Origin of the sequence: Streptomyces jumonjinensis, from assembly GCF_009600885.1 — a bacterium.
Classification (GTDB): Bacteria; Actinomycetota; Actinomycetes; order Streptomycetales; family Streptomycetaceae; genus Streptomyces; species Streptomyces jumonjinensis.
The window spans coordinates 69,770-123,234 of sequence record NZ_VCLA01000181.1; the positions used below are offsets into that span (position 1 = coordinate 69,770).

At 69.7% G+C, this 53,465-nt stretch carries 44 protein-coding genes, 4 tRNA genes and 1 pseudogene; 16 read left to right on the forward strand and 33 right to left on the reverse strand.

Annotated elements, in window-relative coordinates:
- A pseudogene (locus FF041_RS39455) lies at window positions 1-307 on the forward strand (hypothetical protein); the annotation flags it as partial.
- A 173-nt stretch (window positions 308-480) separates the two neighbouring features.
- Here the strand turns inward: FF041_RS39455 and FF041_RS28605 are convergent.
- Complete coding sequence (locus tag FF041_RS28605) at window positions 481-1,476, reverse strand: GlxA family transcriptional regulator (RefSeq protein ID WP_153525491.1); 996 nt, start codon at window positions 1,474-1,476, stop codon at window positions 481-483.
- Window positions 1,477-1,612: 136 nt separating this feature from the next.
- Between FF041_RS28605 and FF041_RS28610 the strand changes: the two genes are divergently transcribed.
- Window positions 1,613-3,010 carry an erythromycin esterase family protein gene (locus FF041_RS28610; protein WP_153525492.1) on the forward strand — a complete coding sequence of 466 codons (1,398 nt, stop codon included), beginning with the start codon at window positions 1,613-1,615 and terminating at the stop codon, window positions 3,008-3,010.
- A gap of 125 nt (window positions 3,011-3,135) precedes the next feature.
- On the opposite strand, the gene tuf is transcribed toward FF041_RS28610, so the two are convergent.
- The 4 genes from tuf to rpsL all read right to left on the reverse strand — a co-directional run bounded on the left by tuf (window position 3,136) and on the right by rpsL (window position 7,502).
- Window positions 3,136-4,329: an elongation factor Tu gene (gene tuf, locus FF041_RS28615; protein ID WP_323372348.1), complete on the reverse strand. Its 1,194-nt coding sequence runs from the start codon at window positions 4,327-4,329 to the stop codon at window positions 3,136-3,138.
- A gap of 163 nt (window positions 4,330-4,492) precedes the next feature.
- Window positions 4,493-6,619 carry an elongation factor G gene (fusA, locus tag FF041_RS28620; protein WP_153486775.1) on the reverse strand — a complete coding sequence of 709 codons (2,127 nt, stop codon included), beginning with the start codon at window positions 6,617-6,619 and terminating at the stop codon, window positions 4,493-4,495.
- A 38-nt stretch (window positions 6,620-6,657) separates the two neighbouring features.
- Complete coding sequence (gene rpsG, locus FF041_RS28625; RefSeq protein WP_153486777.1) at window positions 6,658-7,128, reverse strand: 30S ribosomal protein S7; 471 nt, start codon at window positions 7,126-7,128, stop codon at window positions 6,658-6,660.
- 2 nt (window positions 7,129-7,130) lie between these two features.
- Window positions 7,131-7,502 carry a 30S ribosomal protein S12 gene (gene rpsL / locus FF041_RS28630; protein ID WP_003948652.1) on the reverse strand — a complete coding sequence of 124 codons (372 nt, stop codon included), beginning with the start codon at window positions 7,500-7,502 and terminating at the stop codon, window positions 7,131-7,133.
- Window positions 7,503-8,024: 522 nt separating this feature from the next.
- Between rpsL and FF041_RS28635 the strand changes: the two genes are divergently transcribed.
- From FF041_RS28635 to FF041_RS28660, 6 genes are all read left to right on the forward strand, one after another.
- Entirely contained in the window at window positions 8,025-8,732 is a 708-nt protein-coding gene (locus FF041_RS28635) for a Crp/Fnr family transcriptional regulator (RefSeq protein WP_153525493.1), read from the forward strand.
- Between the two features lie 584 nt (window positions 8,733-9,316).
- Window positions 9,317-10,189 (forward strand): hypothetical protein, encoded by an 873-nt coding sequence (locus FF041_RS28640; RefSeq protein WP_153525494.1) that lies wholly within the window; start codon window positions 9,317-9,319, stop codon window positions 10,187-10,189.
- Window positions 10,186-12,441, forward strand: a complete 2,256-nt coding sequence (locus FF041_RS28645; RefSeq protein WP_323392983.1) for a hypothetical protein — start codon at window positions 10,186-10,188, stop codon at window positions 12,439-12,441. Before FF041_RS28640 ends, FF041_RS28645 begins: the two co-directional genes overlap by 4 nt.
- Window positions 12,442-12,498: 57 nt before the next feature.
- Window positions 12,499-14,088, forward strand: coding sequence for a hypothetical protein (locus FF041_RS28650; protein WP_153525495.1), 1,590 nt, complete (start codon window positions 12,499-12,501; stop codon window positions 14,086-14,088).
- On the forward strand, window positions 14,085-14,627 hold the full coding sequence (locus FF041_RS28655) for a Pycsar system effector family protein (protein ID WP_153486781.1): 543 nt from the start codon (window positions 14,085-14,087) through the stop codon (window positions 14,625-14,627). The genes FF041_RS28650 and FF041_RS28655 overlap by 4 nt, the downstream gene beginning before the upstream one ends.
- 28 nt (window positions 14,628-14,655) lie before the next feature.
- Entirely contained in the window at window positions 14,656-16,050 is a 1,395-nt protein-coding gene (locus FF041_RS28660; RefSeq protein ID WP_153525496.1) for a M48 family metalloprotease, read from the forward strand.
- 497 nt (window positions 16,051-16,547) lie between these two features.
- Here FF041_RS28660 and FF041_RS28665 read toward each other — a convergent pair whose 3' ends face one another.
- The 10 genes from FF041_RS28665 to FF041_RS28710 form a co-directional block, all read right to left on the reverse strand.
- Window positions 16,548-20,456 carry a DNA-directed RNA polymerase subunit beta' gene (locus FF041_RS28665; RefSeq protein WP_323392985.1) on the reverse strand — a complete coding sequence of 1,303 codons (3,909 nt, stop codon included), beginning with the start codon at window positions 20,454-20,456 and terminating at the stop codon, window positions 16,548-16,550.
- A 104-nt stretch (window positions 20,457-20,560) separates the two neighbouring features.
- The gene (rpoB, locus tag FF041_RS28670) at window positions 20,561-24,043 is read right to left on the reverse strand and encodes a DNA-directed RNA polymerase subunit beta (RefSeq protein ID WP_153486786.1); all 3,483 of its coding nucleotides are present in this window, start codon (window positions 24,041-24,043) and stop codon (window positions 20,561-20,563) included.
- A 599-nt stretch (window positions 24,044-24,642) separates the two neighbouring features.
- The gene (gene rplL / locus FF041_RS28675) at window positions 24,643-25,026 is read right to left on the reverse strand and encodes a 50S ribosomal protein L7/L12 (protein ID WP_153486787.1); all 384 of its coding nucleotides are present in this window, start codon (window positions 25,024-25,026) and stop codon (window positions 24,643-24,645) included.
- Between the two features lie 110 nt (window positions 25,027-25,136).
- Window positions 25,137-25,667, reverse strand: a complete 531-nt coding sequence (gene rplJ / locus FF041_RS28680; protein ID WP_153486789.1) for a 50S ribosomal protein L10 — start codon at window positions 25,665-25,667, stop codon at window positions 25,137-25,139.
- A 409-nt stretch (window positions 25,668-26,076) separates the two neighbouring features.
- Window positions 26,077-26,973, reverse strand: a complete 897-nt coding sequence (locus FF041_RS28685; protein ID WP_153525497.1) for a hypothetical protein — start codon at window positions 26,971-26,973, stop codon at window positions 26,077-26,079.
- A gap of 172 nt (window positions 26,974-27,145) precedes the next feature.
- Window positions 27,146-27,868 carry a 50S ribosomal protein L1 gene (rplA, locus tag FF041_RS28690; RefSeq protein WP_323372351.1) on the reverse strand — a complete coding sequence of 241 codons (723 nt, stop codon included), beginning with the start codon at window positions 27,866-27,868 and terminating at the stop codon, window positions 27,146-27,148.
- Between the two features lie 81 nt (window positions 27,869-27,949).
- Window positions 27,950-28,384, reverse strand: a complete 435-nt coding sequence (gene rplK / locus FF041_RS28695; RefSeq protein WP_153486791.1) for a 50S ribosomal protein L11 — start codon at window positions 28,382-28,384, stop codon at window positions 27,950-27,952.
- A gap of 184 nt (window positions 28,385-28,568) precedes the next feature.
- Window positions 28,569-29,477: a transcription termination/antitermination protein NusG gene (gene nusG, locus FF041_RS28700; RefSeq protein ID WP_323392988.1), complete on the reverse strand. Its 909-nt coding sequence runs from the start codon at window positions 29,475-29,477 to the stop codon at window positions 28,569-28,571.
- A 90-nt stretch (window positions 29,478-29,567) separates the two neighbouring features.
- On the reverse strand, window positions 29,568-29,849 hold the full coding sequence (gene secE, locus FF041_RS28705; RefSeq protein WP_323372353.1) for a preprotein translocase subunit SecE: 282 nt from the start codon (window positions 29,847-29,849) through the stop codon (window positions 29,568-29,570).
- A 108-nt stretch (window positions 29,850-29,957) separates the two neighbouring features.
- Window positions 29,958-30,030, reverse strand: a tRNA-Trp gene (locus FF041_RS28710).
- 305 nt (window positions 30,031-30,335) lie between these two features.
- On the opposite strand from FF041_RS28710, the gene FF041_RS28715 reads away from it, so the two are divergent.
- Window positions 30,336-31,562 (forward strand): pyridoxal phosphate-dependent aminotransferase, encoded by a 1,227-nt coding sequence (locus tag FF041_RS28715; protein ID WP_194292202.1) that lies wholly within the window; start codon window positions 30,336-30,338, stop codon window positions 31,560-31,562.
- 133 nt (window positions 31,563-31,695) lie between these two features.
- On the forward strand, window positions 31,696-32,730 hold the full coding sequence (locus FF041_RS28720) for an adenosine deaminase (RefSeq protein WP_153525499.1): 1,035 nt from the start codon (window positions 31,696-31,698) through the stop codon (window positions 32,728-32,730).
- A 562-nt stretch (window positions 32,731-33,292) separates the two neighbouring features.
- Here the strand turns inward: FF041_RS28720 and FF041_RS28725 are convergent.
- The 8 genes from FF041_RS28725 to FF041_RS28760 all read right to left on the reverse strand — a co-directional run bounded on the left by FF041_RS28725 (window position 33,293) and on the right by FF041_RS28760 (window position 38,281).
- Window positions 33,293-34,348 (reverse strand): UDP-N-acetylmuramate dehydrogenase, encoded by a 1,056-nt coding sequence (locus tag FF041_RS28725; protein WP_323392990.1) that lies wholly within the window; start codon window positions 34,346-34,348, stop codon window positions 33,293-33,295.
- Between the two features lie 74 nt (window positions 34,349-34,422).
- On the reverse strand, window positions 34,423-35,865 hold the full coding sequence (locus tag FF041_RS28730) for a DHA2 family efflux MFS transporter permease subunit (RefSeq protein ID WP_153525501.1): 1,443 nt from the start codon (window positions 35,863-35,865) through the stop codon (window positions 34,423-34,425).
- A gap of 214 nt (window positions 35,866-36,079) precedes the next feature.
- Window positions 36,080-36,673 carry a TetR/AcrR family transcriptional regulator gene (locus FF041_RS28735; protein WP_153525502.1) on the reverse strand — a complete coding sequence of 198 codons (594 nt, stop codon included), beginning with the start codon at window positions 36,671-36,673 and terminating at the stop codon, window positions 36,080-36,082.
- Between the two features lie 142 nt (window positions 36,674-36,815).
- On the reverse strand, window positions 36,816-37,244 hold the full coding sequence (locus tag FF041_RS28740; protein WP_153525503.1) for a MaoC family dehydratase: 429 nt from the start codon (window positions 37,242-37,244) through the stop codon (window positions 36,816-36,818).
- Complete coding sequence (locus tag FF041_RS28745; protein ID WP_153525504.1) at window positions 37,244-37,696, reverse strand: MaoC family dehydratase N-terminal domain-containing protein; 453 nt, start codon at window positions 37,694-37,696, stop codon at window positions 37,244-37,246. Before FF041_RS28745 ends, FF041_RS28740 begins: the two co-directional genes overlap by 1 nt.
- Window positions 37,697-37,832: 136 nt before the next feature.
- Window positions 37,833-37,997, reverse strand: coding sequence for a 50S ribosomal protein L33 (rpmG, locus tag FF041_RS28750; RefSeq protein WP_006347275.1), 165 nt, complete (start codon window positions 37,995-37,997; stop codon window positions 37,833-37,835).
- A gap of 92 nt (window positions 37,998-38,089) precedes the next feature.
- A tRNA-Met gene (locus FF041_RS28755) sits at window positions 38,090-38,162 on the reverse strand.
- 46 nt (window positions 38,163-38,208) lie between these two features.
- Window positions 38,209-38,281: transfer RNA gene (locus FF041_RS28760), tRNA-Thr, on the reverse strand.
- Between the two features lie 394 nt (window positions 38,282-38,675).
- On the opposite strand from FF041_RS28760, the gene FF041_RS28765 reads away from it, so the two are divergent.
- The 3 genes from FF041_RS28765 (at window position 38,676) to FF041_RS28775 (ending at window position 41,292) form a co-directional block, all read left to right on the forward strand.
- Window positions 38,676-39,896, forward strand: a complete 1,221-nt coding sequence (locus FF041_RS28765) for an amidohydrolase family protein (RefSeq protein ID WP_153525505.1) — start codon at window positions 38,676-38,678, stop codon at window positions 39,894-39,896.
- 121 nt (window positions 39,897-40,017) lie between these two features.
- Window positions 40,018-40,674, forward strand: a complete 657-nt coding sequence (locus FF041_RS28770; protein ID WP_153485606.1) for an NAD(P)H-binding protein — start codon at window positions 40,018-40,020, stop codon at window positions 40,672-40,674.
- Between the two features lie 63 nt (window positions 40,675-40,737).
- Complete coding sequence (locus tag FF041_RS28775) at window positions 40,738-41,292, forward strand: GyrI-like domain-containing protein (RefSeq protein WP_153525506.1); 555 nt, start codon at window positions 40,738-40,740, stop codon at window positions 41,290-41,292.
- Window positions 41,293-41,447: 155 nt separating this feature from the next.
- Here FF041_RS28775 and FF041_RS28780 read toward each other — a convergent pair.
- Window positions 41,448-41,529: transfer RNA gene (locus FF041_RS28780), tRNA-Tyr, on the reverse strand.
- Window positions 41,530-41,725: 196 nt separating this feature from the next.
- Here FF041_RS28780 and FF041_RS28785 point away from each other — a divergent pair.
- The 3 genes from FF041_RS28785 to FF041_RS28795 all read left to right on the forward strand — a co-directional run bounded on the left by FF041_RS28785 (window position 41,726) and on the right by FF041_RS28795 (window position 43,914).
- Window positions 41,726-42,214, forward strand: coding sequence for a YajQ family cyclic di-GMP-binding protein (locus FF041_RS28785; RefSeq protein WP_153525507.1), 489 nt, complete (start codon window positions 41,726-41,728; stop codon window positions 42,212-42,214).
- A 390-nt stretch (window positions 42,215-42,604) separates the two neighbouring features.
- Window positions 42,605-43,135 (forward strand): methylated-DNA--[protein]-cysteine S-methyltransferase, encoded by a 531-nt coding sequence (locus FF041_RS28790; protein ID WP_153525508.1) that lies wholly within the window; start codon window positions 42,605-42,607, stop codon window positions 43,133-43,135.
- Window positions 43,132-43,914 carry an alpha-ketoglutarate-dependent dioxygenase AlkB family protein gene (locus tag FF041_RS28795; protein WP_153525509.1) on the forward strand — a complete coding sequence of 261 codons (783 nt, stop codon included), beginning with the start codon at window positions 43,132-43,134 and terminating at the stop codon, window positions 43,912-43,914. The genes FF041_RS28790 and FF041_RS28795 overlap by 4 nt, the downstream gene beginning before the upstream one ends.
- Before the next feature lie 206 nt (window positions 43,915-44,120).
- Here FF041_RS28795 and FF041_RS28800 read toward each other — a convergent pair whose 3' ends face one another.
- The 9 genes from FF041_RS28800 to FF041_RS28840 form a co-directional block, all read right to left on the reverse strand.
- Window positions 44,121-44,513: a YccF domain-containing protein gene (locus tag FF041_RS28800; RefSeq protein WP_153525510.1), complete on the reverse strand. Its 393-nt coding sequence runs from the start codon at window positions 44,511-44,513 to the stop codon at window positions 44,121-44,123.
- Entirely contained in the window at window positions 44,510-45,370 is an 861-nt protein-coding gene (gene htpX, locus FF041_RS28805; protein WP_323392993.1) for a zinc metalloprotease HtpX, read from the reverse strand. The genes FF041_RS28800 and htpX overlap by 4 nt, the downstream gene beginning before the upstream one ends.
- A gap of 145 nt (window positions 45,371-45,515) precedes the next feature.
- Window positions 45,516-47,150, reverse strand: a complete 1,635-nt coding sequence (locus tag FF041_RS28810; protein WP_153525525.1) for an NADH-quinone oxidoreductase subunit N — start codon at window positions 47,148-47,150, stop codon at window positions 45,516-45,518.
- Between the two features lie 29 nt (window positions 47,151-47,179).
- On the reverse strand, window positions 47,180-48,772 hold the full coding sequence (locus FF041_RS28815) for a complex I subunit 4 family protein (RefSeq protein ID WP_323392995.1): 1,593 nt from the start codon (window positions 48,770-48,772) through the stop codon (window positions 47,180-47,182).
- 3 nt (window positions 48,773-48,775) lie between these two features.
- Window positions 48,776-50,785 (reverse strand): NADH-quinone oxidoreductase subunit 5 family protein, encoded by a 2,010-nt coding sequence (locus FF041_RS28820; RefSeq protein WP_323392997.1) that lies wholly within the window; start codon window positions 50,783-50,785, stop codon window positions 48,776-48,778.
- Window positions 50,782-51,162, reverse strand: coding sequence for an NADH-quinone oxidoreductase subunit NuoK (gene nuoK, locus FF041_RS28825; RefSeq protein WP_153485596.1), 381 nt, complete (start codon window positions 51,160-51,162; stop codon window positions 50,782-50,784). The genes FF041_RS28820 and nuoK overlap by 4 nt, the downstream gene beginning before the upstream one ends.
- Entirely contained in the window at window positions 51,162-51,731 is a 570-nt protein-coding gene (locus FF041_RS28830; protein WP_153485594.1) for an NADH-quinone oxidoreductase subunit J family protein, read from the reverse strand. The genes nuoK and FF041_RS28830 overlap by 1 nt, the downstream gene beginning before the upstream one ends.
- Entirely contained in the window at window positions 51,728-52,372 is a 645-nt protein-coding gene (locus FF041_RS28835) for a NuoI/complex I 23 kDa subunit family protein (RefSeq protein ID WP_153525511.1), read from the reverse strand. Before FF041_RS28835 ends, FF041_RS28830 begins: the two co-directional genes overlap by 4 nt.
- A 2-nt stretch (window positions 52,373-52,374) precedes the next feature.
- A complete protein-coding gene (locus tag FF041_RS28840) occupies window positions 52,375-53,340 on the reverse strand; it encodes a complex I subunit 1/NuoH family protein (protein ID WP_323392999.1) in 966 nt (321 codons plus the stop codon).
- Between the last annotated feature and the right edge of the window lie 125 nt (window positions 53,341-53,465).

Sequence of the window (53,465 nt, forward strand, 5' to 3'; positions counted from 1 at the left end):
CCACCTGAGGGGCCGGTCCCAAACCACCCGACCGGCCCCCGCCGAGTACTTCACCGAACTGCTGGAGATCGGCCTGGGGAAGTCCCCGGCCGGGGAGACTTGGAGCAAGCTGATGTCCGTCATTACCTACTTCCCCGGTCGGGGAACACAGATGGAGAAGTCCTTCCTCAAGGGCCGGGAAGAAGGCCGAGCGGAAGGCCAGGAGGCTGGCCGGGAAGAAGGCCGGGAAGAAGGCCGGGCCCAGGAGCGCGCGCAGTTGAGAAGCGTGGCGTCCCCGTCCAGTCCGAGCACCGTGAGCGGATCATGAGCTGCACCGATCTGGAGACCCTCGGCGGCTGGTGGGACCGGGCGCTGAGCGTCGAGGAGAGCGGCGAGCTCTTTGGCGAGAGGCATGAGTCCCAGGGCTGACCAGGGGAGACTCGTACGGGCTGGGCCCGGCGCGATCGATCGCGCCGGGCCCAGCGGGCACCCGTCGCGTTGTCATCCTTCGGTGGCCGGAGCAGGCGGCGGGCGGACGGCGATTCTGGCCGTCAGGGCGCGGCAGGCGGCGCGGTAGGCGCGGGGGGCGGTGCCGGTGCGGCGCTGGAAGTGGTGGCGGAGATTGGCGGGGGAGCCGAACCCCGTCCGGGCCGCGATCTGCTCGATCGGGACATCGGTGTTCTCCAGCAGCAACTGGGCCTCGCCGAGACGGGCCCGCAGCAGATACTGAAGCGGGGACAGTCCCGTCTGGGCGCGGAAGCGGCGGTTGAGGCTGCTGACGCTGATCCGGGCGTGGGCGGCCAGCTCGGCGAGTGTGAGCGGCTGGTGCAGACGGGCCTCCAGCCAGCGCAGCGTGGGTTCGATCGAGGTCCGGTCGGCGATCTCGCGCTCCTGCTCCTCCCGGTCGGCGACGACGCCGTCGTGCAAGGGCAGCATGATCCGGCGGGCGACCTCGGCGGCGATCCGCCAGCCGTGGTCCCGCTCCACCAGGTCGACGCAGAGATCGAGCCCGCCCATCACCCCGGCGGCGGTGTGGAAGGGGCCGTCCACGACCGAGGGATCGCCCAGGGACGCGGCCAGCACCCCCGGATGGAGCCGGGTGAGCTCCTCGGTGTGCGGCCAGGAGGTGAGGGCCCGGCGGCCGTCCAGCAGCCCGGCCGCGGCGAGCGTGAAGGCGCCCGTGCCGATCGCGGCCATCCGGCAGCCCCGGGCCGCGCAGCCGCGCAGGGCGTCGGCCACCCCCGGCGGGGGCGCGGCGCGGAAGCCGTCGTGCCCGGTCACCAGGACCGTATCGGCGTCGTCCAGAGCCCGAAGGCCCCAGGGCGTGGTGAGGGCCAGGGCCGGTTCGCCCGTGGTGACGGTCCCGGTGACGGAGGCGATCCGCACCTCGTAGGCCGTCCGCCCGACGATGTCGGCGGCCGTGGTGAAGACCATTCCCGGAATGGTGAGCTGATGGCCCGGCACCCCGTCCGCGACCAGAACCGTGATCACTGCCATGCGCAGAATTTAGCGGAGGGTGACCCGGTCGGCGCTTTTTCGCGGGTGGGCGTGGCCCGCAGGATGAGTGCCGAGCGCCGGAAGCGAGGGGACGCCCGGCATTCGCATCCCACACCGATCGACCGAGGGGACAGCTGTGTCCAACGGCACTTCACACATACGGCACGAGCACGAGACATCCGGCGCCATCCCCCGGCGCTCCGCGGTGCGAGCCGCGGCCATCGCGCTGACGGCGACCGCCCTGACCCTCTCCCTGGGCGCACTCACACCCGCCGGCGCGGCCGTGCAGCCCGCCGACCGGGCCGTGATCGAGGCCGTCGAACAGCACGCGCACCGGCTGCGGACCACCGAGCCCGGCACCCCGGGCCGGGATCTGACGGCCCTGGTCGCCCTGGCCCAGGACGCCTCCATCGTGGGCGTCGGCGAGGCCACCCATGGCTCCAAGGAGCTGTTCCAGCTCAAGGACCGGCTCTTCCGCCAGCTGGTGAAGAAGGCGGGCTACACCACCTTCTCGCTGGAGACCTCCTGGTCGTCCGGGGTCCGGCTGGACCAGTACATCCGTACCGGGCAGGGCGATCTGCGGCAGATCATGCGCGAGGAGTTCCAGGGCTCGTACGCGGACTGGAACAACGAGCAGTTCCTGAACCTGTTCACCTGGATGCGCGCCCACAACCGCGACGCCGCCCCCGGCGAGCAGCTCCGGGTGATGGGCAACGATGTCAACGACGCGGACCCACGGCAGTACGAGCGGATCCTCGCCTGGACCGCCGAGCACCGGCCCGCCCTGCTGCCCGAGCTGCGCCGGCGGTACACGGCGCTGCTCGCCCTGCCCGCCGAGATGGGAGAGCGCACCAAGAAGTGGCTCGCCATGCCCCAGGAGGAGCGCAAGGCCCTCGACCGGGACGCCTCAGCCGCATACCGGCTGCTGGAGCAGTCCGGTGCGGCGGATCCGTGGGTCCTCCAGGAAGCGCGGGTCATCGCGCAGATGACCTCTGTCCTCTCCCTCGATCTGCTCGACCCGGTGGCGGGGGCCGAGGCGAACCGGCTCCGGGACCGGGCCATGGCCGAGAACACGGTGTGGTGGCAGCGGCACACGGGCGGCAAGGTCCTGGTCTCCGCGCACAACGCCCACCTCGGCTACGAGAGCGCTTTCCCGGCCAGTCATCCCGTGGTCCAGGGCGCGTACTTCCGTGAGCTGGTGGGCCGGGAGTATCTGGCGGTCGGCACCACCATCCAGAGCGGTGAGTACTGGGCGACGGACACCCGGACCGGCGAGCCGGGCGTCTTCTCGACCGGGCCCGCCGCGCCCGGCAGCAATGAGCACACCCTCGACCGGGTCCACCACCGCGACTACTACGTCGATCTGCGCCGGGTGAAGCGCGACCCGGCCGCCGCACGCTGGCTGGACGGGGCCCGGCCCACCTTCGTCGTACCGTCCGGCTACCCCAGTGAGCCGCTGGACGTCTCGCTCGGGCGCTCCTTCGACGTTCTGGTGCATCTGCACCACGTACAGGCGATGACGCACCCGCGCTAGGCCCATCCCCGGCGGGCGGCAGGCAGGCCGGCGGCAGGCAGCATACGAAAAGGCCCCACACCTTGCGGTGTGGGGCCTCTCGTTTGGTACTCCGCTGAGGAGCTACCAGGTCAAACCAACAAAGACTACTTGTTGATCTTGGTGACCTGGCCGGCGCCCACGGTCCGGCCACCCTCACGGATGGCGAACTTCAGGCCCTCCTCCATGGCGACGGGCTGGATCAGCTCGACCGACATGACGGTGTTGTCGCCCGGCATGACCATCTCGGTACCCTCGGGGAGGGTCACGACGCCGGTCACGTCCGTGGTACGGAAGTAGAACTGCGGGCGGTAGTTGTTGAAGAACGGGGTGTGACGGCCACCCTCGTCCTTCGACAGGATGTAGGCCTGGGCCTCGAACTCGGTGTGCGGGGTGACCGAACCGGGCTTGATGATGACCTGGCCGCGCTCGACGTCCTCGCGCTTGATGCCACGGAGGAGCAGACCGACGTTCTCACCGGCCTGGCCCTCGTCGAGCAGCTTGCGGAACATCTCGATGCCGGTGACCGTGGTGGTGGTCTTCTCGGTCTTGATGCCGACGATGTCGACGGTCTCGTTGACCTTGAGGACACCACGCTCGATACGACCGGTGACGACGGTGCCACGACCGGTGATCGTGAAAACGTCCTCGATCGGCATCAGGAACGGCTTGTCGACGTCACGCTCGGGCTGCGGGATGGACTCGTCGACAGCCTTCATCAGGTTGAGGACGGACTCACCCCACTCAGCGTCGCCCTCAAGGGCCTTGAGCGCGGAGACCTTGACGACCGGCAGGTCGTCGCCCGGGAACTCGTACTCGGAGAGCAGCTCACGGACCTCGAGCTCGACGAGCTCCAGGATCTCCTCGTCGTCCACCATGTCGGCCTTGTTCAGCGCGACCACGATGTACGGAACGCCGACCTGGCGGGCCAGGAGCACGTGCTCCTTGGTCTGCGGCATCGGGCCGTCGGTGGCGGCGACCACCAGGATGGCGCCGTCCATCTGCGCCGCACCGGTGATCATGTTCTTGATGTAGTCCGCGTGACCCGGGCAGTCGACGTGCGCGTAGTGACGCGACTCCGTCTGGTACTCGACGTGCGCGATGGAGATGGTGATACCGCGCTGACGCTCCTCAGGAGCCTTGTCGATCTGATCGAAGGCCGAGGCCTCGTTCAGGTCCGGGTACTTGTCGTGCAGCACCTTGGTAATGGCGGCCGTAAGGGTCGTCTTACCGTGGTCGATGTGACCGATGGTGCCGATGTTGACGTGCGGCTTAGTCCGCTCGAACTTCGCCTTCGCCACTGGGGTCCTCCTGGGGAGTGGTTCTGTACGCCTTACTCATCGGCGCCAGGTGATCTTTGCTGGGATACCGGGGCCCGGGGGCATTCCAACCGTATACACAGGTATTCAGCTGGAATGCCCCGGTAGGCTCCGGTGACAAGCCTAAAGCGTGTACTCGGGTGAGTTACTCGCCCTTGGCCTTCGCGATGATCTCCTCGGCGACGTTCCGGGGAACCTCGGCGTAGGAGTCGAACTGCATCGAGTAGCTTGCGCGACCCGAGGTCTTGCTGCGGAGGTCTCCGACGTAGCCGAACATCTCCGAGAGCGGCACCAGGCCCTTGACGACCTTGGCACCGGCCCGGTCCTCCATGGACTGGATCTGGCCGCGGCGCGAGTTGATGTCGCCGATGACATCGCCCATGTAGTCCTCGGGCGTGGTCACCTCAACCGACATCATCGGCTCAAGCAGCACGGGGCTCGCCTTGCGAGCGGCCTCCTTGAACGCCTGCGAACCGGCGATCTTGAAGGCGAGCTCGGAGGAGTCGACCTCGTGGTAGCCACCGTCGAGCAGCGTCAGGCGGACGCCGGTCATCTCGTAGCCGGCCAGGATGCCGAACTGCATGGCCTCCTGCGCACCCGCGTCCACCGAAGGGATGTACTCCCGGGGGATGCGGCCACCGGTGACCTTGTTCACGAACTCGTACGACGCGTCGCCGCCCTCGATGGGCTCGATCGCGATCTGCACCTTCGCGAACTGACCGGTACCACCGGTCTGCTTCTTGTGGGTGTAGTCCACCCGCTCGACGGCCTTGCGGATCGTCTCGCGGTACGCGACCTGAGGCTTTCCGACGTTGGCCTCGACGCGGAACTCGCGACGCATCCGGTCGACCAGCACCTCAAGGTGAAGCTCGCCCATACCGCCGATGACGGTCTGGCCGGTCTCCTCGTTGGTGTGCACCTGGAAGGAGGGGTCCTCCTCCGCGAGACGCTGGATGGCGACACCCAGCTTCTCCTGGTCGCCCTTGGACTTGGGCTCGATCGCGACCTCGATGACCGGCGCCGGGAAGTCCATGGACTCCAGGATCACCGGCTTCTTCTCGTCCGCGAGCGTCTCACCAGTGGTGGTCTGCTTCAGGCCCATGACGGCGACGATGTCACCGGCGCCCACCGACTCGATCTCCTCACGCTTGTTCGCGTGCATACGGTAGATCTTGCCGATGCGCTCCTTGCGGCCCTTCACGGAGTTCAGCACCGCGGTGCCGGACTCCAGACGGCCGGAGTAGACGCGCACGAAGGTGAGCTTGCCGAGGTGCGGGTCGCTCATGATCTTGAACGCCAGCGCCGACAGCGGCTCGTCGTCGGACGGCTTGCGCTTGACGACCACCTCCGGGTCCTTGACGTCGTGGCCCTCGATGGCCTCGACGTCCAGGGGGGAGGGCAGGTAGCGCACGACCGCGTCGAGCAGGGGCTGAACGCCCTTGTTCTTGAACGCGGTGCCACAGAACACCGGGGTGATGGTGATGTCCTTGGACTTGCCGGAGGCGATGGTGATGCGGCGGATCGCCGCGTACAGCTGCTCCACGGTGGGCTCGACGCCCTCCAGGTACAGCTCCATCAGCTCTTCGTCGTTCTCGGAGACGGTCTCCAGAAGCAGGCCGCGGTACTCCTCGGCAGCTTCCAGGTGGGTGTCCGGGATGTCGACGATGTCGTACATCTCGCCCTTGGTCGCCTCGGCGGACCAGACGAACGCCTTCATGGTGACGAGGTCGACGACACCCTTGAAGTCGGCCTCGGCGCCGATCGGCAGCTGCATCACGATCGGGGTTGCGCCGAGGCGGTCCTTGATCATGTCGACACAGCGGTGGAACTCGGCGCCGGTGCGGTCGAGCTTGTTGACGAAGCAGATACGCGGCACGCCGTAGCGGTCCGCCTGACGCCAGACGGTCTCGGACTGCGGCTCAACACCGGCGACGCCGTCGAACACGGTGACAGCGCCGTCGAGGACGCGGAGCGAACGCTCCACCTCGACGGTGAAGTCGACGTGGCCCGGGGTGTCGATGATGTTGATCGTGTGATCAACGTCCTCGAGCGGCCAGTGGCAGGTCGTCGCGGCGGACGTGATGGTGATGCCGCGCTCCTGCTCCTGCTCCATCCAGTCCATCGTGGCAGCGCCGTCGTGGACCTCACCGATCTTGTAGCTCACACCGGTGTAAAACAGGATGCGCTCGGTGGTCGTCGTCTTGCCCGCGTCGATGTGGGCCATGATCCCGATGTTGCGGACCTTGGCCAGGTCAAGCGAAGTGGTGGCCATATGGCTCAGTCTTCTCTCGGTCTCGATGTGGGTAGCGACTACCAGCGGTAGTGCGCGAAGGCCTTGTTGGACTCGGCCATCTTGTGCGTGTCCTCACGCTTCTTGACCGAAGCGCCGAGGCCGTTCGAGGCGTCGAGCAGTTCGTTCATGAGGCGCTCGGTCATGGTCTTCTCGCGGCGGGCGCGGGAGTAACCCACGATCCAGCGGAGCGAGAGGGTGGCGGCACGACCGGGCTTGACCTCGATCGGCACCTGGTAGGTGGCGCCACCGACACGGCGGGACTTGACCTCAAGGGACGGCTTGACGTTCTCAAGCGCGCGCTTCAGGGTGATGACCGGGTCGGCGCCGGTCTTCTCACGAAGACCTTCCATGGCACCGTAGACGATCCGCTCGGCGGTGGAACGCTTGCCGTTCAGCAGGATCTTGTTGATGAGCGACGTCACCAGAGGCGAACCGTAGACCGGGTCGATGATGACCGGGCGCTTCGGGGCGGGGCCCTTACGAGGCATTCTTACTTCTCCTTCTTGGCGCCGTAGCGGCTACGGGCCTGCTTGCGGTTCTTGACGCCCTGAGTGTCCAGGGAACCGCGGATGATCTTGTAGCGAACACCCGGCAGGTCCTTCACACGGCCACCACGCACGAGCACGATGGAGTGCTCCTGCAGGTTGTGTCCCTCACCCGGGATGTATGCCGTGACCTCGATGCCAGAGGTCAGACGCACACGCGCGACCTTACGCAGGGCCGAGTTCGGCTTCTTCGGGGTGGTCGTGAACACACGCGTGCAGACGCCACGGCGCTGGGGCGAGCCCTCAAGCGCGGGCGTCTTGTTCTTCTCGACCTTGTCCTGCCGGCCCTTACGGACCAGCTGCTGGATCGTAGGCACTACTTCTCCGGTTTCTGTGTGCCGTGCAGTGAAACTAACCTGGAACTTCTCCGACCCACGCGGTCGGGTGTGTCGAAGCTGCGAGGCTCTCGCCGCGAGGCGAAAGAAGGCGCAGATCACGGTGGCCGATGATCGGACTCGCTATGCGGTTGAGGACACGCACAGGAGCCCAGGCACACCCCAGGCACAAGGTCAGAGCGTACCTAGCGCATGGGCTGCGGTCAAAACAAATGCACACGCGTGCGGCACCCCGGCCGACCTTGGCGAACGGCGAGCACGGAGAGCGCTTGCCGGGGTGTGGCGGAGGATACAGCGTACTTCGGGGGCGCGCACCGCGGGGAGGGTGCGAGCGGGGGTGCGGTGGAGGGGGCGCAGCGGGCGGCGGCGGGGAGGGGGCGGCAGTGGGGTGCGGCGGGCGGGCTCAGCGGTACACCCGTCAGCGGCTCGATCCCGCCGTTCCGGGCCCATGGCCCGCTCCCCTTCAGTACCTTTTCGGACGCCGCACGACGATCGGGGGACTGGATGACGGCAGCGTACTCACTCAGCGACGGTGGACTGGACGACCGGGTGCCGTTTCTCGCCAGGCTGGAGAGCGAGGACCGCTCGGCCCTGCTCGCGCTCGGCGTCGCACTCACTTTCGCGCCACGGATGGTGGTCGTACACCAGAACGAGCCATCGTCTCATGTGCTCCTCATCGTGCGCGGCTGGACCAAGGTCACCGCATCGGCCGCCAACGGCTACGAGGCGCTGCTCGCGCTGCGCGGCCCCGGCGACATCATCGGGGAGTCCTCCGCGCTGACCGGGCGGCCCCGCTCGGCGACCGTGACCGCGCTGGAGCAGGTCGGGGCCGTGGCCGTGGAGCGCGAAGGCTTCACCGACTTTCTCAACGGGTCCCCGGCGGTGTCCTTCGCCCTGCTGGGGCTGACCTCCGACCGCACCAGGACGGCGGACCAGCGGCGGCTGGAATTCGCGTCGATGAGCGTACGGGAGCGGCTCGCCGCACTGCTGCTCGATCTCGCGCGGACCCATGGGCAGCGCACGGAGGCGGGGATCGAGCTCTCCCTGCCGCTGAGCAAGCAGGAGCTGGCCGGGTCGGTGGGGGCCTCCCGGGAGATGGTGCAGCGGCTGCTGAAGGAGCTGCGGGACCGGGGCGCGGTCTCGACCGGACGGCGGACGCTGCTGATCATGCGGCCGGACATTCTCCGGCGTATCGGGCGGTCAGGGGTCTGAGGGGGCGGGTCCGGTCGGGGGCCTGAGGGGCCGGGTCCGGTCGGGGGCCTGAGGGGCCGCGTAGGGGCTTGAGGGTGCGGGTGCTTCGGTGTGGGCTGGGTGCGGTGTGCTGGGGTCCGTGGTCCGCTCCGGGGTGGTGCCGGGACTCATGATTTACGGCGCGTTTCCAGTCCCTGTTTGATGGCGGGCCTCCTTTGCGCCACAAAATCACGTTTTACGTCCCGGCACCACCCCTGCGCGGCCCCCTCCCATGAAGTCGAAACCGCCCGCCGCCGATCCCAGTCGTACGAAGCCGGCCCAGTCGCTGGGGAGCGCGGGCCCCTCCCACGAGACCTCAACCGCCGCCACCGATCCCAGTCGTACGAAGCCGGCCCAGCCCCTGAGGGGCGCGGGCCCCTCCCCTGCGACTCAACCGCCCGCCCATCCCGGGTGCCGGGCAGTGCGGCCCACTCCCGTAGTCGGCTGCTGGCCCAGAGTCGCTCTGTGCACACGGTCACACTTCGAGTGCGTCATCTGCCCTCACGCTCCGGGCCCCGGTGCGAGGACGCTGCTGCGTGCAACGGCATCCCCACCGGAAGGCGACCATGACCGAGCCCGTAAGCCGCACGATCCTGCTGCTGGACATCGAGAGGTACAGCGACCGGGACGACGTCGAGCAGGCATATCTGCGCCGCATGCTCTACGACGTCACCGATCAGGTGCTGGAGTCCGCGGGCATCGACGAGACGCGGCGGCTGCGCGCGGACCGCGGCGACTCCGTCATGGAGCTGATCGACGCCAACGCCTCCCTCACCGCCCTGCTGCGCGCCGTGATCAGCGAGGTCCCCGTACAGCTGCGCGCCGTGAACCGGATGGCGTCGAAGTCCGCGCAGATCCGGCTGCGGGGCGTGGTGGCCACCGGCTATGTGGCCGTGGACGGTCAGGGCGGCTGGGTCGGCTCCGACCTCAACCACGCATGCCGGCTGCTCGACGCCCAGCTGCTGCGGGACGCGCTGCGCGAGCGCGCCGACGACTTCGCGCTCTGTGTGGCCGAGGGCGTGCACAGCGGGATCGTCCGCCATGACCACAAGGGCATCCCCCGGGACGCCTTCCACCCGATCACCGTCGACAGCAAGAACGGCCCGCTGCGGGCCTGGCTGTACGGACCGGTGCCGGGGAGCGGAGGCACGGACCGGGGCGACACGGACCACCATGGCGAGGGGGAGGCGCCGGCGCCGGGCGGATCGGGGGATCGCCCGGCGCCGGCCCGGGGCAGTGGCGGTGGCGGTGGCGGTGGCGGGGTGACCTTCGCCTTTCACGGCGGCGCCCCCTCCTTCGGCGGCAGCCTGGTCGCGGGTGACCAGCACGGGGTCTCCGGCGGCCAGGTCACCGGAGACGTACACCTCGGGGGTGTGTCAGGCGGCACCGGCAACTCTGGCGGCACCGCGTCGGACAGCGCCCAGGAGGGGCGGCGGTGAGCGGCGCGGACGGCGGCCTCCAAACGGCCCCCGCGAACGGACCGCTCCGGAGCGAGGGCGAGAAAGCGGCGGCCGACGACGACCGTGAGAGCACCGCCCCCGGCGACGACGAAGGCGAGGACGGCGGCTCCGACCAGCCCCAGGACGCCTGGGCCGCGCTGCAGGACCTCAGGGGCCACACCCCCAAGATCATGCAGGTGGGTTCCGCCGCCCGGTTCGGCGGCGGTCTCGTCGGCGGCGACCAGCACGGGGTCTCCGGCGGCCAGGTCGCCGGAGACGTGATCATGGGCAGCAAGACGGAGATCCACTACCGGATCGGCGGATCGGCGGCGGCCCAGGCGTCGGGAATCGTGCCCCAGTCGACGACGAACCGGCTCGCGGCCGTCTTCACCGCCGACGAGGAGCAGTTCGCCGGGCTGCTGGAGAGACTGCGGGACGAACGCGTCCTGGTGCTGTCGGGGCCGCACTTCTCGGGACGGCGCACCACCGCGCTGATGCTGCTGCACCGGCTCGGCGTCGCGCCCGTACGCGCCCTGGCCCGGGACACCGCACCGGCCGAGCTGTCCCGGCTCGGCGAGGAGCACCCGGCGGGGCCCACCCGGGAGCAGCGGGCCAGGTCCGCCGGGGAACAGCAGGCCGGCGGCTATCTGCTCTGCGATCTGGTCACCCGCCGTGACCGGCCGCTGCGCGAGACCCATCTGCTGGCCGCCCGCGACCGGCTCGCCGAGGAGAACACCTATCTGGTGATCACCGTGGGACCCGCCGCCGAACTGGACGGCGTCCCCGCCGCCGAGTGGACCCCGCCCCCCGCCGGTCAGGTGCTCGCCGCCCAGGTGCGCGCGCTCACCGACGACGACAGCGCCGAGCGGATGCTGGCGCTCCCGGACACCGCCGACTTCCTCTCCCGCCACCACCAGCTGCGCGAGGTCGCCGCCTTCGCCGAGGTGCTGGCCCGCCGGTCCCGGGGGCAGGCGGTGGACGAGGAGGTCGCGGAGTTCTCCCGGAACGCGCTCAAGGACCAGATCCGGGAGTGGTTCGAGGAGGACGAGACGGCTGTCCCGCTGCGGGACAAGGCGTTTCTGGTGGCGCTCGCCGCCTTCGACGGGGGCCCGTACGCGCTGACCGCCGAGGTGAGCGATCTGCTGTACGCCTCGCTGCTGGCGACCGAGAATCCCTCGGCCCCGGCCTCGGTGCCCGTCTTCGGCACCCATATCGGCAAGCGGCTCCAGCTGGCCCGCGCGGAGCGCTATCCGGAGGACGAGCACACCGAGTGGGGCCCGGTCACCCAGACCAAGGCGGCCTTCCGGGACGACCGGGCCGCGCTGGTGCTGCTGAGCGAGCTGTGGACCGGGCATCCCTCGGCCCGGCCCGCCCTGGTCCGCTGGCTGCGGCAGCTCGCCGACGACGGCCGTCCGCTGGTACGTACCCGGGCCGCCTCGACCGCGGCGATTCTCGCCCGTACCGATCTGCCCTCCGCGATGGCGCTGGTCATCGAGCCATGGGCGGTGTCGGACCGGTACCGGCAACGGCTGGTCGCGGTGAACGCGCTGACCCTGACCCACTTCATCGGCACCCCCAATGTGCCGCGCATCCTGGACGACTGGTGTCACAGCGGGGACCTCGGTCTGTGCTGGGTCGCCATCAGGGCCTACGCCCTCATCGGTCCCGAGCGCCCCGAGCAGACGCTCACCGCCCTGCGCGGAGCGGCGCGCACCCTGTACGCGAGGACGGCGGACGGCGGGTACCCCGATCCGCTGATGGTGTACGAGCTGGCCGAATCGGTCGCCCTGCTGCTGCTGTCCGACGCCGACGACCGGGTGTACGCGGAACTGCTGCGGACCCTCGACGATGACTCCGCCGTCCACGATCTCGCGCTCGGCGGCTTCCTCAGCGCGTGCCGCCGTACCGAGGACGACGAGTGGTACGGCGTCCCGCTGGTCCTCGCCCGGTACGCGCGGGCCGCCGCCGAAGGCGACCGGGTCGCCGGGGACGTCGCGGCGCTGTGGCGGGCGGCGCTCGGCGACCGGCGGCACACCCGCTCCGCGCTGGAGCGGCTGCGCTTCTGGGTGCTGAGCGCCGACCGTTCGAAGCAGGCCGAGTGGGCGCTGGCCGCGCTGCTGCCCGCGCTGATCACCGGCGCGGCGGAGCGGCAGCGGGTGGACCATCTGCTGCGGACCATGCCCGGCGAGGACGGCGCTTCGCCGCCGCCCGTCGCCGCCCGGCTGCTCACGGTCCTTCCGCACATCCGCTGACCGCCCGCCGCCCTCACTTTCCTTTCTGCCCGGAACCGCCGCAAGGAGATAGACGACATGGCCGACTTCCGCCGCCCACCCGAGTGGCAGCAACCGGTAGACCGGCACAGCGCGCTGGTCGACCCGGTGCTCACCGTGCGGCAGCTGTCGCGGTTCGAGTTCTCCCGTAAGAGCCTGACGCGCATCGATCACGCGCTGGTGTTCACCAGCCCGAAGGGCGCGTACGACACCTTTCTGCCGCCCCTGCGGCCGTCGCGTTCCGAGGTCGCGGCCAAGCGGTACACGGCGGTGTACGAGGTGGACATGGGCGTTCACCCCTACGGCACCGAACTCGCCCTGCCCAGCGACAACGACGCCTTCGAGTTCGCCGCCGCGGTCGATCTGTCCTGGCAGGTGGCCGATCCCGCCCAGTTCGTCAGAAGCGGCCACCGGGATGTCCCGGCGCTGCTGGTGGGTGAGCTTCAGCAAGCCGTCCGGCCGGTGACCCGCGGCTTCGCCATCGGGCAGAGCGCCCGGGCCGAGGAGGCGATGCTGCGCGCGATCGCCGCGATGGGGCCGCTGGGCGCCATGGCCGGGCTCCAGGTGAACTGCGTCGTACGGCTGCGCCGGGACCAGGAGAACATCGACCACCAGCGGCGGCTCCAGGCCATCGACCACTCGTCGGCCGAGGAGATCCGTGTCGCCCAGCGCGGCACGGAGTACGACGTGGAGTTCGACCGGCGGGCCCGGCAGCAGGACGAACTCCAGCTCGGGCGGGCGATGGACTACGGCAGGCAGCAGCAGGAGCTGGCGCTTCAGCAGCAGCGGTGGGCGCATGAGCAGGCCGTGCTCCAGAGCCGTCAGGAGATCGAGCTCCAGAAGCTGGAGGCGGAGAAGGTCGACTTCTATCTCTGGCATCTCCAGCAGGGCGGGGTGCACCAGTGGGCGCTGCATCTGGCCCAGCACCCGGAGGACTCGGCGCTGGTGATGAACACCATGCGGGAGGACCAGCTGCGGCTGATCCAGTCCCAGATGGATCTGGTGCGCCAGCTGCTGAGCGGGGACAACGCGGAGAACTACGAGCTGGAGGGGCCCAAGCAGCTCGCTCTGCGGACCATGAGCGACATCCTCAACCAGCGGCTCCCGGGGGTGGCGCAGGGGCCTCCGCCGCAGTTGCCGCCCCATCCGGAGGGGGATACGGGCGGCGGAACCGCCGGTCCCGCCGCCGAACCTGTGGCGGGTCCCGCGGTGGCCTCGTGGACCCAGCCTGCGGTTCCTCAGGTCCCACCTCAGGTGTCTCAGGTCCCTCCCGTCCCGCCGGGGCAGGTGCCGGTCGGGGGTGCGCAGGCTCAGGGAGGACAGGCGCAGGCACCTCAAGGACAGTCGCCTTTCGGCCAAATTCCCGGTCAGGTCCTCGGGCAGGCGACACAGTCACCTCTGCCGCAGTCGCCGTCGCCGGAGCGGGCGTACGCCCCCGGGCCGGTGCCCACCGCGCCCGGCGTCGGCACGATCCCCGGCTGGCAGCCGCCTCCCGGGTACGGCAGTTCGCCCACGCCCGCGCCCCCGCCTGCGCCGCCCGCGCCCGAGGCCGCCCCGCCGACCGGCACCGAGGACGCCGGGGACGGCCGGGGCGACGGCCAGGAGGTACAGGGGGGCACGCCCGCATGACCGCCGTGGACCCGGCCCCGGATATCTCCGCCCCGGCTCCCCGCCCGGCCGCCGACCCCAGCACGGCCGAGCGGCTCCTGAACGAGATGCGCACCGAGATCGCACGGGCCGACAGCAAGGCGTCCGTCCTGGTGGCGGCGCTCGGGATGACGGCGGGTGTGTTCAGCGGGCTGCTCGCCGGGCGTGGCTGGACGCCCCGGGAGCTGTCCGGCCCGGCGTCCGCCGTGTGGTGGGCCGGAGCCACCGCGTTCGCGCTCGCCCTCATCGCGCTGCTGCTCGCCGTGCTCCCCCGTTACGGGAACGCCCGCTGGACCCCGGGACAGCCGCTCACCTACTTCGGCGACGTACAGCAGGCGGCCAGGACAGGTCAGCTGGCCGCCGCGCTCACCGCGCTGGAACCGCAGCCCGCGGCCGGACTGACGACCGCGCTCACCGAGACCAGTCGTATCGCCGCGCGCAAACACCAGTGGATCCGCACCGGTCTGATCACGTTCAGCGTCGGCACCGTACTGCTCCCGGCGTCTCTGCTCATCGGCTGACATTCACCACCCATGAAGGAAGCACACCATGACCCAGCCACCGGCCCAGCCGTCCCCGCACGGCCACCCCGAGTCAGCGGGCACCGAACCGGCCTGCCCCGGCCGCCCCGAGTCAGCGGGGCCCGCGCACCCCGGAACCGACGGCCCGGAGCCGTCCTACCCGGGAGCCGGAGAGCCGTCCTACCCAGGAGCCGAAGGACCCACCTATCCAGGAGCCGGAGAGCCCTCCTACCCGGGGATTCCGGCGCAGGCACCCCCGACGTACCCGACCGCCCAGCAGCCGACGCCCCCGACGTACCCCGCCGCCCCGCAGCCGGCGTACCCCACCGGTCCCGGGCCCGCCTACCCCTCGGCCGCCCCGCAGCCGGCGTACCCCACCGGTCCCGGGCCCGCCTACCTCTCGGCCGCCCCGCAGGGGGAGGCTCCCGCCCCGCCTCCGGCACCACCGGCACCACCGGCAGCGGCCCCCGACCACCACTACATCTCCACCGACCAGCGCCGGGTCCATATCTCCGCGCACCAGCGCCGCACCGACGCCACCGCCGTCGGAAACCTCCTCCTCTACCTCCCCAACTTCCTCGCCAGCCTGTTCGTCGTCGCTCTGGTCTCCGCGTTCTTCGGCGGGCTGGGCCTGATCCTCGTACTGGCCTGGCTGGTCAGCGGGGTGCTGGTGTTCCATCGGCCCACCGAGAGCGCCGTCGCCCGCCGGCTGCTGGGGCTGCGCTACCCGACTCCGCGGGAGCGCGAGCGGCTTGAGCCGGTGTGGCGCGAAGTCACCGCGCGCGCGGGTGTGGAGGGCCGTACGTACGAGCTGTGGATCGAGGACAGCGACGACCTCAACGCGGTCGCCGCCGCGGGTCATATCGTCGGCGTCACCCGTTTCTCGATGAACGCGCTCCCCAGCGGCGAGCTGGCCGCCGTGCTCGCCCATGAGCTGGGCCACCATGTCGGCGGCCACGCCTGGTCCTCGCTGCTGGGCTACTGGTACGCGCTGCCCGGCCGCATCGCCTGGCGGATGATGCGCGCCTTCGGCCGGATCGTCTTCAAGGTGTCCCGGGTGTTCTCCTGCTTCGGCGTCGGCTTTGTGCTGCTGGTCTTCGGCGCCTTCGCCTTCGCCACGATCAGCACGCTGTACGGGCTGCCGCTGCTCGTCCTCGCACTGCCGTACGCCCTCGCCGCGGTGAACAGGCGTGCCGAGCTGCGGGCCGATCAGCACGCGACGGCGCTGGGTTTCGCGCCGATGCTCGCCACCGTGCTGGACAAACTGCACCAGGCCGATCAGCAGCAGGCTCTCGCGGCGCGCGCGCACAACGGCGGTGTCCCGCTCCAGGAGCCGAGCGCGCTGAGCAAGCTGCTCTCCTCGCATCCGGACCACCACACCCGGCTGCACCATCTCCAGCCGTATCTTCAGCCGTCCCGCTGAAGCGGCCCCGGGCAGGAGGCAAGGGCTCTTCTTGAATTCCTTGAATTCTCGGACGGGTCATCCGGCGTCGCCGTCCGGCCGGTCGCCGGGTTCGGGCGGCGCTTCCCGCCGGGTCCGGCGGGAGGCGGGGAGCCTGGGGATGGTGGGCACCTTCGACTTCCGGCTCTTGGGGACGAGGGCGGCGCGGGGACCGGCCTCCTCCGCGCCTCCGTCCCGGTCCTCGGGGACGCCCTCGCCCTCCTGGTTCCGGCGGGGCGACAGGCCCGGGGAGCAACCTCGGCGACGGTGCCGACCCCTGGCCCGCCGACCGGCTCGACGCCCTGGAGCGCGCCCGCTGGCCGCTGGCCGGCATCGCCGCCCTCACCGCGAGCGTCGGACTGATGCTCGCCGTCTGGGAGCTCGCGGGCCGCTAGTCCGTATACACAACGAAATACACAGCGGAAGGGCGGTCACCCCGTGTGCACGGGGTGACCGCCCTTCCGTCGTTTCGCTACCGCTTACTGGTTGTACGGACCGTAGTCGTAGTCCTCCAGCGGAACGGCCTGGCCGGAGCCGGTGCCGAACGGCGAGTAGTCGATGTCGTCGTAGCCGACGGCCGAGTACATCGCGGCCTTGGCCTCCTCGGTGGGCTCCACCCGGATGTTGCGGTAACGGGACAGACCCGTACCGGCCGGGATGAGCTTACCGATGATGACGTTCTCCTTGAGGCCGATCAGGGAGTCCGACTTGGCGTTGATCGCCGCGTCGGTCAGAACCCTGGTCGTCTCCTGGAAGGACGCCGCCGACAGCCACGACTCGGTGGCGAGCGAGGCCTTGGTGATACCCATCAGCTGCGGACGGCCGGAGGCGGGGTGACCGCCCTCGGTGACCACACGACGGTTCTCGGTCTCGAACTTCGAGCGCTCCACGAGCTCGCCCGGCAGCAGCTCCGCGTCGCCGGACTCGATGATCGTCACCCGGCGGAGCATCTGCCGGATGATGATCTCGATGTGCTTGTCGTGGATCGACACACCCTGCGAGTTGTAGACCCGCTGGACTTCGCCGACCAGGTGGACCTGGACCGCGCGCTGGCCGAGGATGCGCAGCACGTCGTGCGGGTTGGTGGCACCCACGGTGAGCTTCTGGCCCACCTCGACGTGGTCGCCCTCGCCCACCAGCAGACGGGCACGCTTCGAGATCGGGAAGGCCGTCTCGTCGCTGCCGTCGTCCGGGGTGACGACGATCTTCTTGGTCTTCTCGGTCTCCTCGATACGGATGCGGCCGGCCGCCTCCGAGATCGGGGAGACACCCTTGGGCGTACGGGCCTCGAACAGCTCGACGACACGCGGCAGACCCTGGGTGATGTCGTCACCGGCCACACCACCGGTGTGGAAGGTACGCATCGTCAGCTGGGTGCCGGGCTCACCGATGGACTGGGCGGCGATGATGCCGACCGCCTCACCGATGTCGACCAGCTTGCCGGTGGCCAGCGAGCGGCCGTAGCAGTACGCACAGGTGCCGACCGCCGACTCACAGGTCAGGACCGAGCGGGTCTTGACCTCCTCGACACCGGCGGCGACCAGGGCGTCGATGAGCACATCGCCGAGGTCGACGTTGGCGGGCGCGATGACCTTGCCGTCGACGACGACGTCCTCGGCGAGCATCCGCGCGTAAACCGACGTCTCGACGTCGTCGGTCTTGCGCAGCACGCCTTCGGCGCTCTTTTCGGCGATCCGCAGCTTGAGGCCGCGGTCGGTGCCACAGTCCTCTTCGCGGATGATGACGTCCTGCGAGACGTCCACCAGACGACGGGTCAGGTAACCCGAGTCGGCGGTACGCAGGGCGGTGTCCGCCAGACCCTTACGGGCGCCGTGGGTGGAGATGAAGTACTCCAGCACGGACAGGCCCTCACGGACCGATGCCTTGATGGGACGCGGGATCGTCTCGTTCTTGGCGTTCGACACCAGACCACGCATACCGGCGATCTGACGCATCTGCATCATGTTTCCACGAGCACCCGAGTCGACCATCATGAAGATGGGGTTCGTCTTCGGGAAGTTCGCGTTCATCGCGTCGGCGACCTCGTTGGTCGCGCGGGTCCAGTTCTCGATGAGCTCGTTCGTGCGCTCCTGCTTGGTGATCAGACCGCGCTCGTACTGCTTCTGGATCTTCTCGTCCTTGGCCTCGTACGAGGCGACGATCGCCTTCTTCGCCTCCGGGACGACGATGTCCGAGACGGCGACGGTGACGCCGGAACGGGTGGCCCAGAAGAAGCCCGCCGCCTTCAGGTTGTCGAGCGTCGCCGCCACGATGACCTTGGGGTAGCGCTCGGCGAGGTCGTTGACGATCTCCGAGAGCTGCTTCTTGCCGACCGAGTAGTCGACGAAGGGGTAGTCCTCGGGCAGCAGCTCGTTGAAGAGCGCGCGGCCCAGAGTCGTACGCAGCCGGAAGCTGTCGCCCTGCTGCCACTCGCCCGCGACGGCGTCGGCGTCCTCGCCGGCCGGCGGGGTCCAGCCGCGCGGCGGGATGGTGCCCACCGGGAAGCGGATGTCGACCTTGGCCTGGAGGGAGAGCTCACGGGCGTCGAACGCCATGATCGCCTCGGCGGTGGAGCCGAAGGCCCGGCCCTCGCCCTTGACCTCGCGCTCCTCTTCGTCCGTGGTGAGGAAGAAGAGGCCCAGCACCATGTCCTGGGTGGGCATGGTGACGGGACGGCCGTCGGCCGGCTTGAGGATGTTGTTCGAGGACAGCATCAGGATGCGGGCCTCGGCCTGCGCCTCCGCGGAGAGCGGCAGGTGGACGGCCATCTGGTCACCGTCGAAGTCCGCGTTGAACGCGGTGCAGACGAGCGGGTGGATCTGGATGGCCTTGCCCTCGACCAGCTGGGGCTCGAAGGCCTGGATGCCGAGGCGGTGCAGCGTGGGCGCACGGTTCAGCAGCACCGGGTGCTCGGCGATGACCTCTTCGAGGACGTCGTACACCACGGTGCGGCCACGCTCGACCATGCGCTTGGCCGACTTGATGTTCTGCGCGTGGTTCAGGTCGACCAGGCGCTTCATCACGAACGGCTTGAACAGCTCAAGGGCCATGGCCTTGGGCAGACCGCACTGGTGCAGCTTGAGCTGCGGACCGACGACGATCACGGAACGCGCGGAGTAGTCCACACGCTTGCCGAGAAGGTTCTGACGGAACCGGCCCTGCTTGCCCTTCAGCATGTCGCTGAGGGACTTCAGGGGGCGGTTGCCGGGGCCCGTGACCGGACGGCCGCGGCGGCCGTTGTCGAACAGCGCGTCGACGGCCTCCTGGAGCATCCGCTTCTCGTTGTTCACGATGATCTCGGGGGCGCCGAGATCGAGCAGACGCTTCAGACGGTTGTTCCGGTTGATCACCCGGCGGTACAGGTCGTTCAGGTCGGAGGTCGCGAAGCGGCCACCGTCCAGCTGCACCATCGGACGCAGGTCCGGCGGGATGACCGGGACGCAGTCCAGCACCATGCCCTTGGGGCTGTTGCTGGTCTGGAGGAAGGCGGAGACGACCTTGAGACGCTTGAGCGCGCGGGTCTTCTTCTGGCCCTTGCCGGTGCGGATGATCTCGCGGAGGCGCTCGGCCTCTTCGTCGAGGTCGAAGGACTCCAGGCGCTTCTGCAGCGCGGCGGCGCCCATCGAACCGTCGAAGTAGGTGCCGAAGCGGTCGCGGAGCTCGCGGTAGAGCAGCTCGTCGCCCTCCAGGTCCTGGACCTTGAGGTTCTTGAAGCGGTTCCACACCTCGTCGAGACGGTCGATCTCGCGCTGGGCGCGGTCGCGCAGCTGCTTCATCTCGCGCTCGGCGCCCTCGCGCACCTTGCGGCGCACATCGGCCTTGGCGCCCTCGGCCTCCAGCTCGGCCAGGTCGGTCTCAAGCTTCTTGGCGCGGGCTTCGAGGTCGGCGTCGCGGCGGTTCTCGACCTGCTGGCGCTCGACGGAGACATGCGCCTCCAGCGAGGGCAGGTCGCGGGTACGACGCTCCTCGTCCACGAACGTGATCATGTACGCGGCGAAGTAGATGACCTTCTCAAGGTCCTTCGGCGCGAGGTCCAGCAGGTAGCCCAGTCGCGACGGGACGCCCTTGAAGTACCAGATGTGGGTGACGGGAGCGGCCAGCTCAATGTGGCCCATCCGCTCACGGCGCACCTTGGCGCGGGTGACCTCTACGCCACAGCGCTCACAGATGATGCCCTTGAAGCGGACACGCTTGTACTTGCCGCAGTAGCACTCCCAGTCCCGGGTCGGACCGAAGATCTTCTCGCAGAAGAGTCCGTCCTTCTCGGGCTTGAGCGTGCGGTAGTTGATCGTCTCGGGCTTCTTGACCTCGCCGTGGGACCACTGGCGAATGTCGTCAGCGGTGGCCAGGCCGATCCGAAGCTCGTCGAAGAAGTTGACGTCGAGCACTATGCGTCAATCCCTCTCAGGGTTGTGTCTCAAGGTGGTCTGTACGGAGTCCTGGGGGCTACGGCCGGGACCGCTTCTCACGAAGCGGTCCCGGCCGGACCCCGTCAGACCTCTTCGACGCTGCTCGGCTCGCGCCGGGACAGGTCGATGCCGAGCTCCTCCGCTGCGCGGAAGACGTCCTCGTCGGTGTCGCGCATCTCGATGGACATGCCGTCCGAGGACAGCACCTCCACGTTGAGGCACAGGGACTGCATCTCCTTGATGAGCACCTTGAAGGACTCGGGGATGCCGGGCTCGGGGATGTTCTCGCCCTTGACGATGGCCTCGTAGACCTTCACTCGGCCGGTGACGTCGTCGGACTTGATGGTCAGCAGCTCCTGGAGGGCGTAGGCGGCGCCGTATGCCTCCAGCGCCCACACCTCCATCTCTCCGAAGCGCTGGCCACCGAACTGGGCCTTACCGCCCAGCGGCTGCTGGGTGATCATCGAGTACGGACCGGTCGACCGGGCGTGCAGCTTGTCGTCGACCAGGTGGTGGAGCTTGAGGATGTACATGTACCCGACCGAGATCGGGTCCGGGAACGGCTCGCCGGAGCGGCCGTCGAACATCCTCGCCTTACCGGACGGGAGCACCATCCGGTCGCCGTCGCGGTTGGGGATCGTGGACTCGAAGAGACCGGCGATCTCGTCCTCGCGGGCGCCGTCGAAGACGGGGGTGGCGACATTGGTGCCGGGCTGGACGTCGTCCGCGCCGATCGCCTTCAGCCGCTCCATCCACTCCTCGTTGCCCTCGACCTTCCAGCCCTGGCTGGCGAGCCAGCCGAGGTGGATTTCGAGGACCTGGCCCGGGTTCATTCGGGACGGGACGCCGAGCGGGTTGAGGATGATGTCGACCGGGGTGCCGTCCTCCAGGAACGGCATGTCCTCGATCGGCAGGATCTTGGAGATGACGCCCTTGTTGCCGTGACGGCCGGCGAGCTTGTCACCATCGGTGATCTTGCGCTTCTGGGCGACGTAGACGCGGACCAGCTGGTTCACGCCCGGGGGCAGCTCGTCGCCCTCCTCGCGGTCGAAGACGCGTACGCCGATGACCTTGCCGATCTCGCCGTGCGGCACCTTCAGCGAGGTGTCACGGACCTCACGGGCCTTCTCACCGAAGATCGCGCGGAGCAGGCGCTCCTCCGGCGTCAGCTCGGTCTCGCCCTTCGGGGTGACCTTGCCGACCAGGATGTCTCCGGCGACGACCTCGGCGCCGATGCGGATGATGCCGCGCTCGTCGAGGTCGGCGAGGACCTCCTCGGAGACGTTCGGGATGTCCCGGGTGATCTCCTCGGGGCCCAGCTTGGTGTCACGGGCGTCGACCTCGTGCTCCTCGATGTGGATCGAGGAGAGGACGTCGTCCTGGACGAGGCGCTGCGACAGAATGATCGCGTCCTCGTAGTTGTGACCCTCCCACGGCATGAACGCGACGAGCAGGTTCTTGCCGAGGGCCATCTCGCCCTCTTCGGTGGCGGGACCGTCGGCGAGCACCTGGCTCTCGACGACCCGGTCGCCCTCGGAGACGATGACCTTCTGGTTGACCGAGGTGCCCTGGTTGGAGCGGGAGAACTTGGCCACCCGGTAGGTGGTGTAGGTGCCGTCGTCGTTGGCGACGGTGATGTAGTCCGCGGAGACCTCCTGGACCACACCGTCCTTCTCCGCCTTGATGACGTCACCGGCGTCGACCGCGCAGCGGTACTCCATGCCGGTGCCGACCAGCGGCGCCTCGGCCGTGATCAGCGGAACGGCCTGACGCATCATGTTCGCGCCCATGAGGGCACGGTTGGCGTCGTCGTGCTCCAGGAAGGGGATCATGGCGGTCGCGACCGACACCATCTGGCGCGGCGAGACGTCCATGTAGTCGACCTCGGCCGGCGGGACGTAGTCGACCTCGCCGCCACGGCGGCGGACCAGCACGCGCGGCTCGGTGAAGCGCATCTCGTCGGAGACGATCGCGTTCGCCTGGGCGATGACGAAGCGGTCCTCCTCGTCGGCGGTCAGGTAGTCGACCTCGTCGGTGACCTGGCCGTCGACGACCTTGCGGTACGGCGTCTCGACGAAGCCGAACGCGTTGACCCGGCCGTAGGAGGCGAGCGAGCCGATCAGACCGATGTTCGGGCCTTCGGGCGTCTCGATCGGGCACATGCGGCCGTAGTGCGAGGGGTGCACGTCACGGACCTCGAAGCCCGCCCGCTCACGGGAGAGACCACCCGGGCCGAGCGCCGACAGACGGCGCTTGTGGGTGAGACCCGACAGCGGGTTGTTCTGGTCCATGAACTGCGACAGCTGGCTGGTGCCGAAGAACTCCTTGATGGAGGCGACGACCGGCCGGATGTTGATCAGGGTCTGCGGCGTGATCGCCTCGACGTCCTGGGTGGTCATGCGCTCGCGCACGACGCGCTCCATACGGGCGAGACCCGTACGGACCTGGTTCTGGATCAGCTCGCCGACGTTACGGAGACGACGGTTGCCGAAGTGGTCGATGTCGTCGGTCTCGACGACGATCTGGGTACCGGACTCGCCGACCGTCTCGGTCTCCCCGGCGTGCAGCTTGACCAGGTACTTGATGGTCGCGATGACATCGTCGGTGGTGAGGACGCCGGCGTCCAGCGGCTCATCCGCGCCGAGCTTCTTGTTCACCTTGTAGCGGCCGACCTTCGCGAGGTCGTAGCGCTTCGGGTTGAAGTAGAGGTTCTCGAGCAGCGTCTGAGCGGCCTCGCGCGTCGGGGGCTCGCCCGGACGCAGCTTGCGGTAGATGTCGAGCAGCGCGTCGTCCTGGCCCTGGGTGTGGTCCTTCTCCAGGGTGGCGCGCATGGACTCGTACTCGCCGAACTCCTCCAGGATCTGCTCGGTCGTCCAGCCGAGAGCCTTGAGCAGCACGGTGACGGACTGCTTGCGCTTGCGGTCGATGCGGACACCGACCATGTCGCGCTTGTCGATCTCCATCTCCAGCCAGGCGCCCCGGGACGGGATGATCTTGGCGGTGTAGATGTCCTTGTCGGACGTCTTGTCGATGGAGGAGTCGAAGTAGACACCCGGCGAGCGGACCAGCTGGGACACCACGACACGCTCGGTGCCGTTGATGACGAAGGTGCCCTTGTTGGTCATGAGCGGGAAGTCGCCCATGAAGACCGTCTGAGACTTGATCTCGCCGGTCTCGTTGTTGGTGAACTCGGCCGTGACGAAGAGCGGCGCGGCGAACGTGAAGTCGCGCTCCTTGCACTCGTCGATGGAGTTCTTAGGAGGCTCGAAGCGGTGGTCGCGGAAGGTCAGCGACATCGACCCGCTGAAGTCCTCGATCGGGGAGATCTCCTCGAAGATCTCCTCCAGACCGGACTTCGTGGGGACGTCCTGTCCACTCTCCAGAGCCGCCTCGACCCGAGCCTTCCACGCGGCATTGCCGAGCAGCCAGTCGAAGCTCTCGGTCTGGAGCGCGAGGAGGTTCGGAACCTCAAGAGGCTCCTTGATCTTTGCAAAGGAGATGCGCAGCGGGGCGGTGCTGGCGCCGTTGTTCGTATTCGCGGTCGAGGCGTTGCGCGAGGCGGCCAAGAGGGGGTCCTTCCGAGGGCTCGGACTCACTACGCGCGTACCGGTCCCAAGCCGTGCACAGGGAGAGAAGTCCCAGGTCAGGGATGGATCAATCCACTGTGCTGATGCGAGGGTATGCCCCTGGTGACGGGCAGGGGGCAGCTAACAGGCAGCGCAAAGGGTCAGTGTAGCCACTTGGCACACTGATGTCCAGTGCGGGTTCTGAAGACCCTCGTTGTTCTCAACTCCGTGCTTGCCCCGCGCCGTGAGGCGCACCTCGATACTGCCCGTTCGGTCGCCGATCCATGCCTCGGATACGGATCGTTGTGACGACGCGTCCTGAGAATTGCGCGCTGCGTGCGGTTCGTCAAGGCCCCCCACCCCGGTCCGGCTGCCGAGATCGTCACTGCCCCGGGGCTGACCTGGGCCGGTCGCGCATAGCGATGATCACCATACTCCCCGGGCGAAGAGTTGCAACGCAGCCCTGACAGCACGCCGAAGGGCGACCACCCGGATGGGTGATCGCCCTTCGCTGAGCCCGGAAAGAGCCTCACTGGGCCCCGAGGGGGCGTCCAGCGAGCCCTGTACGGGCCCGGTGAGTCACTGAGGACTCAGAGAAGTCACTTGACCTCGACGGAGGCGCCGGCGCCCTTGAGGGACTCGGCGGCCTTCTCGGCGGCGTCCTTGGCGACCTTCTCGAGGACGGGCTTCGGGGCGCCGTCCACGAGGTCCTTGGCCTCCTTGAGACCCAGGGAGGTCAGCTCGCGCACGACCTTGATGACCTGGATCTTCTTGTCACCGGCGGCGGTGAGGATGACGTCGAACTCGTCCTGCTCCTCGACGGCCTCAGCGGCGGCGGCAGCGCCACCGGCGGCGGCGACGGCGACCGGGGCAGCGGCGGTGACGTCGAAGCGCTCCTCGAAGGCCTTCACGAACTCGGAGAGCTCGATGAGGGTCATCTCGTCGAACTGGGCAAGCAGGTCGTCCTGGCTGAGCTTCGCCATGATGGGCGGTCCTTCCACTAATTCGGCTGGTGCCGGATGTATATGACGGCGGGCGTTCGGCCCGCTGCGATCAGCGCGTGCAGACAGCGCCGATCAATGCGCGAGCCGAATTACTCGGCACCGCCCTGCTCGGCCTTCTTGGCACGAAGCGCCTCCGCGGTGCGGACGAACTTCGAGGGAAGCGCCTGGAAGAGCGCGGCAGCCTGGGACTGCTTGCCCTTCATGGCGCCCGCCAGCTTGGCGAGCAGAACCTCGCGGGACTCGAGGTCCGCGAGCTTCTTGATCTCATCGGCGGACAGCGCCTTGCCATCAAGGACACCGCCCTTGATGATCAGGTTGGGGTTGTCCTTGGCGAAGTCACGGAGACCCTTCGCCGACTCCACCGGGTCACCGGTGACGAAGGCAACAGCCGTCGGACCATTGAACAGGTCGTCGAGCGTGTCGATCCCGGCCTCGTTGGCCGCAATCTTGGTCAGCGTGTTCTTCACCACGGCGTACTGGGCGTTCTCACCGAGCGAACGGCGCAGCTGCTTGAGCTGTGCCACGGTGAGACCCCGGTACTCGGTCAGCACAGCGGCGTTCGAGCTGCGGAACTGGTCCGCCAGCTCGGCTACCGCGGCAGCCTTGTCGGGCCTTGCCATGAGCGTCGGCCTCCTTCCGGGTGATGAGGACCGCGCGGACCCGAAGGAGGGGGCTGGGCAAAACAAAACGCCCCGGCGCAGGCGCACGGGGCGTAGCTCGACCGACACGAGTTCGGGAGCTTTCCACGGTCACCTACGCGGGTCGTCCGTTGCTAGCGGATCCTTCGGTTGCCGCACTCTCATGAAATGAGCACGCGGCAACGACCAGCGGTCTTTGGCTTCTGTGGAAGAGTACGCGAGCGGATCGCGCTGACGCAAATCCGCCCCCGGCGGCGGGCCGGGGCGGGTGTCCGCCGGGCGTCCGGCAGGTGCCCGGCGGGCGTCCGGCGGGTGCCCGGCGGGTGCCCGGCGGGCGTTCGGCGGGCGTCAGCCCTGGTCGGGGCCCTTCCGCTCGCCCTCGGACTGCTTCTCAGGGCGCGTCCTCGGCCGGCTTTTCAAGACGGTCCCCGGACTGCTTCTCAAGACCGCCGAGCAGCTCCATCAGGTCATAGGTCTCATCGGCGGGCGGCGCCTTCACCTCGGCGTCGATCCCGTACTCCGTGAAGACGCCGACCAGGCCCACCTCGCCGTCGGCGGTCCTCATGGTGAGATCCATCTTCACCGGGAGATCGTTCTCGTCCAGCCAGATCTCGGTCTCGTACCCCTTGATCCGGGCCTCCTTCATGGCGGAGACGAGCGCGTCGTGCTTCTTCTCGCCGAGCACCTTCGCCGACTCACCGGAGTCGATCATCTGCTGGAGCGTGACGGCGCCCCGGTAGCACTGGGCCGGGACTCCGTCGATCTTCTCCTCGCCGACGTGCTGCACATCCGGCGAGTCCAGCAGCACGGCCAGCTGCTTGGCCGGATCCTGGTCCACCGCCTCCATGCCGCCGGTCATCTGGCTCAGCAGCCGCTCGTCCGCCTGCTTCTCGGCGAGGGCGGCGTAGTCCACCTTCATCCAGCGCTTGCCGTCCATCTCCTTGGCAGCCGCCGCTCCGGCGTCGACATAGGAGATGTCGCCCACCCACCGCGTCCGGACCTTCTCGCCGGAGGGGTAGCTCATCGACATGTCCACCACCGAGGGGTTCCAGCCCATGACACCGGAGAGCTCCAGCTCACCGGCGCCGCCCATCATGGACTCGGGCATGGAGACGGTGAGCTCGGCCTTGGCCGCCGAGGCCGCCGAGGTCTTCTCGTACGCCGCGGTGAGGACCTGCGCCACCGAGCGCTCCTGATCGCCGGAGTCGGCGCTACAGCCCGCCAGAGCGGCTATCGCCACCGCGGCCGTCAGCGGCACACCGAAGCGATTTCCTATGGTCTTACCCATTCCCACCCCTTTGTGCTTTTCTACGAACTTCTCAACACTAATTGACAGGCCCAACCGGAAAACAGACCGGAAAACAACAGAAACCGGCCCCCGCGCCTGGTGAGAGGCGTGGGGGCCGGTTTTCGCTGCTGTGCTCCCGCTGCGCGCGGAAGGCCCGCGGCTGCCGTCAGAATCAGACGGCGGCCGGGTCCTCCTCGACGAGCAGGTTACGGGTGCGGTTGGAGTCCAGCGGGATGCCGGGGCCCATCGTCGTGGTCAGGGTCGCCTTCTTGATGTAGCGGCCCTTCGCGGCGGACGGCTTCAGACGGAGGATCTCCTCCAGCGCCGCGGCGTAGTTCTCGACCAGCTTCGTCTCGTCGAAGGAGACCTTGCCGATGATGAAGTGCAGGTTCGAGTGCTTGTCGACGCGGAACTCGATCTTGCCGCCCTTGATGTCGGTCACAGCCTTGGCGACATCGGGGGTGACGGTGCCGGTCTTCGGGTTCGGCATCAGACCACGCGGACCGAGCACCCGGCCGAGGCGGCCGACCTTGCCCATGAGGTCCGGGGTGGCGACGACGGCGTCGAAGTCCAGACGGCCCTTCGCCACCTCGTCGATCAGCTCGTCGGCGCCGATGATGTCGGCGCCCGCGGCACGCGCGGCCTCGGCACGGTCGCCGGTCGCGAAGACCAGGACCCGGGCGGTCTTGCCGGTGCCGTGCGGAAGGTTCACGGTGCCACGGACCATCTGGTCGGCCTTGCGCGGGTCAACACCCAGGCGGAAGGCGACCTCGACGGTGCCGTCGAACTTGCTGGAGGCGGTGTCCTTGGCGATACGGACGGCCTCGAGCGGGGCGTAGTTACGCTCCCGGTCGATCTTGGCGTCCGCAGCGCGGAGATTCTTGCTGCGCTTCACTTCTTCTCCTGCGTTGTTTCAGGTGTGGAGTCGTGGTGCGGACCAGCGCGTGGTCCTACCACAGAGGTCAGACGGGGACTGTCAGCCCTCGACCGTGATGCCCATGGAACGGGCGGTGCCGGCGATGATCTTGCTCGCGGCGTCCAGGTCGTTGGCGTTCAGGTCGGGCATCTTGGTCGCGGCGATGTCGCGGACCTGGGCGCTCGTAAGCTTGGCGACCTTGGTCTTGTGCGGCTCGCCGGAGCCCTTGTCCACACCCGCGGCCTTGAGGATCAGCTTGGCGGCCGGCGGAGTCTTGGTGATGAAGGTGAAGGTACGGTCCTCGTAGACCGTGATCTCCACCGGCACGACCATGCCACGCTGCGACTCGGTCGCGGCGTTGTAGGCCTTGCAGAACTCCATGATGTTGACGCCGTGCTGACCCAGCGCGGGGCCGACCGGCGGAGCCGGGTTGGCCGCGCCGGCCTGGATCTGGAGCTTGATAAGCCCCGTGACCTTCTTCTTCTTGGGAGGCATTGCTCTCTCCGGGTCCTAGTGAGAGTTTTCAGCTTCCATCCGGTCATCCGGATGGAGGCATACCGCACAACAATAACGGGTATGGCTGTCCGGTTAAAAACCGACAGGTCAGAACCGCCCTGAAAGGCGGCCCTGACCTGTCGGAAGCAGCTGTCCCGGCGTCCGCCCCCGAAGGGCGGGGGGACTAGTTCTTCTGGATCTGGTCGAAGCTGAGCTCGACCGGGGTCTCGCGGCCGAAGATCTCGACCAGGCCCTTGACCTTCTTCGAGTCGGCGTTGATCTCGTTGATCGTGGCCTGGAGGGTGGCGAAGGGGCCGTCCGTGACGGTGACCGAGTCGCCGACCTCGAAGTCCAGCACCTGGACCTCGACCTTGCGGGCCGGAGCCGGCTTGCCCTCGGCCTCGGCGGCCTCGCGGGCGGCCTTCTCCTCGGCCTCCGGGGCGAGCATCTTGACGATCTCGTCCAGGGTCAGCGGGTACGGGTCATAGGCGTTGCCCACGAAGCCGGTGACGCCGGGCGTGTTGCGGACGACGCCCCAGGACTCGTTGGTGAGGTCCATACGGACCAGGACGTAGCCGGGAAGCTTGTTCTGGCGGACGTTCTTACGCTCGCCGTTCTTGATCTGGACGATCTCTTCCTCGGGCACTTCGGCCTGGTAGATGAACTCCTCGACGTTCAGCGAGACGGCGCGCTGCTCCAGGTTCGCCTTGACCCGCTTCTCGTAGCCGGCGTAGGTGTGGATCACATACCACTCGCCGGGCAGCAGGCGCAGCTCCTCGCGGAGCGCGGCGATGGGGTCGACCGGGGCCGTCTCGGGCTCCTCGGCGACCTCTTCCTCTTCCGCTTCTTCCGCTTCTTCCGCTTCCGCGACGACCTCGGCCACGCCTTCGGCGTCGACCTCGATCAGGGCCTCGGTGTCGTCCTCGATGTGCAGCGCGGCTTCCTCGGCCGGCTCGCCGGCCTCGGCGTCAGCAGCTTCCGCCTGGTCTTCGTCGGCCGCCTCAACGATGTCGAGCTCGTCCTCGGCGGACTCGGCGGACTCGAAGCTCTCGTCGCCGGGCTCAACGGCCTCGTTCAGGTTCGGGTCAGACACGGTGGCTGCTTCTTTCTGGATACAGATGGGTGGAACATGCGAAAGGCCGCCGTCATGCCGATAAGCCCTTGGCCGACGCCCTTCGCGGGATCAGCCAAAGACGTACTTGACGACTTCCTGGAATCCATAGTCCATCACGGTCACCAGACCGATCATGATGACGACGAAGACAATCACCACGGTGGTGTACGTCGTCAGCTGGTTACGCGTGGGCCAGACGACCTTACGCAGCTCGGCGACGATCTGCCGGTAGAAGAGCGCCAAACGGCCGAGAGGGCCCTTTTTCCCGCGCTTGCCGCCCTTGCGCGACTTCTTCTGGGGCGCCTCGTCCTCGGCATCAGGCGTGTCGATGGAGCCCACGGCGTCCGTCACGTTCTTTCACCTGATTCCGGGTCGTGGCCGTGCCGCGCCCGGTGGAGCCGCACGGCGATTCATGGAATGTACGTACATGCGCACACAGCCTGGCGAAGGTGTGTGTAGCAGGGCCGGAGGGACTTGAACCCCCAACCGCTGGTTTTGGAGACCAGTGCTCTACCAATTGAGCTACGACCCTTTGTGGCTTCCCCAACCTACCCCATCCGGAGATGTGGTCGGTGCGGGCCAACGAGCAGTGAGTGTACGTGGTCACAGGCCCGGCGTCGAACAGATAGCTCCGGAGAGGTTCTTGCCCGCCACCGGTCAGCGCTCCGCGAGCGGCTCTGGAACCGCTCCGCGAGCGCTCCGGGACCGCGCCGCGGGGAGCGCCGCCCGACTCCGCCCCCCGGCCCTCCCCTTGCTCCGCACGGCGGGCCCGGGGCCGGTGTCCGGGAATCGAAACACCTGTGCCCCGGCCCGGGGCCGTCTGGGACGATGGACCGTATGAGCGCTGCAACCCCTCCCACCGAGCGCCGGGTCTCCGCCCGCGTCGGTGCGATCTCCGAGTCCGCGACCCTCGCCGTCGACGCCAAGGCCAAGGCCCTCAAGGCCGCCGGGCGCCCGGTGATCGGCTTCGGCGCGGGAGAGCCCGACTTCCCGACGCCCGACTACATCGTCGAGGCCGCCGTCGAGGCCTGCCGCACCCCGAAGTACCACCACTACACCCCGGCGGGCGGCCTGCCCGAGCTGAAGAAGGCCATCACGGCGAAGACCCTGCGCGACTCCGGCTATGAGGTCGACCCGGCGCAGGTGCTGGTGACCAACGGCGGCAAGCAGGCGATCTACGAGGCGTTCGCGGCGATCCTGGACCCGGGCGACGAGGTCGTCGTCCCCGCGCCGTACTGGACCACCTACCCCGAGTCGATCCGCCTCGCGGGCGGGGTGCCGGTCGAGGTCGTGGCCGATGAGACCACCGGCTACCGCGTCTCCGTCGAGCAGCTGGAGGCGGCCCGCACCGAGCGCACCAAGGTGGTCGTCTTCGTCTCGCCGTCCAACCCGACCGGCGCGGTCTACAGCCGTGAGGACACCGAGGCGATCGGCCGCTGGGCCGTGGAGCACGGTCTGTGGGTGCTCACCGACGAGATCTACGAGCACCTGGTGTACGGCGACGCCGTCTTCACCTCGCTCCCGGCGGTCGTGCCCGAGATCCGCGACAAGTGCCTCGTGGTCAACGGCGTGGCGAAGACGTACGCCATGACCGGCTGGCGCGTGGGGTGGATCATCGGCCCCAAGGACGTGGTGAAGGCCGCGACCAACCTCCAGTCCCACGCCACCTCGAACGTCTCGAATGTGGCCCAGGCAGCGGCGCTCGCGGCGGTCTCCGGCGATCTGGAGGCCGTGGCCGCGATGCGGGAGGCGTTCGACCGCCGCCGGCAGACCATCGTGCGGATGCTCAACGAGATCGACGGCGTCCTCTGCCCGGAGCCCGAGGGCGCGTTCTACGCGTACCCCTCGGTGAAGGCGCTCCTCGGCAAGGAGATCCGGGGGAAGCGTCCCGCGACCTCGGTGGAGCTGGCGGCGCTGATCCTGGACGAGGCCGAGGTGGCGGTGGTCCCGGGCGAGGCGTTCGGCACCCCCGGCTATCTGCGGCTGTCGTACGCGCTGGGCGACGAGGACCTGGTGGAGGGCGTCTCCCGGCTCCAGAAGCTGCTGGCCGAGGCGACTGACTGACCCCCTTCCCCGTACGGCGCCACTCCAGCAGGTCCCGGGGTGGCGCCGTTCCCGTGTTCGGACGGCAATCCGATCGGGAATCCGATCGGGAATCCGCTTACGTCCCGGACGGCCCGTACGGCAGGATCCGGGGATGGAGCATGTACGTGACGTAAGCCGGCTACCCAAAGCGCATCTGCATCTGCACTTCACCGGGTCGATGCGCCCGACCACCCTGCTCGAACTGGCCGACAAGTACGGCGTTCACCTCCCCGACGCTCTGACCAGCGGTGAGCCGCCCCGGCTGCGCGCCACCGATGAGCGCGGCTGGTTCCGCTTCCAGCGGCTCTACGACATCGCGCGGTCCTGTCTGCGCACCCCCGACGACATCCGCCGGCTGGTGCGGGAGGCGGCCGAGGAGGACCTCAAGGACGGCTCCGGCTGGCTGGAGATCCAGGTCGACCCCACCTCGTACGCCCCCATGCTCGGCGGGCTGATCCCCGCGCTGGAGATCATCCTCGACGCCGTGGAGAGCGCCTCCCGGGAGACCGGGCTCGGCATCCGGGTGCTGGTGGCCGCCAACCGGATGAAGCACCCGCTGGACGCCCGTACGCTCGCCCGGCTCGCCGTACGGCACGCGGACCGCGGAATCGTCGGCTTCGGGCTCTCCAACGACGAACGCCGCGGGATGGCCAGGGACTTCGACCGCGCCTTCGCCATCGCACGGGAGGGCGGGCTGCTCGCCGCGCCGCACGGCGGGGAGCTGAGCGGTCCGGCGTCCGTACGGGACTGTCTGGACGATCTGCGCGCCTCGCGGATCGGGCACGGCGTACGCGCCGCCGAGGACCCCCGGCTGCTGCGGAAGCTGGCCGAGCGCCAGGTGACCTGCGAGGTGTGCCCGGCGTCCAATGTGGCGCTGGGGGTGTACGAGAAGCCCGAGGACGTGCCGCTGCGCACGCTGTACGACGCCGGGGTGCCGATGGCGCTGGGCGCGGACGATCCGCTGCTCTTCGGGTCGCGGCTGGCCGCTCAGTACGAGTTCGCCCGGCGGCACCACGACTTCACCGACACCGAGCTGGCCGAGCTGGCCCGGCAGTCGGTCCGCGGCTCGGCGGCGCCCGCGCCGGTCCGCGACGGGATGCTCGCCGGGATCGACGACTGGCTCAAGGAGGAGCCGACCGGGGTGTGAATCCGGCCGGCAGGGTGCGGGGGCTTCGGGGTGCTTCGGGCTTGGTGCGGGGCTTCGGGGCTGGGCGGGGCCCTTGCCGGGTGCGGGTGCTTCGGGGTGGGGCTGGGGTGCGGTGTGCTGGGGTCCGGTGTCCGCTCCGGGGTGGTGCCGGGACTCATGATTTACGGCGCGTTTCCAGTCCCTGTTTGATGGCGGGCCTCCTTTGCGCCACAAAATCACGTTTTACGTCCCGGCACCACCCCTGCGCGGCCCCCTCCCATGAGACCTCAACCGCCCGCCAGCCGATCCCGGAAGAACCAGCCCGTCCGGCGGCCAAAATCAGCCCCTCCGGCGATTGAGGCGCGGGGGTTCGGGGGCTGGCCCCCGACAAGGGCCCGCGCCCGGCAGGGCGGCTCGCACACAAGATCCAGCCTCGCCAGCGGCGAGCAGGGGCGCAAAATTCAGCCCCGCCGGCGATTGAGGCGCGGGGGTTCGGGGGCTGGCCCCCGACGAGGGCCCGACGCCGGGCAGGGTAGCCCCCTCCCGCCGCCGGGCGGTGCGCCTGAGCGGCTCGGTTCCCGGGTCAGAGGCTGACGCCGACCGTCACCGGCTCGTTGACCAGGGTGACCCCGAAGGCGTCCCGCACCCCGGCCACGACCTCGCGGGCGAGGGCGAGCAGATCCTCGGTGGTGGCCTCGCCCCGGTTGGTGAGCGCGAGGGTGTGCTTGGTGGAGATGCGCGCCGGTCCGCTTCCGTACCCCTTGGCGAAGCCCGCCTTGTCGATCAGCCAGGCCGCCGAGGTCTTGGTCCGTCCGTCTCCGGCCGGGTAGGCGGGCGGGGCCGTCTCCTCGCCGAGGCGCTCGCGGACCCGGTCGAGGAACGCCGCGTACTGCCCGGCGTCCAGGACGGGGTTGGTGAAGAAGGATCCGGCGGACCATGTGTCGTGGTCGGCGGGGTCCAGGACCATGCCCTTGCCCGCGCGCAGACCGAGTACGGTCTCGCGGACCGTGGCGAGCTCGGCCCGGCCCCCGGGCTCGACGCCGAGGACCCGGGCGGTCTCCGCGTACCTGACCGGCGCGGAGAGCCCGCCCGCGTCCTCCAGACCGAAGCGGACGCGCAGCACCACATAGCGCTCGGGGTGCTCCTTGAAACGGCTGTGGCGGTACGAGAACGCGCACTCGGCGTTGGAGAGGACGACCGTCTCCCCCGCGCGGCGGTCGTAGGCGACGACCTCGGTGATCGTGGCGGAGACCTCCTGGCCGTACGCCCCCACGTTCTGGATCGGCGTGGCACCGGCGGAGCCGGGGATTCCGGCGAGGCACTCGATGCCCGCGAGCCCGGCGGCGACCGTATGGGCCACGGCCTCGGTCCACACCTCGCCCGCCGCCAGCTCCAGCCGTGTGCCGTCGAGGCGGAGGCCCTTGGTCGCGATGCGCAGGGCCGTTCCGTCGAAGCCCTTGTCGCCGATGACCAGATTGCTGCCGCCGCCGATGATCAGCAGCGGGGTGCCGCTCTCGTCGGCCTCGCGGACGGCGGCGATCACCTCGTCGTCGGTGACGGCGGTGATGAGCCGGTTCGCGGGGCCGCCGAGCCGGAAGGTGGTCAGGGGGGCGAGGGGGGCGTCGTGGAGTTCCTGCACGGGCACAAGAGTACGGTCAGGGGCGGCCGGCCCCGGGAACCGCCCGTGACCGGCCGCCCGCCGTGGCGGTCCGCTCAGACTGCGGCGGGCGACTGAGCCGCCGGTTCCTTGGGTCGCGCCGGGGTCGCTGTGTCCATGGGCCGTCGCCCGGGGACGAGCAGCGCGGCCAGTGCGCCGAGCGCGACGGCCCCCGCCCCGGCCCAGAGCGCGGGGACCGTCCCGTCGCTGAAGGCCCGGTCCGACGCGAAGCCGCCCTGGGCGGCGAAGACCGCGCCCAGCACGGCGACGCCGAGCGCTCCCCCGACCTCGCGCAGGGCGCTGTTGGCTCCCGACGCGATGCCCTGCTCGCCCGGGGCGACGCTGGACATCACGATGCCCGCCGCCGGCGCGAAGTACAGCGCCATCCCGAACCCGCCGACGATCAGTCCGGGCAGCTGGGACGCATAGCTCACGCCCGGCTCCAGCATCAGGGCGAAGAGGGCGAGCCCGGCGGCCTGGAGGGCCAGTCCGGCGACGACCACAGGACGCCCGCCGATCCGGTCCGAGAGATATCCGGCCAGCGGCGCGACCAGCAGCGGCATCCCGGTCCAGGGCAGCATCCGCAGCCCTGCCTCGGTCGGCGAGTAACCGGCCACACCTTGGAAGAACTGACTGAGCAGAAAGATGGAGCCGAACATGCCGAAGAACATCAGCAGACCCGCCGCGTTGATCCCGAGAAAGGCCCGGTTACGGAAGAGACGCATGGGGAGCATGGGGTGGCGGCTGATGCTGCCGTGCCGGATGAACGCCAGCAGAAGGGCCGTCCCCACGGTCAGCCCGCTCAGCACGGAAACGCTGCTCCAGCCCGCCGCATGGCCGTTGACCAGGGCGTAGACGATGCCGAAGAGCCCGCCGCTGACGAGCAGGGTGCCGGGGACGTCGAGCCGGGCGTTCGGAGCGTACGACTCCGCCAGGCGCAGCCGGGCGAGCGGGAGCAGTACCAGACCGATCGGCACATTCAGCCAGAAGATCCACTGCCAGGAGATGTGCTCGGTGAGGCTGCCGCCGATGAGCGGGCCGCCGGCCACGGCGACGCCGGTCAGCGCGCCGTAGAGGCCGAGGGCCGCGCCCCGGCGGGCGGCGGGGACGGCGGCCGTGAGCAGGGTCAGGGTGAGCGGCATCATGATCGCGGCGCCGGCCCCCTGGACGGCGCGGGCGGCGATGAGGGCGGTGATGCCCGGGGCGAGCGCGGCGGCGGCCGAGGCCGCCGTGAAGATCGCCAGTCCCACGGTGAAGAGCCGGCGGCGGCCGAAGCGGTCGCCGAGGGCCGCGCCGAGCATGAGCAGGACGGCGAAGGAGAGGGTGTAGGAGTTCACCGTCCACTCCAGATCCGTCAGCGCGCCTCCGAGATCCTGGCGGATGGCGGGCAGGGCGGTGGTGACGACGAGATTGTCGAGGGCCGCCATGAATCCGGCGGCTCCGGTGATGAGAAGCGTCCACGCGGGGGTGGAACGCCGGGTCGCAGTCGGCTGTCGCATGACTCCTCCAGTAACTTAGCTATTGATCACTAACTTCTCTGCTCATACGGCGGCGCGTGCCACCGGAAAAAACGGGCGAGCCCGCGCCCGGCTGGGGGCTCGGTGTCATCGGGGACCGGAGCTCGGGGTTTCGGGATTCCGTGCCCTGATGGAGTGGGGGCGCGGCGGCCGGTCTGCCCCGGGGTCGGCCCAGCCCCGGGACCCGGGCGGACCGTCAGGCGCCGGAGTCGGAGTCGGACCCGGAGTCGCCTTCCCCCATGGCGCGGCCCCCCAGCATGTTCAGCCCGGCCCACACCCGGTGATCCGCCGGAAATCCCAGTGCCACCAGCGCGTTGATCAGCATTCCGCAGCCCATGAACAAGGTCGTGTCCCCGGGGTCCCCGCCGAGCGCGATATGCGCCTGATCCCAGATCTCGGCCCACCCCGCCCGGATCGCCTCGCCGAACTCGTGATCCCCGGCGGCTTCGGCGGACGCCACCGCGACATACACCTGCATCTGCATCAGCAGCCGCTCGCGGTCGTCGATGAGCTCCATATACGCCGCCGCCATCGCCTCCAGCGGAGTGACTCCCGGCCGCCGCTCCAGAGCGTCCGCGAACGCTCTGGGCATCTCTTCGAGACAGCGCTGCGCCGCCGCGAGGAACAGCTCCCTCTTGTTCTTGAACAGCCGGAAGAGATACGGCTGCGAAACGCCGACCCGCCTGGCGATCGCCTCCGTGGAGGTCCCGTCGTATCCGCCGCGAGCGAACTCGCTGATCGCGGCGCGGATCACACTCTCGCGCCGTTCCTCCGCACTCATCCTGACCATGGAAAGTAAGTTAGTGACCAATCACTATCATCGTCAAGGCCGACACTCCGCACGCCCTGAACACACGGAAGGGGCTACACATGCGGAAGGGCGCCCTCCCTCAGGAGAACGCCCTCCGCGCGTCAGGATCGCGATCCGCCGCTCAGCCGAGCTGGACCACCGCACGGGACATGCCCAGCACCTTCGTCCCACCGCTGGTCGCGGTCAGATCGACCCGTACCCGGCCCTCCTCCAGCAGGGCCCCGACCTTGCCGCTGACCTCGATGACCGCGCCCTTGTCGTCGTTCGGCACCACGACGGGCTTGGTGAAGCGGACTCCGTACTCGATCACCGCGCCCGGGTCCCCGACCCAGTCCGTGACGACCCGGATCGCCTCGGCCATGGTGAACATTCCGTGTGCGATCACATCCGGAAGCCCGACCTCAACAGCGAACTTCTCGTTCCAGTGAATGGGATTGAAGTCACCCGAGGCGCCTGCATACTGCACCAGTGTGGCGCGATTCACAGTGAAACTCTGCGCCGGCAGTTCGGTGCCGACCTCGACGTCCGCGTAGGAGATCCTCGCCGTCATCACGCCTCCTCGGCGGCGCGCGCCACCAGCTTGGTCCACGCCGTCACCACATGCTCACCGGCCTCGTCCCGCACATCGCCGCGGATTTCCACCACATCGTTGCCCGCGAGGGACTTGATGGTCTGGATCGTCGAGACGACGCTCAGCCGGTCACCGGCCCGCACCGGCCTGACGTAGGAGAAACGCTGATCGCCGTGGACCACCCTGGAGTAATCGAGACCCAACTGCGGATCGCGGATAACCGTTCCAGCAGCCCGGAAAGTGATCGCGAAGACAAAAGTCGGCGGGGCGATCACATCCGGATGGCCGAGGGCCACCGCGGCTTCCTGATCGGTGTACGCCGGGTTGGCGTCCCCCACCGCCTCGGCGAATTCGCGGATCTTCTCCCGGCCGACCTCATAGGGCGTGGTGGGCGGATAACTCCGCCCCACGAAGGACTGGTCGAGCGCCATGGCCTGGCTCCCTCCTGACAGGTTGACGTGTACCGGTTCTCCGGTCCGGGCAGGCCATCCCTCATCGGGCGGGCCGGACCGGTCAAACGACACGAGGCCGCCCCCTAGCCGGGGGCGGCCTCGTGCACGAGCCTGTTTAGCGCGTTTCGCGGTGCGCAGTGTGCGCCTTGCAGCGCGGGCAGTGCTTCTTCATCTCCAGTCGGTCCGGGTTGTTACGCCGGTTCTTCTTGGTGATGTAGTTCCGCTCCTTGCACTCCACGCAGGCCAGCGTGATCTTCGGGCGGACGTCGGTGGCAGCCACGTGAGTGCTCCTTGGACGGACGGATGGTACGACTATGAACGCATAAAAGAGTAGCCGATCGGAGGACCGACCCCACAATCGGCTACTGTGTGTAGCGGTGACCGGACTTGAACCGGTGACACAGCGATTATGAGCCGCTTGCTCTACCGACTGAGCTACACCGCTGCGATACCAGGTCCCCTCACCCGAAGGTGAGGTTCACCGATATCAGAGCCCCAATACGGAATCGAACCGTAGACCTTCTCCTTACCATGGAGACGCTCTACCGACTGAGCTATTGGGGCGAGCGATGAAGACATTACACGGTCGGCGACCGTTCGCCCAAATCCGTTTCGTGGCCCGCTGTCCGGCATCGGCCGCAACGCGCCGACAGCCGCCCCGGGATCGGTGGGCCGCACCGCCGGGGCCGCTTTTCCCCCGGGCGTACCCCGCTCCTCAGGCGCACCCCGTTCCCCGGCACTTCTCAGCGCTCCTCAGCTCTCCTCAGGTGCCTCTCGGCGTCTCTCGGGGTTTCTCGGTGCTCCTCGGTGCTCCTCGGCCTGTCCCGGCAACCACACCGGTACGACTATTTCGCTCTTCCGCGAAGCGGACCCGCGGCACACCTAGGCTCGACTCGCGCTGCGTGACATTCCCCACTCTCCGCACGCGGCCCGAGCCGGACCTCCCCGCAGGAGCGCAATGCCCGACAGCCAGCCGCAGCCATCCGACGGCGCGACCGCTGACACCTCCGCGCTGCTGCTGTGCGGCGCCCGGCTCACTGACGGCCGCACCGTCGACGTACGGCTGGGCGGCGGACGCATCGAGGCGGTCGGCACCGCCGGCAGCCTCACCCCGCACTGCGCCCGGGTGGACCTCAACGGCTATCTGCTGCTGCCCGCACCGGCCGAACCGCACGCCCATGGCGACACCGCGCTCACCGGGGACTCGCCCGGCCCGGTCTCGTACGCCCCCGAGGACGTCCAGCGACGCGCCACCGAAGCCGCGCTGCTCCAGCTCGGCCACGGGGCCACGGCCCTGCGCTCACATGTCCGGATCGGGGATGTGCAGGGCCTCGGCCCGCTGGAGGCGGTGCTCCAGGCGCGGCGGTCGCTGCGCGGGCTCGTCGATCTCACCGCCGTCGCGGTGCCCCGGCGGCTGACCGGGCTGGCCGGGGCGGACGGCCTCGCGATGCTGCGCGACGCGGTGAAGATGGGCGCGGGCGTGGTGGGCGGCTGTCCGGACGCGGACCCCGATCCCACCGGGTACGCGGAGACGGTGCTGGAGGTGGCGGCGGAACACGGCTGCCCCGTCGATCTGCATACGCACGGCGACGATCCGGCCCGGCTGGCCCGGCTGGCGGCGATGGCGGGCGGGCTGCGGCCCGGGGTGGTGCTCGGGCCGTGCGCGGGACTGGCCCGGCTGCCCCATGAGGTGGCGGCGCGGGCGGCGGAGCGACTGGCGGCGTCCGGGGTGACGGTGGTGTGTCTGCCCCAGGGCGGCTGCGGCGGGATGGAGCTGCGGGGCAGCGCCCCCGTACGGCTGCTTCGGGCAGCCGGGGTACGGGTGGCGGCGGGCGGCGGCGCGCTGCGGGACGTGTCGAACCCGGTGGGGCGCGGCGATCCGCTGGAGGCCGCGTATCTGCTGGCGTCACAGGGCGGTCTGCGGGCGCAGGAGGCGTACGAGGCGGTCGCGGCGGGCGCGCGGGAGGCGATGGGGCTGCCGGAGGTACGGGTCGAGGCGGGGTTCCCCGCCGAGCTCCTTGCGGTGCGCGGGGAGCGGCTCGCGGGGGTGCTGTCGCTGGCGTACAGCAGGATCGTCGTCCACCGGGGGCGGGTGGTGGCGCGGACGAGCGCGGTCCGCGAGTACTGCGACTCGGCGGTGGCGGTGGCGCTGGAGCTGCCGCGTCAGGGGCGTTCCTGACGGTGCGCCCGGATCGCCGAGGAGGGTTCCGGCGGCTCGCCGGGGGGTTCCCGCGGCTCGCCGGGGCGACTCCTGTGTCATCGTCAAGCGCCGCCGGGGCATCGGACGTACGGTCGGAGGCATGCGCATTGTCATCGCAGGAGGACACGGTCAGATCGCACTCCGTCTGGAGCGGCTGCTCTCGGCGGGCGGACATGAGGTCGCGGGGGTGATCCGCGATCCGGGGCAGAGCGCGGAGCTGCGCGCGGCGGGGGCCGAACCGGTGGTGCTGGACCTGGAGTCGGCGTCCGTGGACGAGGTCGCGGAGGCGCTCCGGGGCGCGGACGCGGCCGTCTTCGCGGCGGGCGCGGGACCGGGCAGCGGGGCCGCCCGCAAGGAGACGGTGGACCGGGCCGCGGCGGTGCTCTTCGCGGACGCGGCGGAGCGGGCGGGGGTGCGCCGGTATCTCGTCGTGTCCTCGATGGGCGCGGACGCGGGCCGTGCGGGTGACGAGGTGTTCGACGCCTATCTGCGGGCGAAGGGCGCGGCGGACGACGAGGTACGGTCCCGGTCCGCCCTGGACTGGACGATTCTGCGGCCGGGCGCGCTGACCGACGACGCGGGCACCGGTCTGGTCCGGCTGGAGGCGTCGACGGGCCGGGGGCCGGTGCCGCGCGACGATGTGGCGGCGGTGCTGGCGGAGTTGGTGGAGACGCCGGCGACGGCGGGGCTGACGCTGGAGCTGATCGGCGGCTCGGTGCCGGTGGTGGTGGCGGTGAGGGACGTGGCCGGGAACTGACGGGCGGCCGATTCCGCCGCCGTGCCGATGCAGCCTCGTCCGCACCGCCATGAGGAGTGAGAGATGACTGATGGGGAGTCCGGCGAGTCCGGCGAGTTCGGCGAGCCCGGTGAGTCCGGTGAGTCCGGTGTCGAGCCGGTGATCGTCGAGCGCGGGGAGCAGCTGTACGCCTTCGTCCACGGCTCGGTTCGGATGGACGCGTTCGGTGTGCTCGCCGACCGGCTCGGCGAATTGATCGGCTGGCTGACCGCGCACGGCGTCGCCTTCGCCGGAGCGCCGTTCTTCCGTTTCAACACGGTCGACCTGGCGGGTGAGTCAGATGTGGAGGCGGGCATTCCGGTGGTGTCGCGGCCGGAGCCGGAGGGCGACATCCGTATCGGCTCCCTGCCCTCGGGCCGCTATGCCACCGTCGTCTTCACGGGCCATCCGGACCGGCTGTCCGGGGTGGCCGCCGCGCTGCGGGAGTGGGCGGCCGGGGAGGGCCTGGAGTGGGATATGACGGAGACCGGCGGTGTGGAGCGCTGGGGGTGCCGTCTGGAGTCGTACCGGACGGACCCACGGGTGGAGCCCGATCCCGAGAAGTGGGAGATCGAACTGGCGTTCCGGCTGGCTGACTGACTGATCGCCTGCCCCTGGCTACTGTCCGATGGGCGGCCGGACGGGCGGCCGGGCACGACGGGCGGACGGCTGGTGGTCCGGGCGGGCCGTCGGCTGCTCCGATACGACGATGGCCCCGGTCAGCGTCTCCGCTGATCGGGGCCATCGCTATCACGTGGCGGCGCCAGGATTCGAACCTGGGTAGGCTAAGCCGACGGATTTACAGTCCGCTCCCATTGGCCACTCGGGCACACCGCCATGGGATGTCGTCACCTCGGAACAGCCGCTTTGCTGCGGTGCTCTCTGGCAACGTCGTAAACAATACCTGATGCAGGGGGGTACTCCGCCACTGAATTGATCAGCGATCTGAACCGGTGCGGGTGGCTAGGCTTGCCCGAGCGGTTCGGGGACTCCGGCCGCCCTCCACGCACCCCGATACAAGGAGCCACAGGACATGGCCGACTCCAGTTTCGACATCGTCTCGAAGGTCGAGCGGCAGGAGGTCGACAACGCCCTCAACCAGACCGCGAAGGAGATCTCCCAGCGTTACGACTTCAAGAACGTCGGTGCGTCGATCGGATGGTCCGGCGAGAAGATCCTGCTCCAGGCGAACTCCGAGGACCGGGTCACCGCGATCCTCGACGTCTTCCAGAGCAAGCTGATCAAGCGCGGCATCTCGCTGAAGGCGCTGGACGCGGGCGAGCCCCAGCTGTCCGGCAAGGAGTACAAGATCTTCGCCTCGATCGTGGAGGGGATCTCCCAGGAGAACGCGAAGAAGGTCGCGAAGATCATCCGCGATGAGGGCCCCAAGGGCGTCAAGGCCCAGGTGCAGGGCGAGGAGCTGCGGGTCAGCTCCAAGAGCCGCGACGACCTTCAGACCGTCCAGGCGCTGCTGAAGGCGCAGGACTTCGACTTCGCGCTCCAGTTCGTGAACTACCGCTGATCAGCGGTCTCCGACCCGTACCGGGCGGGGTGGGTGGGCTGGTCCGGCGACGAGAACGGTGAAGGCCGCGCGCTCATCCGGGACCCGGACGCATCGTCTCGGCCCCGGCGCACGCCCCCGAGTGGCGGTGCCTCTCATCGCCGCCGGCGCGGGCGGGCATCTGATGACGGCCGCCGGGGCCACCCCTGTGGGCGGCCCCGGCGGCCGTCGCCCCACGGTACGGAAACCCCGTACTCCGGCACCGGGTACGAGGGCGGGCGTACACACCGCCGCCACCGGTCGTGATGTCCGATACCCGCCAGCTTCGGCGGATCGAGTGGCTCAGACTGGGTGGTGCGGGGCACGCCGACACGGGGAGGCGCCGCAGGGACGCGAGGAGAGGAGCGAGCCATGAACGCCGTGGACGCGAGGGAGATCGCGGTCGTCTACACGACCGTCGGCAGCCCGCTGGGCGAGGTGCTGCTGGTCGGCAGGGCGTCCGGGACCGCGCCGGGCGGGACCGCGCTCGTGTCGCTCTCGCTCCCCGGGCAGAAGGGCGCGGCGGCGGTCCAGGACGGCTGGCGGCGCGAGCCCGGCGCGTTCGGGGCGATCGAGGAGCAGCTGGCCGCGTACTTCGCGGGCGGGCTCACCCGTTTCACCCTTGAGTACGCGGACAGCGGCACCGAGTTCCAGCGGCGGGTGTGGCGGGCGTTGGAGGAGATTCCCTACGGGTCCACGGTGACCTACGGGGAGATCGCCCAGCGGGTCGGCGTCTCCGGCGCCGGGGTACGGGCGGTGGGTACCGCGATCGGCCGTAATCCGCTGCTGGTGGTGCGGCCTTGCCACCGGGTGATCGGCGCGGACGGCGCGCTCCGCGGCTATGCGGCCGGGCTGGAGCGCAAGGAGCGTCTGCTGGGACTTGAGGGCGCGCTGGTGTCATGAGCGGCGAGGCGCTCTTCCCGGAGAGCCTTCTCCGGCGGTCCGGTGGATCGGCGGAGGCTTCCGGGGGCGAGAGGGCGGAGGCTTCCGGCACCGGGAAGGCGACGGGGGATCGGGCCTCGGACGGGCCGGTCGTGATCGCCCCGGGGGCGGTGCATCTGCCGGGCTGGCTGTCGGCCGGGCGGCAGCGGGAACTGGTGGCGGCGTGCCGTGCCTGGGCGCGCGGTCCGGTTCCGCTGCGGCACACCGTGCTGCCGGGCGGCGGGGTCATGTCGGTGTCGACGGTGTGCGTGGGCTGGCACTGGCTGCCGTACCGCTACAGCCGCACGGCGGACGATGTGAACGGCGCCCGGGTCGCCGCCTTCCCCGGCTGGCTGGTGGAGCTGGGCCGTACGGCGCTGGAGGCGGCGTACGGGCCGGGCGGGCAGCTCCATGAGTACACCGGGGGCCGCGAGTACACCCCGGACACCGCGCTGATCAACTTCTATGACGGCGCGGCGCGGATGGGGATGCATCAGGACAAGGAGGAGCGCTCGGGCGCTCCGGTGGTGTCGCTGAGCATCGGCGACAGCTGTGTCTTCCGCTTCGGCGGCACCAGGACGCGGGGGCGTCCCTACACCGATGTGGAGCTGGCATCGGGTGATCTGTTCGTCTTCGGCGGTCCGTCGCGCTTCGCGTACCACGGGGTGCCGAAGGTGTACCCGGGTACGGCCGATCCGGCGGTGGGTATGAGCGGCGGGCGGCTGAACATCACCCTGCGGGAGACCGGACTGCCGGGCTGACGGCGGCGGACGGGCGCGGCCGGCGATCAGCGAGCGCCGGGAGGGGCGTCCGGGCCGTCCGGGCCTACGTCAGCGGGCATGAGGGGCCGCGTCAGCCAGCGTGAGGGGCCGTGCCAACGAGCGTGAAGGCGTGTCAGCAGGCGTGAAGGCGTGTCAGCGGCCGGCCGGACCGGCCGGCAGGGCTCAGCGGCGACATTAGCGGGAGCTCAGCGGGCGGCGAACGGGCGGTCCGAGGGGACGATCTCCTTGCCCAGCGGAAGCAGCGAGACCGGTATCAGCTTGAAGTTGGCTATGCCCAGCGGGATGCCGATGATCGTGAGGCACAGGGCGATGCCGGTGAGGATGTGCCCGAGGGCCAGCCACCATCCGGCAAGGATCAGCCAGAGCGCGTTGCCTATGCAGGAGGGGGTGCCCGCGTCCCGCCGGTCGACCACGGTGTAGCCGAAGGGCCAGAGCGCGTAGACGCCTATCCGGAAGGCCGCCAGGCCGAACGGGATGCCGATGATCGTGATGAGCAGCAGCACGCCCGCCAGCATGTAGCCGAGAAACATCCAGAAGCCGCACAGGACGAGCCAAATGATGTTCAGGATGGTCTTCATGGGCGACGACCTGCCATCTGTTCGAGTCGGGCGATTCTCTCCGCCATGGGTGGGTGGGTGGCGAACATCCTGGACAGGGCCTTGCCCTGGCTGAAGGGGTTCGCGATCATCATGTGGCTCGCGGTCTCCAGCCGGGGTTCGGGTGGCAGCGGCAGCTGCTTCGTACCGGCGTCCAGCTTGCGCAGAGCGCTCGCGAGGGCCAGCGGATCACCGGTGAGCTGGGCCCCCGAGGCGTCCGCTTCGTACTCCCGCGAGCGGCTGACGGCGAGCTGGATGATGCCGGCGGCCACCGGGCCCAGGATCGCGATCAGCAGCATCCCGGCGAAGCCGGGGCCGTCGTCGTCGGATCGGCCCACGGGGATCAACCAGGCGAAATTCACCAGGAACATCACCACCGAGGCGAGGGCTCCGGCGACCGAGGAGATCAGGATGTCGCGGTTGTAGACATGGCTGAGCTCATGGCCGATGACACCGCGCAGCTCGCGCTCGTCGAGGATCCGGAGGATGCCTTCGGTGCAGCAGACCGCGGAGTTACGGGGATTGCGGCCGGTGGCGAAGGCATTGGGGGCCTGGGTGGGCGAGATGTACAGCCGGGGCATCGGCTGACGGGCCTCGGTCGAGAGCTCACGGACGATCCGGTACAGGCCGGGCGCCTCGAATTCGCTCACCGGGCGGGCGCGCATGGCCCGCAGCGCCAGTTTGTCGCTGTTCCAATAGGCGTACGCGTTGGTTCCGAGCGCCACGACGAACGCGACGATCAGCCCCGTACGGCCGAAGAAACTGCCGATGACGAGGATCAGCGCGGACAGTCCCCCGAGGAGAACGGCGGTCTTCAGCCCATTGTGCCGGCGGTGCACGGTACGCCCTCCAGGTGGTGCGGCAGGGGAACCCTTGCTGGTGGTGCTCCACTCTCCAGTGGACCCTTCTGTACTGGTCAACGCCAGGCGAAGGGCACCAGTTCCCTGATGCTCCGGGTGGGGGGCCGGTCCGTTCGGGTGACGGTCAGAACAGGCTGGTGGCCGCGAAGCGCAGGACCAGCTGCGGATACCCGGACAGCAGGACACCGACGGCGGCGGTCAGCGCGATGGCCGTGGTGACCGCCACGGGGGTGCGCACCAGGGTTCCCGCGCCGCTCACGGCGACCCCGCCGCTCTCCGCCCCGGCGCTCTCCGCCCCGGCGTCCGCGGTCCCGGGCGCCTGGAAGAGGATCGCCGTCCACTTCAGGTAGTAGTACAGCGCGATCACGACATTGACGCCCATGACCACGGCGAGCCATCCCAGCCCCGCGTCCACCGCCGAGGAGAAGACCGTCACCTTGGCGAACAGCCCGATGATCCCCGGCGGCAGACCCGCCAGGCAGAGCAGGAAGAAGCCCAGGGTGAGGGCGGTCAGCGGGCGGGTGTACCAGAGGCCGCGGTAATCGGAGAGCCGGTTCCGCGGGCTCGTCCGGGAGACGACGGTGACCACGGCGAACGCGCCGAGGTTCACCACCGCGTACATCAGCGCGTAGGCGACGGTGGATCCGATCTGGTCCGCACCGGCGTACGCGGCGGCGGCGATCGGGACCAGGATGTATCCGGCCTGGGCCACGGAGGACCAGGCCAGCAGCCGCACCGCGCTCCAGTCGCGGGACGCCGACTGGCGCAGGGCCGCCGCATTGCCCGCGGTCATGGTCAGCGCGGCCAGGACGGCGATCGCCGGGCCCCAGACGTCGGCGTACCCCGGGAAGGCGATGACGGTCACCAGGACGAGACCGGAGAAGCCGACCGCCTTTCCGATGACGGAGAGGAAGGCGGCGATGGGCAGCGGGGCCCCCACATAGGTGTCGGGGACCCAGAAGTGGAAGGGGACGGCGGCGGTCTTGAAGGCGAAGCCGATGAGGGTCAGGGCGACACCGGTCCTGGCGAGGGTCTCCAGCTGGCCGGAGACATCGCCCAGATTCGCGGCGATGCGGGTCAGATGAAGGCTGCCCGTGGTGGCGTAGACGAAACTCACGCCGAGCAGGGTCACGGCCGTCGCGGTGACCGAGGAGAGGAAGAACTTCAGCGCCGATTCGCTGGAGAGCCGGTCGCCGCGCCTCATGCCGACGAGCGCGAAGGCGGGCAGCGAGGCGACCTCAAGGGCGACGATCAGGGTGGCGAGATCCCGGGACGCGGGCAGCAGGGCCGCGCCCGCGGTGGACGAGAGCAGCAGAAACCAGTACTCCCCGGCGGGCAGCTCATCGCGGGTGCGGTGGAGCGAGAGCAGCGCGGTCAGCAGTGCGCCGCCGAGCACCAGGAGCTGGATGGAGAGCGCGAAGGCGTCCGCGGTGTAGCTGCAGGCGGTGGTGTCGGTGGTGAGGCAGAACGTCGTGCGGTCCTCGCCGAGCAGCGGTACGAGGCTGATGATCGCCACGGTGAGGCCGGCGACCGCGCCGTAGCCGAGCAGCCCCTTCCGCTTCTCGGGGACGAACAGATCGGCGACCAGGAGGATCAGACCGACCACCGCCGTGATGGTGGGCGGCGCGATCGCGAGCCAGTCCACGGACTGGACCAGGCCGGCGCCGCCGGAGGCGTCCGCGAGGCTCACGGCGCCGGGGGCGACGGCGGGGCTCAGGGCGCCGTCGGTCGCGGCTTCCTGAGCGGCGGCGCCGTTCATGGTCTCGGCGGCGCTGCGGATGGCCGTGATCACGACTTGCCTCCTGCGAGCAGCTTCTGTACGGCCGGGTCGGTGAGGCCGAGGAGGACCGCGGGCCACAGTCCGGCGAGGACGGTGAGGGCGACGAGCGGGGACCAGGTGACGAGTTCGTAGGTCCGGACGTCCGGGATCGCGGCGGGCGCACCGGAGCGCCGGTCCTCGGGGGGTGGTGTGCCCATGCAGACGCGGCGCACGACGATCAGCAGATACGCGGCGGTGAGCAGGGTGCCGAAGCCGCCGATCACCATGAAGACGAGGAAGGCGGGGCGGTTGAGGCCGGGCGCCGGGTCGAACGCTCCGAACAGCGCGAGCATCTCGCCCCAGAACCCGGCGAGGCCGGGCAGCCCGAGGGAGGCGACGGCGGCGAAGGCGAGCAGTCCGCCGAGGCGGGGGGCGCGGCCGTAGAGGGCCGCGCCGGCGGCTCCGGCGAGGGTGTCGAGATCGGCGGTGCCGTAGCGGTCCTTGAGCGCTCCGACCAGGAAGAAGAGCAGGCCGGTGATGAGGCCGTGGGCGACGTTGGCGAAGAGCGCACCGTTCACCCCGGTGGGCGTCATGGTGGCGATGCCGAGGAGGACGAAGCCCATGTGGCCGACCGATGAGTACGCGATCAGCCGCTTGAGGTCGCCGGCCGCGCCCTGCTTGGCGAGGGCGAGACAGGCGAGGGAGCCGTAGACGATGCCGGCCACGGCGAAGGCGGCCAGATAGGGCGCGAAGGTCTGCATGCCCTCGGGCGCGATCGGCAGGACGATACGGACGAACCCGTACGTTCCCATCTTCAGCAGGACACCGGCCAGCAGTACGGAGCCCACGGTCGGGGCCGCCGTGTGGGCGTCGGGGAGCCAGCTGTGCAGCGGCCACATCGGGGTCTTCACCGCGAGGCCGATCCCGATCGCCAGAACGGCGATGACCTGCGTGGACGCGGTCAGTCCCCGGCCGTTGTCAGTGGCGAGTGCCACCATGTCGAAAGTGCCGCTCTGCAGCCCGATGAGCAGCAGCCCGAGCAGCATGACCACGGAGCCGAGGAGGGTGTAGAGGATGAACTTCCAGGCGGCGGGCTGCCTGGCCTCGCCGCCCCAGCGGGCGATGAGGAAGTACATCGGGATGAGCACCATCTCGAACGCCAGGAAGAACAGCACCAGATCGAGGACGGCGAAGGTCGCGAGCATCCCCGATTCGAGGACGAGCAGCAGGGCGACGAAAGCCTTCGGGGAGGGGCCCGTGGGCGGCTTGAAGTAGCTGTAGAGCGCGCAGAGGAAGCTCAGCAGCGCCGTCAGGACCAGAAGGGGGAGGGAAATGCCGTCGACACCGAGATGGATGCGCACATCGAGTGCGGGGATCCAGCTGATGTCCGTCGTGGCCTGCATCTTCGACGGCTGGTCATGGTCGAAGCCGATGACGAGCGCGATGGCGGCGGCCAGGATCGCCCCGGTGACGGTGACGCCGTGGCGCAGGACCGCCTGGTCCGGGCCGGTGCCGCGCAGTCCGGGAGGGGCGGGCAGCAGCGCGGCCACGGCCCCGATGAGCGGGCCGACGACGATGAACGCGAGAAGGAACTGCATCACGGACTCGCTGATATCGATCACGGCTCACGATCCCGCGTTGACGTTGGAGAGGACGACGGCGGCGACCGCCAGGACGACGGAGCCCGCGAGCAGCGCGCCGAGGTAGGTCTGCACATTGCCGGTCTGGGCCCGCCGCACCAGCCACCCCAGCCCGTTGGCGCCGGTGCCCGCACCGCGTACATAGGCGTCGACGACCTCGCGGTCGAGGAAGCGGACCAGCTCGGCCCCGGCCAGGACGGGGCGGACGAACAGCCGGTGGTAGACGGCGTCGAGATGGAATCCGGCCGCGGCGTGGCGGTGCAGCGGTCCGAGCAGCATCCGGCCGGGGTCCGCGAGATCGGAGGCGTACGCGATGGAGCCGTAGGCGGGCGTGTGGGCCGCCACCGCCTCGGACTCGACGACCGACGGCGCGGCGTCGGGGTGGGCGACGAGCGCGTCGCCGGGCGTGGCGATGGCCGGGAGCGCGGCGCGGGGGCGGAGGGTCCGCCAGGCGCCATAGGTGGTCAGCCCGCCGATGAGGGCGGCGGCGCTGCCGAGTACGGCGGTGATGACGGTGGGGGCGAGGCTGTGGCCGTCGAACCAGTCGTCGATGACGGCGTAGGCCAGCCCGAAGGCGAAGGAGGGCACGGCGAGGAGCCAGAGGACGGAGGTCATGGCCAGGGGCTCGCGGCCGTGGTCGGGGGCGGGTTCGCCCCGGCCGTGGAAGGCGAGCAGCCAGAGCCGGGCCGCGTAGGCGGCGGTGAGCAGGGCCGCCAGCAGACCGGCGATCAGCACGGTCCAGCCCGCGGCGCCGGGGGCGGCGGACTCGCCGAGCGCGGTGTGCTCGGCGGCGACGAGCACGGCTTCCTTGGAGAAGAAGCCGGCGAAGGGAGGGATGGCGGCGAGCGCCAGCAGGGCGACGGTCATCGTCCAGTAGGCATCGGGGACGCGCTTGGCCAGGCCGCTCATCCGGGACATCGCGGCCAGCGAGTTGGTGCCCGCGGCGTGGATGACCACGCCCGCGGCGAGGAAGAGCAGCGCCTTGAAGGCGCCGTGGGACAGGAGGTGGAAGACGGCGGCTCCGCGGTCGGCGACCGCGAGCGCGCCCGCCATATAGCCGAGCTGGCCGATGGTCGAGTAGGCGAGGACCCGTTTGATGTCGTCCTGGGCGAGGGCGGCGAGGCCCGAGCCGACCATGGTGATCGCGGCCATCACGGCGAGGACGGTCAGCGCCGCCGCCGAGGCGGTGAAGACGGGGAGGAGCCGGGCGATGAAGTAGATGCCCGCCGCGACCATCGTGGCGGCGTGGATCAGCGCGGAGACGGGCGTGGGGCCCGCCATCGCGTCGGGCAGCCAGGTGTGCAGCGGGAACTGCGCCGACTTGCCCGCCACGCCCGCGAGGAGCAGCAGCGCCACCAGGGTGGGGTGATCGAGGCGGCCCGCCGCGACGGCGTCGAGGACTCCGGTGATCCGGAAGGTCCCGGCGTCGGTGGCGAGCGCGAACAGACCGATGAGGAAGGGGACGTCGCCGAGCTTGGTGACCAGGAAGGCCTTGAGGGAGGCGGCGCGCGCTTCGGGCGTCTCCCAGTAGTGGCCCACGAGGAAGTACGAGCAGATGCCCATGATCTCCCAGCCGACCAGCAGCACCATCAGATCGCCGGAGTAGACGACGAGCAGCATCGCGGCGGTGAAGAGGGAGACCAGGGCGGCGTAGGAGGGGTAGCGGGGGTCGTCGCGCAGATAGGCGGTCGAATAGAGCTGCACACAGGTGGCGACGAGTCCGACCAGGGCGGCGACGAGGACCGCGAAGCCGTCGAGGTGGAGGGCCAGATCGATGGGGACGGATCCGGTCGGGGTGAGCTGGGTGGCCGCGTCGATCGGTGCGCCGCCGCCCTGCCGGACGGCGACCACGACCGCGAGAACGGCCGCGGTCAGGGTCGGCAGGATGGCCAGCGGCCGGACGAACCCGGGTGCGGTTCTGCCGAGGAGCAGTCCGGCCGCCGCGCCCAGGAAGGGAAGGAGGGGGACGAGGGCGGCGAGGGTGGTCGTGGTCACGCGGTGGCCTCAGCCTTCTGCGTCCGCTGCGCCGGTGCGGCTGCTTCAGGGTCGTCGGGGGTGCCGTCGGGGCCCTCGGCGGTGTCTCGGAGGCGGTCGACGTCCGAGGTGCCGCGGTTGCGGTAGACCATCAGGACGATCGACAGCCCGATGCCGATCTCGGCGGCGGCGATGGCGATGGTGAAGAGAGTGAGCGCCTGGCCGGAGTGGAGGGCGTCGCGCAGCCAGACGTCGAAGGCGACCAGATTGAGGTTGACGGAGTTGAGCATCAGCTCGACGGACATCAGGACCAGGATCGCGTTGCGCCGGGCGAGCACGCCGTACAGGCCGGTGCAGAACAGGAGGACGCTGAGCACGGCGGGATAGGCGAGGTGCATCAGCTCTCCCCCTCGGGGTCCGTCTCGGAGTTCCCCGCGCGTTTGCGGGACAGGACGATGGCGCCCACGAGGGCGGCGAGCAGCAGTACGGAGAGGGCCTCGAAGGGCAGCACCCAGTGCCGGAAGAGGATCGAGCCGGTCACCTCGGTGGAGCCCTGGGCGGGCCCGTCCAGATCGATCCACTGGGTGCGGAAGGCGTCGACGACCACCCAGACCAGCGCGGCGGCCGCGGTTCCGGCCACGGCGAGGGCGACCGGCCGGTTGCCGGAGTCGGCGTCCGGGGAGCGGCCGATGGGGGCCCTGGTGAGCATCAGCCCGAAGAGCAGGAGGACGACCACGGAGCCGACGTAGATGAGGACCTGTACCCAGGCGATGAATTCGGCGGTCAGCAGCAGATACTCGACGGCGAGTCCGCCGAGCGCCACCACCAGCCACAGGGCCGCGTGCACCAGCTGCTTGGTGGTGACGGTCATGACGGCCGCGCCGAGGGTGGCGAGGCCGACGAGAAGGAAGGCGATCTCGACGCCGGTCGGCGAGAGGAAGCCCTGGGTCTGGGCGGCGAGGATCATGCCTGGCCTCCTTCGCCCGCGGGCGGGGCGGCTTCTCCCGGAGTGGCCTTTCCCGGAGCGGGTTCCGCCGGGGCGGTCCCTCCCGGGGCGGGTTCCGCCGGGGCGGCGGACGCGGCCCGGGCCGCGGCGAGCTTCTCGGCGGACTTGCGGGCGGCGGCGATCTCCTTGGGCTCCTCGGCGGCCGGGTCGAGCGCGGGGGGCGCGGGCACCGTCCACATCCATTCGCGGAGCTTGTCGCGCTCATGGGTGAGCTCGCGGATGTCCGTCTCCGCGTACTCGAACTCGGGGGACCAGAACAGCGCGTCGAAAGGACAGACCTCGATGCAGATACCGCAGTACATGCAGAGCGAGAAGTCGATGGCGAACCGGTCCAGGACATTGCGGCTGCGCTCACGGCCGCCCGGCGCGGCCGGCGGGGTCGTCTCCTTGTGGGAGTCGATGTAGATGCACCAGTCGGGGCATTCACGGGCGCAGAGCATGCAGACCGTGCAGTTCTCCTCGAACAGCCCGATGACACCGCGGGTGCGGGGCGGCAGTTCGGGCTGCGCGTCCGGGTACTGCGCGGTGACGGTCTTCTTCGTCATCGTGCGCAGGGTGACGGCAAGGCCCTTGGCCAGCCCGGATCCGGGGATGGGGGACATGGTCAGATCACCACCTTCACGACGCCGGTGAGGGCGATCTGGGCGAGGGCGAGAGGGATGAGCGTGGTCCAGGCGAGCCGCTGGAGCTGGTCCTCGCGCATCCGCGGATAGCTCACCCGCAGCCAGATCACGACAAAGGCGAGCACAGCCGTCTTGAGCAGGGTCCAGAACCAGCCGAGGCCGTCCGCTCCCATCGGACCGTGCCAGCCGCCGAGGAAGAGGACGGTGGTCAGACCGCAGATCACGACGATGCCCGCGTACTCGGCGAGCAGGAACAGGGCGAACCGCAGACCGGTGTACTCGGTGTACGCCCCGAAGATGATCTCGGAGTCGGCGACCGGCATATCGAAGGGAGGGCGCTGGAGCTCGGCGAGCCCCGCCGTGAAGAAGACGAGCGCGCCCACGATCTGCCAGGGCAGCCACCACCACTCGAAGGCGTTCAGGATGCCGGGGAGCGAGACCGTGCCCGCCGCCATGGCGACGGAGGCGGCGGCCAGCAGCATCGGCAGCTCGTACGCCAGCAGCTGGGCGGCGGTGCGCAGACCGCCGAGGAGGGAGAACTTGTTGGCCGATGCCCAGCCCGCCATCAGCGATCCGAGCACGCCCACGCCCATGACGGCGAGCACGAAGAAGATGCCCGCGTCGATGACCTGGCCGACCGCGCCCTCGCTCGGGCCGATCGGGATGACGAGCAGGACCAGGAGATAGGGGAGCAGCGCGACGGCGGGGGCGAGCTGGAAGATCCGGCGGTCGGCGCCCGCCGGGACCACGTCCTCCTTCTGCGCGAACTTCACACCGTCGGCGACCAGCTGGGCCCAGCCGTGGAAGCCGCCCGCGTACATGGGGCCGAGACGGCCCTGCATATGGGCCATCACCTTGTGCTCGGTCTGCCCGATGACGAGCGGGAGGACGAGGAAGACGGCGAAGACGATGAGAAGCCGGACGGCGACGTCGAGAGCGTCGTTCACGCGGGGTCGCCTCCGGCGGTGTCGGCCGGCTCGCCGTCCTCGGGTCCACGGGGGGACTCGGGCTCGGGCCGGGGGGTCTCGGTGGGGTTGTCGGCCGGCTTCCCGTCCGGGGCGGACGCCGGGGC

Excerpts from the sequence above, each read along its gene's own strand:
- FF041_RS28605 (WP_153525491.1), bottom strand. The coding sequence starts at position 1,476 with ATGGCAGTGATCACGGTTCTGGTCGCGGACGGGGTGCCGGGCCATCAG.
- fusA (WP_153486775.1), bottom strand. The coding sequence starts at position 6,619 with ATGGCCACCACTTCGCTTGACCTGGCCAAGGTCCGCAACATCGGGATC.
- rpsG (WP_153486777.1), bottom strand. The coding sequence starts at position 7,128 with ATGCCTCGTAAGGGCCCCGCCCCGAAGCGCCCGGTCATCATCGACCCG.
- FF041_RS28635 (WP_153525493.1), top strand. The coding sequence starts at position 8,025 with ATGACGGCAGCGTACTCACTCAGCGACGGTGGACTGGACGACCGGGTG.
- FF041_RS28640 (WP_153525494.1), top strand. The coding sequence starts at position 9,317 with ATGACCGAGCCCGTAAGCCGCACGATCCTGCTGCTGGACATCGAGAGG.
- FF041_RS28650 (WP_153525495.1), top strand. The coding sequence starts at position 12,499 with ATGGCCGACTTCCGCCGCCCACCCGAGTGGCAGCAACCGGTAGACCGG.
- FF041_RS28655 (WP_153486781.1), top strand. The coding sequence starts at position 14,085 with ATGACCGCCGTGGACCCGGCCCCGGATATCTCCGCCCCGGCTCCCCGC.
- FF041_RS28660 (WP_153525496.1), top strand. The coding sequence starts at position 14,656 with ATGACCCAGCCACCGGCCCAGCCGTCCCCGCACGGCCACCCCGAGTCA.
- rplL (WP_153486787.1), bottom strand. The coding sequence starts at position 25,026 with ATGGCGAAGCTCAGCCAGGACGACCTGCTTGCCCAGTTCGACGAGATG.
- rplJ (WP_153486789.1), bottom strand. The coding sequence starts at position 25,667 with ATGGCAAGGCCCGACAAGGCTGCCGCGGTAGCCGAGCTGGCGGACCAG.
- FF041_RS28685 (WP_153525497.1), bottom strand. The coding sequence starts at position 26,973 with ATGGGTAAGACCATAGGAAATCGCTTCGGTGTGCCGCTGACGGCCGCG.
- rplK (WP_153486791.1), bottom strand. The coding sequence starts at position 28,384 with ATGCCTCCCAAGAAGAAGAAGGTCACGGGGCTTATCAAGCTCCAGATC.
- FF041_RS28715 (WP_194292202.1), top strand. The coding sequence starts at position 30,336 with ATGAGCGCTGCAACCCCTCCCACCGAGCGCCGGGTCTCCGCCCGCGTC.
- FF041_RS28720 (WP_153525499.1), top strand. The coding sequence starts at position 31,696 with ATGGAGCATGTACGTGACGTAAGCCGGCTACCCAAAGCGCATCTGCAT.
- FF041_RS28730 (WP_153525501.1), bottom strand. The coding sequence starts at position 35,865 with ATGCGACAGCCGACTGCGACCCGGCGTTCCACCCCCGCGTGGACGCTT.
- FF041_RS28735 (WP_153525502.1), bottom strand. The coding sequence starts at position 36,673 with ATGGTCAGGATGAGTGCGGAGGAACGGCGCGAGAGTGTGATCCGCGCC.
- FF041_RS28740 (WP_153525503.1), bottom strand. The coding sequence starts at position 37,244 with ATGACGGCGAGGATCTCCTACGCGGACGTCGAGGTCGGCACCGAACTG.
- FF041_RS28745 (WP_153525504.1), bottom strand. The coding sequence starts at position 37,696 with ATGGCGCTCGACCAGTCCTTCGTGGGGCGGAGTTATCCGCCCACCACG.
- FF041_RS28765 (WP_153525505.1), top strand. The coding sequence starts at position 38,676 with ATGCCCGACAGCCAGCCGCAGCCATCCGACGGCGCGACCGCTGACACC.
- FF041_RS28770 (WP_153485606.1), top strand. The coding sequence starts at position 40,018 with ATGCGCATTGTCATCGCAGGAGGACACGGTCAGATCGCACTCCGTCTG.
- FF041_RS28775 (WP_153525506.1), top strand. The coding sequence starts at position 40,738 with ATGACTGATGGGGAGTCCGGCGAGTCCGGCGAGTTCGGCGAGCCCGGT.
- FF041_RS28785 (WP_153525507.1), top strand. The coding sequence starts at position 41,726 with ATGGCCGACTCCAGTTTCGACATCGTCTCGAAGGTCGAGCGGCAGGAG.
- FF041_RS28790 (WP_153525508.1), top strand. The coding sequence starts at position 42,605 with ATGAACGCCGTGGACGCGAGGGAGATCGCGGTCGTCTACACGACCGTC.
- FF041_RS28795 (WP_153525509.1), top strand. The coding sequence starts at position 43,132 with ATGAGCGGCGAGGCGCTCTTCCCGGAGAGCCTTCTCCGGCGGTCCGGT.
- FF041_RS28800 (WP_153525510.1), bottom strand. The coding sequence starts at position 44,513 with ATGAAGACCATCCTGAACATCATTTGGCTCGTCCTGTGCGGCTTCTGG.
- FF041_RS28810 (WP_153525525.1), bottom strand. The coding sequence starts at position 47,150 with ATGAACGGCGCCGCCGCTCAGGAAGCCGCGACCGACGGCGCCCTGAGC.
- nuoK (WP_153485596.1), bottom strand. The coding sequence starts at position 51,162 with ATGCACCTCGCCTATCCCGCCGTGCTCAGCGTCCTCCTGTTCTGCACC.
- FF041_RS28830 (WP_153485594.1), bottom strand. The coding sequence starts at position 51,731 with ATGATCCTCGCCGCCCAGACCCAGGGCTTCCTCTCGCCGACCGGCGTC.
- FF041_RS28835 (WP_153525511.1), bottom strand. The coding sequence starts at position 52,372 with ATGTCCCCCATCCCCGGATCCGGGCTGGCCAAGGGCCTTGCCGTCACC.